Source organism: Streptomyces sp. NPDC051576 (assembly GCF_040681835.1).
Taxonomy (GTDB): Bacteria; Actinomycetota; Actinomycetes; order Streptomycetales; family Streptomycetaceae; genus Streptomyces.
Map to the genome: position 1 here is coordinate 211,445 of NZ_JBFAZO010000011.1, position 55,848 is coordinate 267,292.

The following is a 55,848-nucleotide window of genomic DNA, read 5'->3' on the forward strand; positions in this document are numbered from 1 at the left end:
GTCTGATCAAGAACGTCGAACCGAGCGGGGTGAGGGTTATGGCGACCAAGGACACCGGCGGCGGACAGCAGAAGGCGACGCGCTCCACGGAGGAGGTCGAGCAGCAGGCGGAAGAAGCGCAGGCGACCGACGATCTCAAGGAGCGCCACGAGAAGCTGAGCGACGATGTCGACTCGGTTTTGGACGAGATCGACGACGTACTCGAGGAGAATGCCGAGGACTTCGTTCGTTCATTTGTGCAAAAAGGCGGGCAATAACGGGCATGTCGGACCCGCTTGAGGTGAAGCGGTGTACCGGATGTGAGCGGGATCTGCCCGTTGCTTCATTCGCTACCGACAGGAACCGGCGTGACGGGCTGCAAGTGCGCTGTCGGGGGTGCGTGGCGGAATATTCTGCTGCGCACTACCGGCGACGCAGGGAAGCGCTCGGTAAGACGGTGCGTGAGCAGGCGGACATCCCGGCGGGGCATAAGCAGTGCCGGACCTGCGGGGAAGTGAAGCCGCACAGCGAGTGGCACCGAAATTCGTCGGCGTCGGACGGCCTGTCCACACGGTGCAAGGCGTGCAGGGCCGTCAAGGGGCGTGAGGATCATCTGAAGCGCAACTACGGCCTCACCGAAGCCGAGCGCGACGAGATGGTCGCCTCTCAGATGGGGCTCTGCGTGATCTGTTTGAAAGCCCCGGCCGTTCATGTGGATCACTGCCATGAGACGGGTAGGGTCCGAGGCGTACTGTGCTTCAACTGCAATTCGGCCATCGGCAAGTTGGGAGACGATCCCGACGCTGTCCGTCGGGCTGCCGCTTACTTGGAGGGAACGTCGTGGAAGCCAACCCTCGTAGCACCGGGCGTCTACCAGCTGCCTTCCTGACGCCTGGGTCGTCGTCCTTCATGGATTTTCTCTCCGATCATCAGCCGGAGATGCTCCCGGGCAACCGGCAACTGCCGCCCACCCAGGGCGTCATCGAGGCCCCGCACGGCACGACGATCGTCGCCGTCACGTTCCCCGGTGGCGTGGTGCTCGCCGGTGACCGGCGGGCCACCATGGGCAATGTCATCGCGCAGCGGGACATCGAGAAGGTGTTCCCGGCGGACGAGTACTCGGCCGTCGGTATCGCCGGCACCGCCGGTCTCGCCGTCGAGATGGTCAAGCTCTTCCAGTTGGAGCTGGAGCACTTCGAGAAGGTCGAAGGCGCCCAGCTCTCCCTGGAGGGCAAGGCGAACCGGCTGTCCACGATGATCCGATCCAACCTCGGCATGGCCATGCAGGGCCTGGCCGTGGTCCCGCTCTTCGCCGGGTTCGACGTGGACCGCGGCATCGGTCGCATCTTCTCGTACGACGTGACGGGCGGCCGTTCCCAGGAGCTCGGCTACGCGGCCACCGGCTCCGGTTCGGTCTTCGCTCGCGGTGCGATGAAGAAGCTCTTCCACGACCAGCTGACCGAGGACGAGGCCACGACCCTGGTGGTCCAGGCCCTCTACGACGCGGCCGACGACGACTCGGCGACCGGTGGTCCCGATGTCGCCCGCCGGATCTACCCGATCGTCACCGTGATCACCGAGGACGGTTTCCGCCGCCTCACCGATGACGAGTCCTCCGAGATCGCCCGCTCGATCCTGGAGCGGCGACTGCAGCAGCCCGACGGCCCGCGCGCCGCGCTGCTCTGATCGACGGCCCGTTCTCATCAAGGTGATCCAGTGACTTCGACGGAACTTTAAAGAGAGGGACGGATACCGGTGTCGACGCCGTTCTATGTCTCACCCCAGCAGGCGATGGCCGATCGGGCGGAGTACGCCCGCAAGGGCATCGCCCGTGGCCGCAGCCTGGTCGTGCTGCAGTTCGCCGACGGCATTGTCTTCGTCGGCGAGAACCCCTCCCGTGCGCTGCACAAGTTCAGCGAGATCTATGACCGGATCGGGTTCGCGGCCGCCGGAAAGTACAACGAGTACGAGAACCTGCGGATCGGCGGTGTGAGGTACGCCGACATGCGCGGTTACACCTACGACCGCGCGGATGTGACCGCCCGTGGTCTCGCCAACGTCTATGCCCAGACGCTCGGCACGATCTTCTCCAGCGCGGCCGAGAAGCCGTACGAGGTGGAGCTGGTTGTCGCGGAGGTCGGGGAGACGCCCGACGGTGACCAGATCTACCGGCTGCCGCACGACGGTTCGATCGTGGACGAGCACGGCTCGGTCGCGGTGGGCGGCAACGCGGAGACGATCAGCAGTTATCTGGACCAGCGGCACCGTGACGGTATGACCCTCGCGGAGGCGCTCAAGCTGGCCGTGCAGTCCTTGTCGCGCGATACGAACGGCACTGAGCGGGAGATCCCCGCGGAGCGCCTGGAGGTCGCGGTGCTGGACCGTACGCGTCCGCAGGCCCGTAAGTTCAAGCGGATCGTCGGCCGTCAGCTCGCCCGTCTGCTGGAGGGCGAGAGCGCGGACACCTCGTCGGACGGTGACGAGTCCGACGACGAGAAGTGAGTCGGCCTGGATCAGGTCTTTCGTGTGCCCCGGCCGGTCATCGGCCGGGGCACACGGCGTAGCGGACGCTTCAGGAGGCGTTCGGCGGCGCTGTGGACCCTCGGACGACCAGTTCCACCGGGATGTCCCCCTCGTGCGGTGTGCGGCCGTCCAGGACGGCAAGGAGGGCTCGCATGCCGTGTTCTCCGAAGAGTTCGGCGTCGAGGCGGACCGTGGTGAGTTCCGGGTCGATGGCGGTGGCCAGGGCGAGGTCGTCGAGGCCGGTGACGGAGATGTCCTCGGGGATGCGCAGGCCGAGGCGGCGGGCGGCCTTGTAGGCGCCGGCGGCGAGTTTGTCGTCGTCGCAGACGAGGGCGGTGGGGCGGGGGCCGGGGGCCGCGAGGGCGGTCTCGGCGGCGGCCAGGGCGCCTTCGATGGAGATGGGGGCGCGGGTCGTACGGACCGTGGCGTTCTCGAACTCGCGCACGCGTGCGGCCAGTTCGCGTGCGCGTACCTCGAAGGTCCAGGACGGGATGTCGGCCGCGAGGTGGAGGAAGCGGCGGTGGCCCAGGGTCAGCAGGTGGTCGGCGACCTGGCGGACGCCGTCGGCGATGTCCAGGTTGACGGTGGCGGCGCCGAGGCTGCCCTCGGGGTCGCTGTCGAGCATCACGAGGGGGAGTTGGTCGCCGCGGATCGCGGTGAGGGCGTCGGCGGCCATGGAGGAGGCGATCACGCCGTCCAGGGCGGCCTGGGCGGAGGCGAAGGGGTCGCGGGCGGGGCCGATGCCCTCGGGCGAGGGGTAGAGGACCAGGCCGAAGCCGTGTTCGGCGGCGACGCGGGCGGCGCCGGTGTAGACGCCGGCGAAGAACTCCGTGGTCAGCGCGGGGACGACCAGGAGGACGGTACGGGTGCGTCCCAGCCTGAGATTGCGGGCCGCGAGGTTGGGCCGGTATCCCAGGTCGCGTGCTGCTTCCCGGACGCGTTCCGCGGTGGTCTCCGAGACGCGGCCCCGCCACTTGTCGCCGAGTACCAGGGAGACGGCGGCCTGTGACACCCCCGCGGCCTGGGCGACGTCGCGGCTTGTGGGGCGGGTGCTGCCTCGTACCACCGTGGGGCTGCTCCTTCGGCCGGGCTCCGTCTGGACTCGTGACAGGGCACATGGTACGTATGACGGTGGAAGTTATACGTAAAACGTAAGGGTGGGGCATGGCCGTGGGATATCTGGAGATCCTCAGGGCGAGGCACGCCACGCGCCTGCTGGTGGGCACCCTGGTCGGCCGGCTGCCGAACGCGACCGCCGCCATCGCCATCGTGCTGTTCATCCGCGCGGAGGGCGGCACCTACAGCCTCGCGGGCGCGCTGGCGGCCGTGTACGGGATCGCCAACGCGGTCGGGCAGCCTCTCCTGGGGCGGCTGGTGGACGTCCATGGGCAGCCGCGTGTGCAGCTGCCGGCGGCGGTCCTCTCGGCGCTCGCGATGGCCGTCTTCGCCTTCTACGGCACCGATCCGCTGCCTCTCGCCTATGTCGCAGTGGCCGCAGCCGGTCTGTTCGCGCCGCCCCTGGAGGGCGGTCTGCGGGCGCTGTGGCCGGCCGTGCTGCGCCGGGAGGAGCAGGTGCACACGGCGTACGCCATGGACGCGGTGGCGCAGGAAGTCATGTTCACCGTAGGGCCGTTGCTGGTGACGGTGTTCGTGTCGCTGTGGTCGGCCCCGGTGGCGCTGCTGGTACTGAACGTCATCGGGGTGCTGGGCGCGCTCTCCGTGGTCGTGTCGCCGCCCTCGCGCGCGTGGCGGTCGGCTCCGCGTGAGGCGCACTGGCTGGGCGCCCTGCGCTCGCCCGGACTGCTGGCGCTGCTGGGCGCGTTCCTGTTCGTCGGGATGGCGCTCGGGTCCATCACGGTCGCGTCCGTGTCGTACGCGGACGGGCACGGCGGTGACGTGGTGTACGGCTGGCTGATGGCCGCGATCGGGCTGGGCGCGCTGGTGGGCGGCACGGTCTACGGGGCGCGGCAGTGGACCGGGGCGCCGGAGCGGCGACTGCGGGTCCTGGTGGGGCTGCTGGCGGTGTGTTACCTGCCGTTGACGCTGATGCCGGGGGCGGTCGCCATGGTGCTGCTGACCGTGCTGGCCGGGGTGTTCCTGGCGCCCGCGCTCGCCTGTGCCTTCATCATGGTCGACCGGCATGCGCCGAAGGGCACGGTCACCGAGGCTTTCTCGTGGCTTGTGACGACGTTCACGGTGGGGGCATCGGTCGGAACGGGCGTCGCGGGGCCGGTCGTAGAGGCCGGTGGGGCCCTGTGGGGGTTCGCCGTGCCGGGGGTCGCGGGGGGTGTGTCGCTGCTGGTCCTTCTGGCGACCGGACGGGTCCTCGCAGCTCCCGCCGGGGGTGCGGTGGTTGCGGCTTCATCGGAAAATGATCCAAACCGAGCTGTCGAACCCCGTTTCAGCACAGGGGATCGGGCGTAATGTTCACTCATGGACCGCCGCATTTTCGGGCTGGAGAACGAGTACGGCGTCACGTGTACGTTCAGGGGACAGCGTCGACTGTCTCCCGACGAAGTGGCTCGGTACCTCTTCCGCCGTGTCGTGTCATGGGGCCGCAGCAGCAATGTCTTTCTGCGAAACGGCGCCCGGCTCTATCTCGACGTGGGCTCACATCCGGAATACGCGACCCCCGAATGTGACAACGTGACCGAACTGGTCACCCACGACAAAGCCGGCGAGCGCATTCTCGAAGGACTCCTGGTGGACGCCGAACGACGCCTGCACGAGGAGGGAATCGCGGGCGACGTCTACCTCTTCAAGAACAACACCGACTCGGCGGGCAACTCGTACGGCTGCCACGAGAACTACCTGGTGGCACGGCACGGCGAGTTCTCCCGGCTCGCGGACATCCTCATTCCGTTCCTGGTCACGCGTCAGCTTCTGTGCGGCGCGGGCAAGGTGCTGCAGACTCCGCGCGGCGCCGTGTACTGCGTCAGCCAGCGCGCCGAACACATCTGGGAGGGCGTCTCCTCGGCGACGACGCGTTCCCGGCCCATCATCAACACGCGGGACGAACCGCACGCGGACGCCGAGCGCTACCGCCGTCTCCACGTCATCGTGGGCGACTCGAACATGTCCGAGACGACCATGCTGCTCAAGGTCGGTGCCACCGACCTGGTGCTGCGCATGATCGAGGCGGGCACGGTGATGCGTGACCTGACCCTGGAGAACCCGATCCGGGCGATCCGTGAGGTGAGCCACGACATCACGGGCCGGCGCAAGGTGCGTCTGGCCAGCGGCCGTGAGGCCTCCGCGCTGGAGGTGCAGCGCGAGTACTACGAGAAGGCCGTGGACTTCGTCGAGCGCCGCGGCATCCGCACCGGCACCGTCGAGCAGGTCCTCGAACTATGGGGCCGGGTGCTGGACTCGATCGAGGCCGAGGACCTCGACCGGATCGGCACCGAGATCGACTGGGTCATGAAGTACCAGTTGATCGAGCGGTACCGGGCCAAGCACAACATGACCATGTCCCACCCGCGGGTCGCCCAGATCGACCTCGCGTACCACGACATCCACCGTCGCCGAGGGCTCTACTACCTCCTGGAGAGGAAGGGCCAAGCCGCCCGGATCTGCAACGACTTGAAGATCTTCGAGGGCAAGTCCGTTCCGCCGCAGACGACTCGGGCCAGGCTCCGCGGCGACTTCATCCGCAGGGCTCAGGAACAGCGGCGGGACTTCACCGTCGACTGGGTCCATCTCAAGCTCAACGACCAGGCCCAGCGCACGGTGTTGTGCAAGGACCCGTTCCGTTCCGTGGACGACCGGGTGGAGAAACTGATCGCCGGAATGTAGGCGAAAGCATCCGGATACCGACGTCCGGATACATATTCGGTACGCCACACGGGCCCCGTACGTTTCACGTACGGGGCCCGCCTCACGCCGTAGAGTTGCGCGCACGCCATCAACAAGATCGACCGATTACGAGGCCTTCACCGTGCGCCGACGCTCCCTTCTCATCGCTGTTCCCGCAGGACTCGTGACGGTCGCGGGGTGCGGTGACAGCGATTCCTCCTCAAGCAAGGCCAGTGCGTCGCCGTCGCCGTCCGCCTCGGCCTCGTCGGTGCCGCCGCCCAAGCTGGTGGACGGGCCGGTTCCGGCGATCACGGCGGGCACGAAGTTCGACGAGAAGCCGACCGTCGCGAAGGGCACCGGCGATCCGTCGAAGAACCTCGCGGTCAAGACGGTCATCGCGGGCGGCGGGAAGGCCGTCGCCGAGGGCGACTTCGTCCAGGTCAACTACCTCGGCCAGATCTGGTCGACGGCGAAGGTCTTCGACAACTCCTACGACCGCAAGGCGCCGTTGGTCATCCAGCTCGCCCAGGGCAGCATCATCGACGGCTGGCGCTACGGCCTCGCGGGCAGGAAGGTCGGCAGCCGCGTCGAGATGGCCATCCCGCCGACCTGGGGGTACGGCACGTCGGGCAACAGCCAGGCGGGCATCAAGGGCACCGACACGCTGGTCTTCGTGATCGATGTGCAGGACGCCTTCAACATCAAGAGCTCCGCCAAGGGCACGACCGTCGCGCAGTCCGACGCCGCGCTGCCCAAGGTCGGCACGAACACCGACGGCAAGGCCCCCTCGGTCACCGTCCCCAAGTCGGACCCGCCGAAGAAGCTGGTGTCGAACTACGTCCTGGAGGGCGACGGAGCCGTCGTCAAGGCCTCGCAGACGATCCTGTGCCAGTTCAAGGGCGTGGTCTGGAACACCGGCAAGGAGTTCGAATCGACGTACACGCAGGGGCGGTTGAGCCAGTTCGCGATCTCCCAGATGGAGTCGATCGTCAAGGGACTGGCCCAGGGCGTCACCGGCAAGAAGGTCGGCAGCCGCGTCCTGATCGTCGCGCCGCCGGCCCTGGCCTACGGCGACACCCCGCCGAGCGGCGGTGCCATCAAGAAGGGCGACACGCTGGTGTTCACGGTCGACATCCTGGCGGCGATGTAGCCCCACGGGTGAAGACGTCCCGGCGCGCTACGCCTGCCGGGATGCGAGACTGTCCGAGTTGCCTTGTCGTACACAAGCAGGAGCTAGAGACGTGAGCATCGAGAAGCCCGAGATCGACTTCCCGGGCGGCGAGCCCCCGGCCGACCTGGAGATCAAGGACCTGTGGGAGGGTGACGGCGCCGTCGCGCAGGCGGGCCAGAACGTCACCGTCCACTACGTGGGCGTGGCCTTCAGCACCGGCGAGGAGTTCGACGCGAGCTGGAACCGCGGCACCCCGTTCAAGTTCCCCCTCGGCGGCGGCCGTGTCATCAAGGGCTGGGACCAGGGCGTGCAGGGCATGAAGGTCGGCGGCCGTCGCCAGCTGACCATCCCGGCGCACCTCGCCTACGGCAACCAGAGCCCGACCCCGGCGATCAAGCCGGGCGAGACCCTGATCTTCGTGGTCGACCTCGTCGCCGTCTGATCACCGGATCCGACCGGACCCGATCACCTGGGGCCCATGCCTGTTCGGGCATGGGCCCTCGGCTTTTGCCAGGCCGTCATGGGGCGGTACGGTCATCGTTCGTAAGCACATAGGAAGGCGAAGGGCGTCGATGGCCATTGCCAAGGCCGAGCGGCTGATGAACCTCGCGCTGTGTCTGCTCGGGACGCGGCGGCCGCTCAGCAAGCGTGAGCTGCGTGAATCCATCGAGGCCTATCTCGAAGCGGGCAGCGACGACTCCTTCAACCGGATGTTCGAGCGCGACAAGGACGATCTGCGCGAACTCGGGCTGGTCATCGAGACGGTGGAGAACCTGGACGGAGAGGTCGGCTATCTAGCCCGCCGCGACAGCAACCGCCTGCCGCCCGTCACCCTCGACGCCGAGGAGGCCGCCGCGCTCGGACTCGCCGCCAAGGTGTGGCAGCAGGCCCGGCTCGCCGGCGCCGCCAGCGGCGCCCTGCAGAAGCTGCGCGCGGCCGGGATGCCCGAGGACCTCGACCCGTACGAGCCCCATGGCGCCCTGGAGCCGCGCATTCCGGTGCACGAGGCGTCCTTCGAGCCGCTGATGCTGGCCTGCCGCGACCGCAGGCCCGTCGTGTTCGAGTACCGCAAGGCCACCGCCGCCCGCCCCGAGACCCGCAGTGTCGAACCCTGGGCCCTGGAGTGCTGGCGCGGCCACTGGTACCTGGCCGGCTGGGACCGGGACCGGGGTGCCGAGCGGGTCTTCCGGCTCTCCCGGATCACCGGCAAGGTGCGCTCCCGCAACGGGCGGTTCACCGCCGACGTGCCCGATGTCGTGACCGTGCGCGAGACCGTCGCGAGCTGGGCGGGGGAGACCGCCGACCGCTCCGCGCTGATCCGGCTGCGCTCGGGCTCCGGGTACCCCTTGCGGGCGAAGGCCACGGCGGTTCGGGAACTCGGGGACGGCTGGGACGAGTTGGAGATTCCGTACGGCCACGGGCTGGACGCCTGGCTGGTGGAGTTCGGGCCCGACGTCGTCGTGCTGGAGCCGGCCGAGCTGCGGGCCGACGTGGTGGACCGGCTGCGTGCCGTGGCCAAGGGCTGAGGGGGAGCGGAAGAGAACTGTGGCAGGCAAACCGGTCAGGCCCGTCAACGCCATCGACCAGACCCGGCGGATGCTCTCCCTGGTGACCTATCTGAAGGAGCGCCCCGGAGCCCGTGTCGAGGACGTCGCCCGCGCCTTCGGGATCACCGAGGACGAGCTGGTCTCCGACCTCGACGTGCTGCCCATGTGCGGGACCAGCTTCCGGGGCGGTGACCTGCTCGACATCGACACCGACGGCGAGCGCATCTGGTGGCACAACCCGGACGACGTCGCCGAGCCGCTGCGGCTGGCCGCCGACGAGGCGACCGCGCTGCTGGTGGCCGCCCGCGCGGTGTCCACACTGCCGGGCCTGCGCGAGAGCGACCGGCTGGCACTGCTGCGGGCCAACGCCAAGCTGGAGGCGGCGGCCGGAGAGGCGGCCGGTGCCAGCGCGCGGCTGTCGGTGACCTTCGAGTCCGAGGGCGGTGTCTTCGCGGACGTCGACCGGGCCATCTCGGAGCGCCGCCGCCTGTGGATCCGCTACTACTCGCCCGCTCGTGACGAGTTGAGCGAGCGCGAGATCGACCCCATCCGCCTGGTCAGCGTCGGGCATACGTATGTGGAGGCCTGGTGCCGGCGCTCCGAGGCGCGCCGCACCTTCCGGCTCGACCGGGTCGCCGAGATCAAGATCCTCGACGAGCCGTCCGCCCCGCCCGAGATCGAACTGCGGGACCTCTCGGAGGCGCTGGTGCAGCCCGCCGCCGAGGACCCGGAGGTCGTGGTGGAGGTCGGTCCGGGCGGGCGCTGGGTCGCCGAGTACTACCCGCACGACAGTGCCGATGAGCTTCCCGACGGCGGGCTGCGTATTACTCTGCGCACCCCCGACCCGGCGTCCCTGCGACGCCTGGCCCTGCGGCTCGGGCGCGACGGCCGGATCGTCTCGCCGAGCGACCTCGCCGACAGCGCCCGCAGGGCCGCGCGCGAGGCATTGGCGGCCTACGACGGACCGCAGAGCGTGGTTGACGGTGTGCACGGTGTTGGCGACAGGCAGGAGCAAGAGCTGTGAGTGAGTCGACGGTGTCGGGTGTCCAGTCGGGTGTCCAGGGGATGACGGTGGCCGCCGCGTTCGCCGGGATGAAGAGCGTGGTGCCCGTGCTGTTCAGAGCGGGCTGCCCGGACTGCCGGGGCAATTTCGAACTGGCGGCGAGCGCCCTGCGCCTCGCCATCGGCGCCACCAGCCGCACCACCTTCTACTCCTTCACCTGCCCCGACTGCGGCGCCGCGGTCCGCAAGCCCGCGGGCGAGCGGATCGTCGAACTGCTCACCGGCGGCGGGGTCCGGACCCTGCGGCTGACCTCCGTCGGGTAGCAGGGTCTAGGCTCGCCCCATGTTCTGGGCGATGGTCGCGGTAGCTGTGGGTTTTCTGGGTCTCGCCGTGCTCGGCGTCCTTGCCGTCCGGGTCTTCCTGGAGGCGCGGCGGCTCGGACTCCAGGTCACGGACTCGGCGCGGCGCATCAACAGGGCGGCCGAGGACCTGGAGCGGGCGGCCGTCGCGACGGCCCGTTCCGTGGACGCACTGTGAGTCACATATGGGCGGGGTGTGAGTTCCGCGCCTCATGCGCTTCGCGTCACTTTGCCCTGTCACGTTGTCGGTGGGGCCAGGTACGCTGCTGGTCGCGGTCCGGATAACGAGGCCCGGAGCGCGGACCGGGAGTACGCACGGGGATTGCCTCACGTTTACCCCTGAGCGTTACGATCGCTGTCAGCACGATAGATCGGACACATGTCCGACCGATCGGACAGCACCCACACCCCAGCCGCCTCGGTGAGAAGGTAAAGACTTATGTTCGGAAGGCTCGGAGCTCCCGAGATCATTCTCATCCTCGTCGTCATCGTGCTTCTGTTCGGCGCGAAGAAGCTTCCGGACATGGCCCGCTCCCTCGGCAAGTCCGCTCGCATCCTCAAGAGCGAAGCCAAGGCGATGAAGGAAGAGGGCAACAGCACCCCCGCCCCCGCCGGCCCGCCGAACACCGACGAGTCCGTGCAGCGCACCATCCAGGCCGCCCCCGGCGACGTGACCAGCTCGCGCCCCGTCACCGAGCCGTCGGACACGACCAAGCGCTGACGCAGGGCCGGGACGCCCCCGGCCTGCCGCACGAGATGAGGACGTGGGTTGCCTAAGCCCGCCCGAAAGAAGGAGAAGGACCCCGAGGGGCGGATGCCCCTCGCGGACCATCTGCGTGAGCTGCGCAACCGGCTCGCGAAGGCGATGCTCGCCATCATCGTGGTGACCTGCGTGGCCGCCTTCTACTACAACGACATCGTCAACATCATCACCAAGCCGATCCTGCACTCGGTCGGTTGCACCCAGAACTTCGAGCAGCTGTCGAAGTCGACGGACAAGACCCAGTGCGCGCAGATCACGATCAACGGTCTGCTGACGCCGTTCACGCTGGCGTTGAAGGTGTCCCTGATGGCCGGCGTCGTCCTGGCCTCCCCGGTCTGGCTGTACCAGCTCTGGGGCTTCGTCGCCCCGGGTCTGCACAAGAACGAGAAGAAGTACGCGCTCTCCTTCGTCGGCACCGGCGTCCCCCTTTTCCTCGGCGGCGCCTACTTCGCCTACCGGGTACTGCCCACCACGGCGAAGGTCCTGATCGGCTTCACGCCGAAGGACGTCAACAACCTGCTGCCGTTGGACGACCTGCTCGACCTGGTCACGCGCATGGTGCTCGTCTTCGGCCTCTCCTTCGAGCTGCCACTGCTGCTGATCATGCTCAACCTCACGGGTGCGCTGACCGGCAAGCGGATGCTCGGCTGGTGGCGCGCCATGATCCTCGGCATCACGGTCTTCGCGGCCGTCGCCACCCCCAGCACCGACCCGCTGACCATGCTGGCGCTGGCCGGCCCGATCTGGGTGCTGTACTTCGGCGCGGTCGTCTTCTCCCTGCTCAACGACCGGCGCAAGCGGCGTCGGGACGCGGAGGGACCGGACGACGACGAGGCCTCCGACCTGGATCTCACCCCCGAGGACATCGGCGATGTCGAAGCCGTCTCGGCCGGCCGGGCAGCCCTGCCCGAGCAGGCGGGCGGCACGGGTTCGGACCGGGTCAACGGCTATGACGACGTGACCTGATCGCCACCCCGATCTCCGCCGAGACCGGCCGTTCCCGCACCGCGGGCGGCCGGTCTCCGTGTGTGTACGGCGTGTGTGAGGTCCTCGGGAACGGATAATGATCGTCCTGTTGTCAGTGGGGCCCGGTACGCTCGAAAGCACGATGACAGAGGACCTCTCCCCGGCCGAGCGGTACGCGGCAGCCCGCCTGCGGGCAGCCGAGCAGGCCACCGCGCTCGCGGACTTCCGCGAGATGTACGACTTCGGTCTCGACCCCTTCCAGATCGAGGCCTGCCAGGCGCTCGAAGCGGGGAAGGGCGTGCTGGTCGCGGCGCCCACCGGCTCCGGCAAGACGATCGTCGGCGAGTTCGCCGTCCACCTCGCCCTCCAGCAGGGCAAGAAGTGCTTCTACACGACCCCCATCAAGGCACTGTCGAACCAGAAGTACGCCGACCTGTGCCGCCGTTACGGCGCGGACAAGGTCGGCCTGCTCACCGGCGACAACAGCGTCAACTCCGAGGCACCGGTGGTCGTCATGACCACTGAGGTCCTGCGGAACATGCTGTACGCCGGTTCGCAGACCCTCCTCGGCCTCGGATACGTGGTCATGGACGAGGTGCACTACCTCTCCGACCGCTTCCGCGGCGCCGTATGGGAAGAGGTGATCATCCACCTCCCCGAGTCGGTGACCCTGGTGTCCCTGTCGGCGACGGTGTCGAACGCCGAGGAGTTCGGCGACTGGCTCGACACCGTCCGCGGCGACACCGAGGTGATCGTCTCCGAGCACCGTCCGGTGCCGCTGTTCCAGCACGTGCTCGCCGGACGCCGCATGTACGACCTGTTCGAGGAGGGCGAGGGCAACAAGAAGGCCGTCAACCCCGACCTCACCCGCCTGGCCCGCATGGAGGCCCAGCGCCCGTCGTACCAGGACCGCAGACGCGGCCGCGCCATGCGCGAGGCCGACCGGGAGCGCGACCGGCGACAGCGCTCGCGTGTGTGGACACCGGGCCGCCCCGAGGTCATCGAACGGCTCGACGCCGAAGACCTGCTCCCCGCCATCACGTTCATCTTCAGCCGCGCCGCCTGCGAGGCCGCCGTACAGCAGTGTCTGTACGCCGGGCTGCGGCTCAACGACGACGAGGCGCGGGAGAAGGTGCGCGCCCTGGTCGAGGAGCGCACCGCCTCCATCCCGAACGAGGACCTGCACGTCCTGGGCTACTACGAGTGGCTCGAAGGCCTGGAGCGCGGCATCGCGGCCCACCACGCGGGCATGCTGCCGACGTTCAAGGAGGTCGTCGAGGAGTTGTTCCTGCGCGGGCTCGTGAAGGCCGTGTTCGCCACCGAGACCCTGGCGCTCGGCATCAACATGCCCGCGCGCTCGGTGGTGTTGGAGAAGCTCGTCAAGTGGAACGGCGAGCAGCACGCCGACATCACCCCCGGCGAGTACACCCAGTTGACCGGCCGGGCCGGCCGCCGCGGCATCGACGTCGAGGGCCACGCCGTGGTGCTGTGGCAGCGTGGGATCAGCCCCGAGCACCTCGCGGGACTGGCCGGCACCCGCACCTATCCGCTGCGCTCCAGCTTCAAGCCGTCGTACAACATGGCGGTCAACCTCGTCGACCAGTTCGGGCGGCACCGGTCGCGCGAGCTGCTGGAGACGTCCTTCGCGCAGTTCCAGGCGGACAAGTCGGTCGTCGGGATCTCGCGGCAGGTGCAGCGCAACGAGGAGGGCCTGGAGGGCTACAAGGACTCCATGACCTGCCACTTGGGCGACTTCGACGACTACATGCGGCTGCGCCGCGAGCTCAAGGACCGCGAGACCGAGCTCGCCCGGCAGGGCGTGGCGCTACGGCGGGCCGAGTCCGCCGTAGCGCTGGAGAAGCTCAAGCCGGGGGACATCATCCATGTCCCGACCGGCAAGTACGCTGGTCTGGCACTGGTGTTGGACCCGGGACTGCCCGCCGGACGGTCGAACGGCCATCGCGGCTTCGAGCAGCACGACGGGCCGCGTCCGCTGGTCCTGACGGCCGAGCGGCAGGTCAAGCGGCTCGCGTCGATGGACTTCCCGGTGCCCGTGGAGGCCTTGGACCGGATGCGGATCCCGAAGTCCTTCAACGCCCGTTCCCCGCAGTCCCGTCGGGACCTGGCCTCCGCGCTGCGCACCAAGGCCGGGCACATCCCGCCGGAGCGGGCCCGCAAGCAGCGCTCGCAGGCCGCCGACGACCGCGAGATCTCACGCCTGCGTACGGCGATCCGGGCACATCCGTGTCACGGCTGCACCGACCGTGAGGACCACGCCCGTTGGGCCGAGCGGTACCACCGGCTGCTGCGGGACACCTCGCAGTTGGAGCGGCGCATCGAGGGGCGGACCAACACGATCGCCCGGACCTTCGACCGTATCGTCGCCCTGCTGACCGAACTGGACTATCTGCGCGGAGACGAGGTCACCGAGCACGGCAAGCGGCTGGCCCGGCTCTACGGCGAGCTTGATCTGCTGGCGAGTGAGTGTCTGCGGGAGGGTGTGTGGGAGGGGCTCGCCCCTGCCGAACTCGCCGCGTGCGTCTCGGCGTTGGTCTTCGAGGCGCGCGTCAGCGACGACGCCACGACGCCCAAGGTGCCCTCCGGCAAGGCCAAGGCCGCGCTGGGGGAGATGGTGCGGATCTGGGGACGTCTCGACGCCCTGGAGGAGGATTTCCGGATCACGCAGACCGAGGGGGTCGGGCAGCGGGAGCCTGATCTCGGCTTCGCCTGGGCCGCGTACATGTGGGCCAGTGGGAAGGGGCTGGACGAGGTGCTGCGGGAGGTGGAGATGCCGGCCGGGGACTTTGTTCGGTGGTGCAAGCAGGTGATCGATGTGCTCGGGCAGATTTCGGCGGCGGCGCCGGTTTCTGGTGGGGAGGCTTCCTCGACCGTGGCCAAGAATGCGCGTAAGGCTGTTGAGTTGTTGCTGCGGGGGGTTGTGGCGTACTCGTCGGTGGGGTGAGGTGCGGGTTCGCTGTAGCTAGGTGCGCCCACGCGGCGGAGCCGCATATGTCACAGCCCCGCGCCCCTGAAAAAACTATCGGTTCAGGTACGTTCGCCAGGCGCCGTACCCGGTGATGTCCTCTGCGTCCGCCAGCGCCCCTGGTTCACACAGGAAGCCCGGCACCCTCGTGCCGTCCGCCAACTCCACGCTCCCCAGCGTCATCGGGCGGGGGAGGGCCGCCAGCAGTCTGCCCAAGCCCTCTGCCGGGAGTTGCCACACCTCCGTCTCGATCTCCGCGCCGCCCTCGCCCACGTGGACCAGGCCTGGCTTGGGTGGGGTGGTTGCGAGGGCGTGCAAGCGGTAGAGGGGGGCCGTTGTGGTCGTGCGGTCCAAGCGGGCGCCCAGGGACAGGAGTTGGGGGTTCAGGGGCTGGCCCGTCAAATGGGCGCCCACCACTGCCAGTTGGACCGGTGGGTTCAGGTCCCTGGCGATTCGCGCCAGGCGGTCGTCCGTGAAGGCCGGGCCGATCAGCATCACGCCGAAGGGGAGTGCGTTCACCTCGCCTGCGGGGACTGCCACCGCCGCCAGGTCGAAGAGGTTCGTGGAGTTGGTGAAGCGGCCCAGGCGGGCGTTCGCCCCCAGGGGATCGGCCGCTACCTCGGACAGCGTGGGGTGGCCCGGTGTGGTGGGGAGCAACAGGGCGTCCGCGTCGGCCAGTTCGGCGAGAGCGCGGGTGCGGAGGGTGGCCAGGTGGTCTTGGTCGGCGTACAGCCGGTGGGCCGGGATGTCCCGGGCCCGAGTGATGATGCCGGCGACTGTGGGGTCCAGGTCCGACGCACCGTCTGCGATCGCCTTGTCGATAAAGCTTCCCACCGCCGTGTAGCGCTCGGCGACGAATGCCCCCTGGTAGAGCATCGCCGCCGCTTCCGTGAAGGGGGTGAGGTCGAGGGTGCGGATCTCACAGCCTGCCGTCCTGAATCGGCTTACCGCCGCCTCGTAGGCCTCCGCCCACCCCGCGTCCAGTTCGCCCAACTGATCGCGTGGCGGGACCGCGATGCGCCAGGGGCCGGGGGCGCGTTGGGGGAGGGGCGGGAGGTCGCGGTCCGTTGGGGAGGTCAGGAAGGACAGGGCCTGCCCGGCCTCGGGGAGGGTGCGGGCGAAGACCGTCACGCAGTCGATCGAGGCGCAGGCCGGGACCACGCCGGCCGTCGGGACCAGGCCTCGGGTGGGCTTGAGGCCGACGATGCCGTTGAAGGCGGCGGGGACCCGGCCGGAGCCCGCCGTGTCGGTGCCGAGTGCGAGGTCGACGATGCCGAGGGCCACGGCGACGGCGGAACCGGCGCTGGAGCCGCCGCTGATCCGGGCCGGGTCATGGGCATTGCGGACCGCGCCGTACGGGGAGCGGGTGCCGACCAGGCCTGTGGCGAACTGGTCGAGGTTCGTGGTGCCGAGCGCGATCGCGCCCGCCGCGCGGAGGCGGGCGACGGCCGGGGCGTCCGCGTCCGGTTCGTAGGCGTACGCCGGGCAGCCCGCCGTCGTCGGAAGGCCGTGTACGTCTATGTTGCCCTTGGCCGCGAACAGGCGTCCCGCGAGGGGTAGTTGCTCGCCCGCCGCCAGTCGCTCGTCGATCGCCCGCGCCTCGGACTCGACGTCCGACTGCGGGCGCAGGTCGATCCAGATCTCGGGGCGGTCCACCGCCTCGATGCGGGCGTAGGCGGCGCGGACTCGGGACACGGTGGTCGACATCTCTTGTTGCTCCTTGCGGTTCAGGCTGCGGTTCGGCTTGCGGGGGCGAGGACGAGCAACGCCGTGCCCGCTTCCACCTGGTCGCCGGGCCTGGTCAGGATCTCGGTCACCACGCCGGTCATGGGCGCGTGCACTCTGGACTCCATCTTCATCGCCTCCAGGGCCAGGAGGGGCTGGCCCACGGTGACCTCGTCGCCGGGCTCGACGTTCAACTGCCATACGGACGCGGCGAATTCGGCCTCCACCAGCCGTCCGCCCGCCGGGACCGTCACCTCGGCCCGCGGCGGTGCCGGGGTGGCCGCCGCCTCCGCCCGGGTGAACTCGCCCGCCGCCTCCCAGGCGTCGCGCTCCGCGCCGAACGCGGCCTGCTGGCGGGACCTGAACTCCCCGATGGAATCGGCGTGTTCGGCGAGAAACGCCTCGTACTCGGCGAGCGAGAACGTGCCCTCCTCGATGCGCGGGACGAAGCGGCCGGAGGTGATGTCGGCCCGGAGTTCCAGGAGTTCGTCGGCCTCCACCGGGTACCACTTGATGCGGTCGAAGAAGCGCAGCAGCCACGGTGAGCCCGGCTCGAAGGCGCCGCGCTGCTGCCAGCCCGACCACACCTGGGTCGTACGGCCCACGAACTGGTAGCCGCCGGGGCCCTCCATGCCGTAGACGCAGAGGTAGGCCCCGCCGATACCGACCGAGTTCTCGGCCGTCCAGGTACGGGCCGGGTTGTACTTGGTGGTGACCAGGCGGTGGCGCGGGTCCAGGGGGGTGGCCACCGGGGCGCCCAAGTAGACGTCTCCCAGGCCCAGTACGAGGTATTCGGCGTCGAAGACCGTGTCGTAGACGTCCCGCACCGAGTCCAGGCCGTTGACGCGGCGGATGAACTCGATGTTCCAGGGGCACCAGGGGGCGTCGTCGCGGACGCCGGCCATGTAGCGGGCGATGGCCTCGCGGGTCGCCGGGTCGTCCCAGGAGAGGGGGAGGTGGACCGTGCGGGAGGGGACGATCAGTTGGTCGGTGGGCGGGAGGGACGCCGCTATCTCCCGTACGGCGGTGAGGAGTTCGGGTTGGGGCAGGCGGCGCGGGTCCGTTCGGATCTGGAGGGAGCGGATGCCCGGGGTCAGGTCGGTGACGCCGTCGAGGTCGGCCTCGGTGATCGACTCCATCAGGGCGTGGACGCGCATGCGTAGCGCCAAGTCCAGTTGCATGGGCCCGAATTCGACCAGCAGGTTGTCGTCGCCGCTGCGGCGGAAGGTGACGTCGCCGTCCCGGGCCAGGATTCCGCCGTCCACGATGGCTGGGCGGGGCGAGCCGTCGACGTTCACCGGGCGGAAGCGGACCGTGTCGCCGGGCCTGAACTGGCCCAGTTTCCAACGCTCTTGGCTGACTACCGTTGCCGGGCAGACGAAGCCGCCGAGGGACGGGCCGTCGGGGCCGAGCAGGACCGGCATGTCGCCCGTGTAGTCGACGGCGCCGACCGAGTACGGGGTGTCGTGGATGTTGGACGGGTGCAGGCCGGCCTCGCCGCCGTCGGAGCGGGCCCAGCGCGGCTTGGGGCCGACCAGCCGGACGCCCGTGCGCGCCGAGTTGAAGTGGACGTTCCAGTCGGCGGCGTAGAAGTCGCGGATGTCGTCCTCGGTGAAGAACTCCGGTGCCGCGTGCGGGCCTTCGGCCGCCGCCACGTCCCATACGGCGCCGAAGACCGGGCGGTCGGCGGCCGGTACCGGCGCGCCCTCGGCGACCGTGCCGCCGTGCAGGACGTCACCGGTGCGCAGCGCCCGGCCGCCGTGACCGCCGAACCGGCCCAGCGTGAAGGTGCTCGCGCTGCCGAGGAAGGCGGGCACGTCCAGGCCGCCTGCCACCAACACATAGGTCCGCAGGCCGTGTCGGTCCGGTGCGCCGATCTCCAGGAGAGCGCCCGGAGGTACCGTCACCGGTTCCCACTGAGGGACCGGTGCGCCGTCGACGGTCACCGGCGCCGGTGCGCCCGTCACACACACGGTGGTGGCGTGGGTGAACCTCAACGCCGGCCCTTGGAGGGTGCATTCGAGGCCGGGGGTGCCGTCCGCGTTGCCGAGCGCGCGGTTGCCGAGGCGGAAGGAGAGGTCGTCCATCGGGCCGCACGGGGGGACGCCGACCTGCCAGTAGCCGGTGCGGCCGGGCCAGTCCTGCACGGTGGTGAGGGTGCCGCCGGAGACGATCTCGATGCGGGGAGTGGGGTCGGTGACGCCGGCGAGGGTCGCCGTGGAGTGGCGGGCCGCCAGGAACTCCGGTTCGGCGAGCGCCGCCCGGACCAGGCCCAGGTTCGTCTCGATGCCGTCCACGCGGGTGCGGGCCAGCGCCTCGTCGAGGCGGCGGAGCGCCTGGGCGCGGTCCGGTCCGTACGCGATCACCTTCGCGAGCATCGGGTCGTACGACGTCGTCACCTCGGTGCCGGTCTCCACCCAGCCGTCGACGCGCACACCCTGCGGGAACTCGACCCGGGTCAACAGGCCCGCGCTGGGCCGGTGTTCGCGGGAGGGGTCCTCGGCGTAGACGCGAGCTTCGACGGCGTGACCGCGCGGGCTGCCCGGGTCGCGGACGATGTCCCGCTCGCCACGGGCCAGGCGCAGCATCCAGGCGACGAGGTCGACGCCGTAGACCTCCTCGGTGACCGGGTGTTCCACCTGGAGACGGGTGTTGACCTCCAGGAAGTAGGCCTCCTCGCGCCGCGCGTCGTAGACGAACTCGACGGTCCCGGCGGAGCGGTAGCCGACCGAGGCGCACAAGTCGCGGGCGGACCGCGCGAGTTGCTGACGGATGCGCACGGGGAGTCCCGGTGCGGGGGCCTCCTCCACCACCTTCTGGTTGCGGCGCTGGAGGGAGCAGTCGCGGTCGCCGAAGGTGACGACCGTGCCCTCGCCGTCGCCGAAGACCTGTACCTCGATGTGGCGGGCGTGTTCGACGAGGCGTTCCAGGAAGACTCCGGCGGAGGAGAAGGAGGCGGCGGCGACACGCTGCACCCGCTCCCAGGCCTCGGTCAGTTCCTCGGCGGAGTGGCAGGCCGACATACCGATGCCGCCGCCTCCGCCGGTCGCCTTGAGCATGACCGGGTAGCCGATCGGCCCGGCCTGGGCGAGTGCCTCGTCCAGGTCCGCCAACAGGCCTGTGCCCGGCGCCAGTTGTACGCCCGCAGCCTCGGCCGCCGCCCGTGCCGTGTGCTTCGCGCCGAACAGCTCCAGTTGCCCGGGCGTCGGGCCCACGAACACGATCCCGGCGTCCTCGCAGCGCCGGGCGAAGGCCGCGTCCTCGGAGAGGAAGCCGTAGCCGGGGTGGATCGCGCCCGCGCCCGTGTCCTTGGCCGCCTTCAGCACCAGGTCGGCGTCGAGGTACGACTCCTTCGCGGGCGCCGGGCCGAGCCGTACCGCCTCGTCGGCGAGCCGGACATGGGGCGCCGAGCGGTCGGCGTCGGAGTACACCGCGACCGTGCGCAGGCCGAGTTCACGGGCGGTGCGGATGACACGGACGGCGATCTCGCCCCGGTTGGCGATCAGCAGCGTGTCGAAGGTCATTCGGGAACCCCGATCGTCATCTCCACGGCCGTCGGCTCGAAGCCGTTGCAAGGGTTGTTGATCTGGGGGCAGTTGGAGACCAGCACCAGGACGTCGCGTTCGGCGCGCAGGGTCAGCTTCAGGCCCGGTGCGGAGAGGCCGTCGACGATGCCGAGGGTGCCGTCCTTCTCGACCGGCACGTTCATGTACCAGTTGATGTTCGAGACCAGGTCCCGTTTGCCGAGGCCGTACTTGGCGCCCTCGGCGAGGAAGTTGTCCACGCACGCGTGCTGCGCCCAGGTGTGATGGCCGTAGCGCAGGGTGTTCGACTCCTTGGAGCAGGCGCCGCCGACGGTGTCGTGCCGGCCCACCTCGTCGTCGGTGACGGTCATCAGCGGCGTGTGCTCGTTGGACATGAGCACACTGCCCGTGGTCAGGAAGAGGTTGCCCTGGGCCTGGAGGGTGTCGGGGGCGCTGTAGCGGACCGTCGTGTCGTGGGCGTCGTAGACGAGGAAGTCGACGGCCTGGTTGCCGTGCAGGTCGGTGATGGTGAGCGTCTCGCCCGTGCGGACGACGGCGGACCAGGCGGCGCGTGCCGGGACTGTCGTGGTCTTCATACGGGCACCGGTCTTCATATGAGCCCCCTCGCGGCAAGGAATTCGGTGGTGTTGAGGAAGGCGCGGCGGCCTTCGGGGGTGGCCTCCCACAGCGGGTCGCCGGGCGCGGTGGCCTCGGCGCGCCAGGCGAGGACCTCCAGCGGGGTGCTGACGTAGTCCTCGCGCGGATCGGCCGGGTGCGGCACGTTCGCGATCAGTACGGTCACGTCCTGCTCGGCGCGCAGGGTCACGCTGCCGCCGGGGCCGGCCGAGCCGGTGAAGTCGAGGGAGCCGTCGTCGAGGACCGCGACGCCCTGGAAGAAGGAGAGCGAGGGCGGGAGGTCGCGGGGTTCGAGGCCGTTCTTGGCGGCGGCCAGCTTGAAGAGTTCGCGGCCGGCGGGGGAGTCGGACTGCGGGGTGCCGTCGCCGTAGCGCCCGGTGTTGCGGGCGAGGGTGGAGGTGCCGCACAGCGCGTCGTGGTGGCCCGAGGTGTCGGCGACGAGGGTGGCCAGGACGCGGCCCTGGTCGGAGAGGAGGAGCCCGCCCTCGCCCAGGTAGGCGTTCCACTGGACCTTGACCGTGTCGGCGACGTTCAGCCGCTCCCAGGGGCGGTCGGCCGCGTACAGGAGCAGATGGGCGCAGGCGTCGCCGCGCAGGTCGGTCAGGCGGAGTTCGGTGCCGCGGGCCAGGACGCGGTGGGTGTAGTTGCCGCCCGCGACCGTCTCGGCCCACACCAGGTGGCCCGCCTCGCAGGGGGGTGCCGGCCAGTCGCCGGCCGGGACGACGGGCATGGCCTCGGCCCTCCTGCCCTCCTGGGCGCGGGCGTGGGCGCGGGCTCCGTAAGTGGTCGCTGTCGCCATCGCGGGGACCTCCGGCTGCGGGGACATCTCGGTCGTACGACATTTCTGTCGCTCGACAGAAATTAGGAGGCGGCCGGGTCGTCGCGATTGCCCGGGTGTTGCCGGTCGGTTACCGAGCCCTCACGAAGATCGCCGGGCGTTTGCCGTGCGGGGCCGTGTGCGAGGATCGAACGCATGGGGACGACAGGTGCACAGGGGGGTCGCCGGGTCGGCAGGCCGCGGGCCGAGCGGCGGCCGGACAGCGGACTGTCCCCGCGTGACGAACTCCTCCGTGCCGCCGCGGAGTTGTTCACCACCCGGGGCTACGCGGCCACCACCACCCGGGCCGTCGCCGAGCGCGCGGGCATGCGGCAGGCGTCCATGTACCACTACGTCTCGGGCAAGGAGGAACTGCTCGCGGACCTCCTGGAGTCCACGGTCACGCCCTCGCTGACCTGCGCCCGGGACCTCCTCGCCGACGACACCGTCCCGGCCGAGGGCCGGCTGTGGGAGCTGTGCCGGACCGACGTCGAGCTGCTCTGTGGCGGCTCGCACAACCTCGGCGGGCTCTATCTGCTGCCCGAGGTGCGCGCCGAGCGTTTCGCCGGCTTCCATGCCGTACGCGCCGAACTCAAGGACGCCTACCGGCAGTTGCTCGCCGCGACCGCCGCCGGCGGGGCGCTCGCCAAGAGCGAGTTGGAGCTGCGCACGGATCTGCTGTTCGGGCTGATCGAGGGTGTCATCCTCGTGCACCGCTCCGACCCCGAGCGCCCGGTGTCCGCCTTCGCGGAGGCCACGGCCGACGCCGCGCTGCGCATCGCCGGAATCTGATCCGGAACCGCGGCCTCACTCCTTACGGTGAGTGATTTTCGTATGCCCGTACGCCGTTACGTGTCGTGTTCGAATGGGTGCGCAGCGTGTAAATGGGCCGAGAGTACTCCTCCTTTGTGTCCCTTTTCAGGGGCTTGCCGAATATGACACGGCGATGATCCGGTCGGACTAAGCTCGCCCGCAGCGCACCGAGTTAGCCTGTATTCGTGCGCTTGTTCCCAAACATGCAAAAGATACAGAAGCTCCCCCCATTCCCCCAGCCGACCTGTCTCAGAGGGCATACATGGTGAGTGTTCAATCGCCTCCCGGTGGCCGTGAACTTCCCTACGCGCGCGTGCTGTTGCTGCCGGCCATAGTGATGGCCGCGGCGACCGGAGCCGCCGTCGCCCTGGTGGCGGGGTCGGCCCGGCTGGCCGTCGGCTGCTGCGGGGCCGTGGCCACGCTCCTGGTGATCGCCACGGCCGCCGAAGCGGTACGTCGCGGGCGCACCCTCCGCGACCAACGCGTTCGACATGACCGTCACGCCGAGTATCTGCAACGGCGGATCGCCGACCAGGACCAGGAGATGGTCCGCTTCGGCGAGGAGATCCTGCCCGCCGCGCTGTACCGGCTCGGCGGCGGAGAATCCCCCGCAGAGGTGATTCGCCAAGTCGTCGACGCCGATCCCGAGTGGCATCAACTTCCCGAACAGCAGCGCCAATTGCTGAGGACCGTACTCGGCATCGTGGAGCGCGAGGAGATCATGCGCGACTCCGCGCAGCGCTCCTTCGTCAGCATCGCCCGGCGCGTTCAGGCCATCGTCCACCAACAGGCCAAGGAACTCCGCGAGATGGAGGAGGATCACGGCCGCAACCCCGAGGTCTTCGACGACCTGCTGCGCATCGACCACGGCACCGCGCTGATCGGCCGGCTCGCCGACTCCATCTCCGTGCTCGGCGGCGGCCGCCCCGGACGCCAGTGGCCCGAACCCGTACCGCTGTACAGCGTGCTGCGCGGCGCGATGTCCCGCATCCTGGAGTACCGGCGCATCTCGCTTGACTCCATCGCCAAGGTCAACGTCCACGGTGTCTCGGTGGAACCGGTCATCCACGCCTGCGCCGAACTCCTCGACAACGCCACCCGCTACTCGCCCCCGCAGACCAAGGTGCACGTCACCGCCGTCGAGGTGCAGACCGGTGTCGCCATCGAGATCGAGGACGGCGGCGTCAGCCTCAGCGAGGAGTCCAGGGCCCGTGCCGAAGGCATGCTGGAGCGGGCCATGGCCGGCACCGACCTCCAGGACCTGGGCGAGACCCCACGCCTGGGCCTCGCCGTCGTGGGCCGCCTCTGCGCGGCGTACAACATGCAGATCTCGCTGCGTGCCTCGGCCTACGGCGGGGTCCGCGCCGTGCTCATCGTGCCGAGCGAGATGCTCACCACCGGCACCGCGCCCGGCCTCGCCCACGGCATCGGCGCCACCGCCCTGCCCAAGGCGGAGCTCGGCGCGGTCGACGGTCCCAAGCGCACGATCAAGCGCCGCCGCCCCACCAGCCCGCGCATCCCGGCCTCGGTGAGCATGGAGGACGACGTCCCCGAGGTCACCGAGTGGACGGCGGGCGGCCTGCCGCAGCGCCGCAGCCGGGTCAAGATCCCGCTTGCCCAGCGCTACGCCGAACAGGCCGCCGCCGAGCGCGCCGAGGCCGCCGCACGCGAGGCCCGCTCCGCCTGGGGGCCGCCCGTGCCCGAGCCGGAGCCCAAGGAAGAACCCGAACCGGGCCTGTGGGTCGAGGCGTTCATGAACGGCCTCAAGGGTGACCCGGACCCGACCGCATTCACCCAGAAGACCGAGCCGGCCCGTGTCGAGGCCGACGACGAGGGGGATCTCAAGTGATCCAGCAGCGAGCCAACTTCGACTGGATGCTCAAGGACCTCGCCGACGGAGTACCCGGTATCCAGCAGATCGTGGTGCTCTCCGCCGACGGCCTGCGCATCGCCCGCTACGGCGGCGACCCGGACGCCGCCGACCGCGTCGCCGCCGCGTGCGCGGGACTGCAGAGCCTGGCGGGTGCCGTCGCCTCCGAGATCCCGAGCAGCGACGGCCGGATGAAGATGGTCATCATCGAGATCAACGGCGGCTACTTCTACCTCATGGCGGCGGGCGCCAACGCCTACCTCGCCGTGCTGTCCGACGTGGTCGCCGAGCCCGGTCTGATGAGCAACCGCATGCGCGACCTCGTGGTCAGAATCGGCGCCCATCTCACCAGCCCGCCGAGGCGCAACGGGCAGACCGTATGACTCCTCCGAAACGCCAGCGGCGACTCCCCCAAGAAGCACCGCCGCCGAAACCCGCCGGCCAACAGAGCGGGAAACAGGGCGAGGGAAAGATCCCGGAGCGGTTGTACGTGCTCACCGGCGCGGCCGAGGACGGCGACCGCGCCGAGCTCGACCTGGTGACGTTAATCGTGGCGCGCGCCGACGCGCCGCAGTCCGCCACACCGGAGCAGGCGGCGCTGCTCCGGCTCTGTATCGCCCCCCTGTCCGTGGCCGAACTGTCGGCCTACCTCAATCTGCCGTACAGCGTGGTGACCGTCCTGCTCACCGGGTTGCTGGCGGCCGAACTGGTGCAGGCGCGCGCCCCGATCGTCCGCCAGGCGCTGCCCGACCGTTCCCTCCTCGAAGCGGTGATGCATGGACTTCAAAAGCTCTGACACCATCACGGGTCCACGGTCCGAGGACCATCTCCCGCACACGGCCCAGGCCGCGGTGAAGATCGTGATCGTCGGTGGCTTCGGGGTCGGCAAGACGACCATGGTCGGTTCGGTCAGCGAGATCAGGCCGCTGACCACCGAGGAGACCATGACGCAGGCCGGCGTCGGAGTCGACGACAACTACGGCTCGGACACCAAGACGGCCACCACCGTCGCCATGGACTTCGGCCGGATCAGCATCACCGACCAGTTGGTGCTGTACCTCTTCGGCACTCCCGGCCAGGAACGCTTCTGGTTCCTGTGGAACGGGCTGTTCGAAGGGGCGCTCGGCGCGGTGGTGCTGATCGACACCCGCCGCCTGGAGGTCAGCTTCGACGTCATAGGGCGGCTGGAGGAGCGCGGGGTGCCGTTCGTGATCGCCGTCAACTCCTTCCCGGACGGCCCGCGTTACCCCGTCGAGGACCTGCGCACGGCGCTCGACCTGTCCCCGGACATCCCGATCATCGAGTGCGACGCGCGGCGCCGCGCCTCCAGCCGGGACGTCCTGATGACGCTGATGCGCTTCCTGCACTCCCTCGCGATGACGGGCTCACTCACCTGACCCGTGTCCGACCCAACTCCCCAGACACCGGACCTATTTCAGTTTCGGAGCGATCAACGTGACTCCTGAACACCACTCCCCGACCAGTACCGACGACACGAGGCTCGATCCACCCCCCGGCTGCCCGGCGCACGGCCTCGGGCTCGGTCCCGGGGGACTGCACCGGCTGTACGGCCCCGAGGCGGCGGACCTCGCGGCCGTGTACGAGCGACTCCGCGCCGAACACGGGGCGGTGGCCCCCGCGTTGCTGCACCAGGACGTGCCGATCTGGGTGGTGCTGGGCCATGGCGAGAACCTGCACATGGTGAGCACCCCCTCGCAGTACTGCCGGGACACCCGGACGTGGACCTCCCTCCAGGACGGCACGATCAAGCCCGACCACCCGCTCATGCCGCACCTCGCCTGGCAGCCCATCGCCTGCTTCGCCGAGGGCGACGAGCATCTGCGGCTGCGCGGCGCGGTCATGGCCGCCATCTCGACCATCGACCACCGGGGCATCCGCCGCTACAGCAACCGCGCGACGCAGCGCCTCGTCAACAAGTTCTGCGAGAAGGGCACGGCCGACCTGGTCAGCCAGTTCTGCGAGTACCTGCCGATGGCGGTGCTGTGCGAGATCGTCGGCATGCCCGAGGAGTACGGCGACCGGATCGTGCACGCCGCGCGCGACCTGCTCAAGGGCACCGAGACCGCCATCGCCAGCAACGACTACATCATGGACGTCCTGATGCGGCTCACCGTGCGCCGCCGGGCCGAACCCCAGGACGACTTCACCAGCCATCTGATCAACCACCCGGCGGGGCTCAGCGACCTGGAGGTCGCCGAGCACCTGCGCGTCGTCCTGGTCGTCGCCTACGAGAGCACCGCCAACCTCCTCGCCAACGTCCTGCGGGTGGTGCTCACCGACCCGGGGTTCCGTGCCCAGCTCAACGGCGGCCAGATGACGGTGCCCGAGGCGGTCGAGCAGTCCCTGTGGGACGAGCCGCCGTTCAGCACCATCCTGGGCTACTTCGCCAAGCAGGACACCGAGTTGGGCGGCCAGCGCATCCGCAAGGGCGACGGCCTCCTCCTGGGCATCGCGCCGGGCAACGTCGACCCGCGCGTCCGTCCCGATCTCGAGGCCAACATGCAGGGCAACCGCTCGCACCTCGCCTTCAGCGGCGGCCCCCACGAGTGCCCGGGCCAGGACATCGGCCGCGCCATCGCGGACGTCGGCGTCGACGCACTGCTGACCCGCGTTCCGGACATCCAACTCGCCTGCCCCGAGGACGAACTGAGCTGGCGTCAGTCCATCTCCAACCGGCACCTGGTGGAGCTGCCGGTGAAGTTCGCGCCGAAGGCCCAACAGGACGTCACGGAGCGGCCCTCCATCAACCCGCTGCCGCGGCAGCGCCCGGACAACTGGCAGATCAGTTCGGAGCAGGCACGGCCCACGGCCCCGGCACCCGCCGTCCCGGCCGACGAGCCCGCACAGGCGTCCACTGCGCCGCCGCTGTCCGAACCGGCCCGCCGGCCGGGCGTGTTCCAGCGCATGCTGCGCTGGTGGCGCGGCGAGTGAGCCGACCGGGTGGGGTCACCCCGCCCACTCCTCGTACGACGGCCAGGCCCGCAGCACCCGCGGGCTGACGAACCGGTGCTCGAGTCCCGTGACCGGATCGGTGAACTCCAGGACACGCGCCAGCAGTTGGAGCGGTCGCCGGAAGTCGCCGGCCGGCACGGGGTCGATGACCACCGGATAGAGGGGATCGCCGAGGATCGGCACCCCCAACGAGCTCATGTGCACCCTCAGTTGGTGGGTCTGCCCGGTACTCGGAGTCAGCCGGTACCGGGCCCGCCCGTCGCGGTGCTCCAGCAACTCGACCCGGCTGACGGCGTTGGGCTCGCCGTCGACCTCGCGGGCCGCCAGGACCCCGCGCTCCTTGACGATCCGGCTGCGCACGGTGCGGGGCAGGACCAGTCCGGGGTCGTACGGCGCCACGGCCTCGTACTCCTTCGCCACCCGCCGGTCGCGGAACAGCGCCTGGTACGTGCCGCGTTCCTCGGGCCGTACGGTGAACAGCACCACCCCGGCCGTCAGCCGGTCCAGTCGGTGTGCCGGGCTCAGCGTCGGGAGGGACAGCCGGCTGCGCAGCCGCGCGAGGGCGGTCTCGGCCACATGGCTGCCGCGCGGTGTGGTGGCCAGGAAGTGCGGTTTGTCGGCCACCACCACGTGGTCGTCCCGGTACAGGACCCGGACCGGAAAGGGCACCCGCTCCTCGTCGGGCAGGTCCCGGTGGAACCACACGAACATGCCCGGCACATAGGCCATGTCCCGCGGCACCGGACGGCCGGTGACGTCCACGATCCGCCCCGCGTCGAGCATGCCGTCGATCACCCCGGCCCCGGCCGCGAGCCGCGCCACCAGATGATCCCGTACGGTCGGCCACGCCTCCCCGGCGGGCAGCCGCACCCGCACCGGATCCACCCCGTCGCGCTGCGGCAGGGGAGAGGGCGGGGGCGGGGTGCGGCGTCTCATCACGATCAAGGGTACGAGGGCCACGGACAGCGGGGCGAGGCGATGCTGCTGACACCGGCCGGTGTCAGCGGTCCCGGCTCACTCGTCGCGGAAGCTCAGCCACTCCATCTCCCCGGTGTACCGAGGAGAACTCCGGCACCAGTAGTAGGAGGACGCGCAGCTCGATCGCAGGTCGTCGACGAATGCGTAGGCCTTCGCCCGGTCGGTCAGGGAGACACCGCGGGCTTCCAGCGAGGACGACAACTGTGCTTCCGCCGCGAGGAAGTCGGCGACGTGCGCGCCCAGCATGGACACCACCGCGGCGACCGCCTCGGCGCGGGAGCAACCGCGTTCACGCTCGACGACGAGCACCATGTTGTGGGGCTCGCCCTGAGCTGCCTCCTTCTCGAACGAGAACAGGTCGTCGACCAGGTTGAGGCACCACACGTTGGCGTCGTACATGGTCCGGAACACCGGATCGACGTGGACCTCGGGTGTCAGTTCGAAACCGCGGAGGCGCTCGGTCATGTCGAGGATGGGAGGCATGTATCCGGACCGGTACCGGATGTCGCGGTACTCCTCGATCGTGGGGAAGTGGTTCTCCGCGATGTTCACGACCTCCGTCAGGAGGGCGTCGAAGACCCGGGTCCAGTTGTCCGCCGCGCGCCTGCGGTAGCGGGCCGACATCCCCTCGCACTGGCGGGCCCAGACATCGGCGAAGAAGTCGACCCGGCCGTCGCCGTTGCCGCCGGCCCCCTCCACGACTCCGGTGAAGGTCTTGATCAGCTTCTCCGCGTCCTGCGCGTTGAGGCCGTCGAAGGCGTCGTCGACCAGGAACAGCCAGGCGAAGAAGTCCAGTCCCAGGTCCAGGTCCTCTCCGTTCGCCTCGGGCCACCAGCCTCCGACTATGTCGGGGCACTTCTGTGCCAGGTAGACCTTCTCCGGCAGGCAGAAGCTCCGCAGTCGCCGCACATGTTCTGGCAGGGCCTGCGCCAGCCTGGGGTTTGTCCGCAGGGCGAACGGAACGTCGAGCTCAAGAGACGGCATGGCGATGTCCCCTCACGATGAGTAGCTGACGGTCTTGAAGTGGGAATCTCCCTGTGGTGCGGAGCATGGGGAGTCCGGAACCGGACAGTGCGGTCACTGGCGCGGCGTCGCGTGTCTGACTCGGCGGCCTCCGGCCGGAGTTGGGCGGTGACACCGCCGCGGAGTGCTCCCGTTTAGTGAACATCCAAATGGATGCACTAACGGTGAAAAGATTGTCTTTCCCGGACAGATTCGCACCTTAATACGGTACAACCGCTCAGGTTCGATCTCCAGAGCCGTTCCTCTGGGACACCGGTGAGGGCTGCCCTAGCATGCATCGTGACAGCACCTCCACGAGCCGGGCTCGGCACTCTTTCATGCCGTCAACTCGCCCTGGCCGCCTTCCATTTCGCACCATGCGGTGGCTTTCGGCTGTCCGAAAGGGCGCGCACCCCCGGCGCATGGAGCGGCCCCGGCGCACGGTAATGGCTCTGTGTCCGCCGGATGTGCGGATGTCCGCACCGCCCAGTGCGCCGTCTGCGCCCGGCCTGTTCAGGGCGGGCGCAGACGGCGGTTCACTGGTGAGGTGGTGCGTCAGGGTGCGGATTCCGCGCCGGAGCGCGGGTGTTGAGCATGCGTCAGCCGGTACAGAGCCCCGGCGCCCAAGGTCGCGGCCAGGAACAGCACGGTGAACCACTGGAAGTACCAGTGCCCGCCCGCCGGGTCGTACACCGCGGCCCGCGGCCACGCCAGGTTGACGGTCATGACCAGGCCGTAGAGCAGGGCCAGGACGTTGACCGGAACGCCCCACCGGCCGAGCGAGAACAGTCGGGCGCCCGTCTCGTCGGTGCCCTCGGTGGTGAACTCGCCGCGCAGACGGCGCAGTAGCAGCGGTCCCGTGACCATCGCGTAGGCCAGGTACAGCATCACGATGCAGGTGGTGCCGATGGCGAGGAAGGCGTCCGGGGAGGCGAAGTTGAGGAGGAGCAGGGCCGCCGCCAGGACACCGACGACCAGGGCGGGTGCGCCGGGCATGCCGGTGCGCGGGTTGACGCGTGCGAGGCGGGCGGAGAAGGGGAGTTGGCCGTCGCGGGCCATCGAGAAGAGCATGCGGCAGGCCGCCGTCTGGATGGCCAGGGTCGCCACCGCGATCGCCACCACCACGTCGGCCAGCAGGGCCTTGCCCACCCCGTCGCCGAGGCTGCTGGTCAGGACGTAGCTGAGTCCGTCGACCCCGAGGTGTCCGTCGGTCAGGCTGGGCGCTGCCAGCAGGCCACCGAGGATGATCAGGCCGCCGAGCAGGCCCGCGGCGCCGAGCGCGGTGAGGATCGTGCGGGGCGCGGTGCGGCGCGGGTTGTGGGTCTCCTCGCTCATCTCGCCCGCGCTGTCGAAGCCGATCATCACGTACGCCGCCGTGAACGAGCCGACCAGCAGCGCGCCGATCAGTCCGCCCTCCGCGCCGCCGCCGGTGTGGAAGGTGATGCCCGGGGTGCGCTTCGAGTGGGTCAGCAGGAGTACGACGATGAGGATCGCGCCGATGATCTCCGCCGTCACTCCGACCCGGTTGATCACGGACATCACGCGGTTGTCGAGGATGTTCACCAGGGTCGTCAGGACCAGCAGGACCACCCCCAGGACCGCCGCGTTGGCCGCGCCGTCCGGGGAGACGGGCGAGGGGTCACCGCCGACGAGCTGGAAGCCGGACCAGATCGCCGGCAGCACCATCTGGAGCGCGAGGGCCGCCGCGGCGACCACCACGATCTGCCCGATCACCATGATCCAGCCGGCGAACCAGCCGAAGGACGGGGTCGACAGGCGCGAGGACCACTGGTAGATCGCGCCCGAGATCGGGTATCGGGCGGCCAGTTCGGCGAAGCAGGCGGCCACCAGCAGCTGGCCGACGAGCACCACCGGCCAGGCCCAGAAGAAGACCGGGCCGCCGAACGCGTACCCGAAGGCGAAGAACTGGAAGACGGTCGTCAGGACGGAGATGAAGGAGAACCCGGCCGCGAACGAGGCGTACCGGCCGAGGCTGCGATGCAGCTCCTGGCGGTAGCCGAACTCCGTGAGGGAGCTGTCGTCGGATGAGTGGGGCGGATCGGGGCGTACGTCGGAGGGGGCGGTCGTGGCCATGCGGCACCTGCCTTCGGCGCGGTATCACGCGAATTCCTGTCGGGTGACAGAAATTAGGGAGGGGCTGTTTCGCCCGCGTCACGCCGCCATGTCCGCGGCGGGCCTAAGTCCTCACGCCCTTGCCCTCGCGGCGGAAACGCGATACATCGTGTGTATTGACGCTCGCCGTGCACTCGCGATATGTTCGGGTACGGATATTCGGATACGAGGTGTGGGTGGAGGTGGTGGTCGCGATGGCGACGAAGCGTCGCAGGCTGAGCAATCCGCTGGCGCTCGCCGTGCTGGTCACCCTCTGGCAGAAGCCCATGCATCCCTACGAGATCGCCCAGACCCTGCGCCGCCAGGGCAAGGACACCAGCACGAAGATCAACTACGGCTCGCTGTACACGGTCGTGCAGAACCTGGAGAAGCACGGCTTCGTCGAGGTCGCCGACACGGAGCGGCAGGGCAACCGCCCCGAGCGCACGGTCTACGGACTGACCGCCGCCGGCCGCGAGGAGATGACCGAGTGGCTCTCCGAGCTGCTGGCCCGCCCGGTCAAGGAGTACCCGATCTTCGAGAGCGCGCTGTCCCTGCTCGGCGCACTGCCCCCCGACGAGGTGACGACCCTCCTGGAGGAGCGGGTGCAGAACCTCGACGTCCAGGCGGCGAGCGAGCGCGGCGCGCTGGAGAAGCTCTACGAATCGGTGCCCCGGCTGTTCCTGGTGGAGGTCGAGTACCAGTTGCACATGATCGAGGCGCAGGCCGCATGGGTCCGCGGCTTCCTGGAGGAGATCAGGAAGGGCTCGATGCCGGGCGTCGAAAGCTGGCGCCACTTCCACGAAACGGGGGAGCTGCCACCGGAGTTCACCTAGCCGAGAAGAACCCCGACCGGGCTGTTGCAGCAGCCCCGCCGGGGTCACGAACCCCGAGCTGACCCGCCGTGCGGCGAAGCCAGGCGATCGAGGTGCGGCACACCCAGGATAGCCCGGCGCTCTTCACGCGGATCAGTCGTGCTCTTGCACATCCGCTCACTTCACTCATGGAGAGCTGTCATGGGCAGTACCCGTGCGCCCGCGGTCCAGGCGCGTCAACTGATCAAGACCTATCCCGGTGACGTCACCGCCCTCAACGGCATGGACATCACCGTCGAACCCGGCACCGTCTTCGGCCTCCTCGGCCCCAACGGCGCCGGCAAATCCACCACCGTCAAGATCCTCACCACCCTGGCCAGGCCCGACTCGGGCACCGCCACCGTCGCCGGCCATGACGTGCTGCGCCACCCGGACCGGGTCCGCCGCGCGATCGGCGTGGTGGCCCAGAACTCCGGCGCCGACCCCACGGCCACCGGCCGCGAGAACCTCCAACTCCAGGGCAGGCTCTACGGCTTGAAGGGCGCCGCCCTCGCGGAGCGGGTGGACGCACTCCTGGACCGCTTCGCCCTCGCCGAGGCCGCGCGGCGCCCGGTGAAGGGGTACTCCGGCGGAATGCGCCGCCGCCTGGACGTGGCGCTCGGCCTGGTGCACCGGCCCGAGGTGCTCTTCCTCGACGAGCCCACCACCGGTCTCGACCCGGAGGCCCGCACCGCGATGTGGGACGAGATCGGCCGTCTCGCGGGGGAGGAGGGCCTGACCATCCTGCTCACCACGCACTACCTCGAAGAGGCCGACCGGCTCGCCGAACGCATCGCGATCGTCGACCGCGGCCGGGTCGTCGTGGAGGGCACCCCCGACTCCCTCAAGGGCGAACTCCGCGGCGACGCCGTCCACTTGGAGCTGCGGGAAGCGGTCGGCGACGCCGGCCGTACGCTGCTCAGGGGTACCCTCGTCGGACTGCCGGGCGTGCACGAGGTGCTGGTCGACGGGCAGCGTGTCAGCGCCCGCGCCGACGACGGAGCGGCCGCGATGCCCGTGCTGCTGGCCGCGTTCGAGCGCGCCGGTGTCTCGGTCGCCGCCGCGACGGTCGCCCGCCCCTCGCTCGACGACGTCTATCTCCGTTACGCCGGCCGCCGTTACTCCGAGGCCGACTCGGACGGCGCCGGGCAGCTCGCGATCGCCGGAGGTGCGCGATGAGCACGGCCGTCTCCCAGACCTGGTACATGACGCAGCGTCAACTCAGGGTGTTCGCACGGCAGCCCGCCTTCGCGGTCATCACCCTCATCCAGCCGATGATCTGGCTGTTCCTGTTCGGCAACCTCTTCAGGAAGGTCGTCGAACTCGGCGGCTTCGGCACCACCTCGTACCTGGACTACCTCGTCCCGGGCGTGGTCGTGATGAGCGCCCTCAGCTCCAACATGTGGGCGGGCATGGGCACGTTGGAGGAGATCCAGCGCGGCACCCTCGACCGCTTCCTGACCACCCCGGTCAGCCGGGCCGCGCTGATGAACGGCAACGTCGTCAACAACGGCCTGGTGACCGCGTTCCAGTCGGTGGTCATCGTGCTGCTCGGACTGCTCGGCGGCGCCGACTACCCGGGCGGCGTCGGCGGCGTCGCGATCCTGATCGTGGCCTCCGTGCTGCTGGGCACCATATTCGGGGCGCTGTCGAACGCGCTGGGCATGCTGGTGCGGGAGCGGGAGTCGATCATCGGCATCAACACCTTCCTGCTGCTGCCGCTGACATTCCTGTCCAGCGCCTTCATGGCGCCGTCCCGGATGCCCTCGTGGATGCGGCACATCGCCGACTTCAACCCGCTCAACTGGGCGATGGTGGCGGGCCGTTCGGCGATGTCCGAGCACCCCGACTGGGGCGATGTGCTCAGCCGGGGCGGTGCGCTGCTGGGGCTCGCGGTGGTGGCGGTGTGGCTGTCGATCCGTACGTTCCGGTCCTACCAGCGGTCCGTATAACCGGTCGTACCGGCGGTCCGTCCGTGCAAGGGGTGGGGCGCAACGGCTAGGCAGCCGCCGTGGCGCCCTCCTGCTCGGCCTCGATCTTCGCGTTCCAGTCCCGCTTGGAGGCCTGCCAGCCGTCCTCGTTGTGGCCGAGCCGCCAGTAGCCGGAGATCGACAGGTCCTCGCGCGGAATCGCCAGCTCGACCCGCAACAGGGCGCGCAGCTCCTTCACGAAGGCCGCCTCGCCGTGCACGAAGGCGTGCATCCGGCCCTCGGGGAACTCCAGTGCCCGGACGGCCTCGACGAGGGTCTCGCCGACGGGACGGTCCCCGCGGTGCAGCCAGACGACCTCGATGTCGGAGTCGATCTTCTGCTCCTCCTCGGGCCCGGAGATCTCCACGAAGGCGTGTGCCGTGACGCCCTCGGGCAGCGACTCCAGCGCGCGGGCGATCGCGGGCAGCGCGCTCTCGTCCCCGGCGAGCAGATGCCAGTCGGCGTCGGTGTCGGGGGCGTAGGCGCCGCCGGGGCCCATGAAGCGGACGGTCTCGCCCGGCTGGACGCGGCAGGCCCACGGGCCGGCGAGACCCTCGTCGCCGTGGATCACGAAGTCCAGGGTGAGTTCGAGGTGTTCGGGGTCCCAGGCGCGCACGGTGTAGGTCCGGGTCACCGGCCACTGCTCGCGCGGGAACTCCGCGCGGATGCGCTCCATGTCGAAGGGCTCGGGGTAGGTGGCGCCCCCGGCCGGGAACAGCAGCTTCACGTAGTGGTCGGTGCAGGTGTCGGCGGAGAACCCGGCCAGACCCTCGCCGCCGAGCACCACGCGCTGCATATGGGGGGTCAGTCGTTCGGTGCGGACAACCTGCGCGGAGTGGGGCTTACGCGGCTTCCGTGCCGGACGTTCTGCCATGACGGCCTCCCAGATTCCCATGCTTAGGCTTACCTAAGTTAGCACTACATTCTCTGTGAAAGGCAAGAAGGCGAGGGCGAGAACAATGCTTACGCGCCCAGCGTGGTGAGCAGTCGCTGCAATGATCCGCCCAGACCCCAGCGGTCCGCCAGCGCGTCCACCAGCTCCGGGTCACGCGGGCCGTGCGGCAGCGTCGGGTCGACGTCGGGCAGCGGTACGTCGTCCGCGACCCGTACCACCTTGGGCGCGACCGCGACATACGGCCGCGACTCGTCGAGGCGCTTGCGCTGCGAAGGGGTCAGCTTCGACTTGGGATCGTCGATCGCCGCCATGATCCCGGGCACGTCACCGAACTCGGCCAGCAGCTTGGCCGCCGTCTTCTCGCCGATCCCGGGCACGCCCGGCAGACCGTCGCTGGGGTCGCCGCGCAGCAGCGCCAGATCCGCGTACCCCCGGCCGTCGACGCCGTACTTCTCGCGCAGCAGCGCCTCGTCGGTGAGCTGGAGCATGCCGACGCCCTTGAGGGGATACAGCACCCGGATTCCCCGTGCGTCGTCGACGAGTTGATACAGGTCGCGGTCGCCGGTGACGATGTCGACCGGGCCCTTGGCGTGGGCCGTGAAGGTGCCGATCACGTCGTCCGCCTCGTACGGCTCGACGCCCACGCGTGCGATGCCCACCGCGTCGAGGACGGCCTCGATGATCGGCACCTGCGGGGACAGCGTGTCCGGCACCTCCTCCGCGTCCGGGCCGCTCTCGCGCACCTCGGCGACACGGTGCGCCTTGTAGGTGGGGATCAGGTCGACCCGCCACTGCGGCCGCCAGTCCGCGTCCATGCACGCGACCAACTGGTCGGGCCGGTGGTCCTTGACCAGCCGGTCGATGAATTCGAGCAGCCCGCGCACGGCGTTCACCGGCGTCCCGTCCGGTGCCTTCACGGACTCCGGGACGCCGAAGTAGGCGCGGAAGTAGAGCGAGGCGGTGTCGAGAAGCATCAGTCGTCCGGTCACGCCTCGCATCATGCCGCACCGCGCGGACAGTGCGGACGGTCAGGCGTCGGCGCGGTGCGAAAGCGAGAGCAGCCAGGCCCACCGCGGACGCTCCGTGACCAGCGTGACGGCGGCGAGCACGGACACGAGCACGGCGGCCCACAGCGGCATGATCCACCAGGCGGCGACCAGGGCACCGGCGAGCTGCAACAGCACCAGGAGGATCGTCGCCCACCCCGGCACCGGCACGACCACCCGCTCCTTGTCACCCGGAGTGGCGAACACGGTCGGCAGACCGATCAGCACCACGAGCGACAGGACCGCCAGAACCCAGGAGTGACGGGCCAGCGCCCACGGCATGCCCACCCAGGCGACGAGTTCCGTACTGAAGCGAAAGACCGACGGCAGCCGGTCATCAGGTCGTTCCACAGTGCCCCCCCTGAGACTCGGGAAGCGATCCTACGGCGCGAGTGACCTGAACCACGTTCCGTTTGCGGTGGACGGGCGGGGGCAGGCGCCGCCCGTCCTGCCCCCCATCGAGAGGTACGCGTGTCAGCCAGGCTAGAAGCCGAGCATCTGTACAAGGTGTTCGGCAGACGATCCGACCAGGCGGTTGAACGGCTCCGGGAAGGAGCCGACCGGGAGGAACTCCGCACCGACGGCACCACGGCCGCCGTGATAGACGCCTCCTTCTCCGTCGCACCGGGCCAGATCTTCGTCGTCATGGGCCTGTCCGGCTCCGGCAAGTCCACCCTCCTGCGCATGCTCAACGGACTCCTGGAGCCCACCGCGGGACGCGTCCTCTTCGACGGCCAGGACCTGACGGCGCTCGGCGACCGTGAGCTGCGCGAGGTCCGCGCCCGCAAGATCAGCATGGTCTTCCAGCACTTCGCGCTGTTCCCGCACCGCAGCGTCCGCGAGAACGCCGCCTACGGTCTGGCCGTGCAGGGCGTGCCCCGCGCCGAGCGCGAAGCCCGCGCCGGCGAGGCGCTCGCCCTGTGCGGGCTGGCCGGCTGGGAGGACTCCTGGCCCGACGAGCTGTCCGGCGGCATGCAGCAGCGCGTCGGCCTGGCCCGCGCGCTGGCCACCGACGCCGACCTGCTCCTGATGGACGAGTCGTTCAGCGCGCTCGACCCGCTGATCCGCCGGGACATGCAGGACCAACTCCTCGAACTCCAGAAGTCGTTGAAGAAGACGATCGTCTTCATCACCCACGACCTCAACGAGGCCATGCGCCTGGGCGACCGCATCGCCGTCATGCGCGACGGCCGCATCGTCCAGACCGGCACCGCCGAGGACATCCTGCTCCGCCCCGCCAACGACTACGTCGCCTCCTTCATCCAGGACGTCGACCGCTCCCGGGTGCTGACCGCGAGCGCCGTCATGGACACCGGTGTCGACGGCCACGAGGCCGACTGCGCCTGCGCGACCGCCACACCGGAGATGCCCTTCACCGACCTCTGCGCCCTCAGCGCCCGCATCCCGCACGCGGTCGCGGTGCTCGACGCGGCCGACGAGGTCGTGGGCGTCGTACCGCAGGAACGTCTCGTCGCGTTCCTCGGCGGAGCACCCGAAGGGGAGCAGGTGACCACCTGTGCCTAGGCTCCCGCTCGGCGACTGGGTCGACTCCGGTGTCAACTGGCTCCTCGCCCACATGTCCTGGCTCTTCGACGCGATCAAGACCGTCGTCGAGGGCATGTACGACGGCATCAACGCGGTCCTCGGCGCCCCCGAACCGCTGCTCCTCGCGGGCATCCTGGCCGTGCTCGCCTGGTGGCTGCGCGGACTGGTCGCGGGCGTCCTGGCCTTCGCCGGATTCGTGCTGATCGACTCGCTCGACCTCTGGGACCGGGCCATGTCGACCCTGGCCCTGGTGCTCGTGGCCACCGTCATCGCCCTGGTGATCTCGATCCCGCTGGGCATCTGGGCGGCCCGCTCCAGGACGGTCAGCGCGGTCGTACGACCCGCCCTCGACCTGCTCCAGACGATGCCGTCGATGGTGCTGCTGATCCCGGCGATCCTCTTCTTCGGCCTCGGCACCTCCGCCGGAGTCATCGCCACCCTGATCTTCGCGCTCGCCCCCGGCGTCCGCATGACCGAACTGGGCATCCGCCAGGTCGACGCCGAACTCGTCGAAGCCGCCGAGGCGTTCGGCACCTCACCGCGTGACACCCTGCTCCGCGTCCAACTGCCCCTCGCCCTCCCGACGATCATGGCGGGCGTCAACCAGGTCATCATGCTGGGCCTTTCGATGGTCGTCATCGCCGGCATGGTCGGCACCGGCGGCCTCGGCGGCGCCGTCAACGAGGCCATCGGCCAGCTCGACATCGGCTTCGGCTTCGAGGCGGGCGTCGGCATCGTCGTCCTCGCCATCTACCTCGACCGCATGACCGGCGCACTCGGCACCCAGATCTCCCCGCTCGGCCGCAGGGCCGCCGCCAAGGCCCGCGCGGCGGAGAGCGTCAAGCCCTGGAACTACCGCCCCCGCCCGGCGTTCGCCGTGATCGGCGTGGTCGTCCTCGCCCTGGTGGCAAGCGGCATCGGCGTCTTCGGCTCTTCGTCCGACACAACGACGGCCGGCGCCGAAAACATCGGCAAGGGCAAGAACATCACCATCGGCTACATCCCCTGGGACGAGGGCATCGCCTCCACCTTCCTCTGGAAGGAACTCCTGGAGGAACGCGGCTACAAGGTCACCACCACCCAGTACGCCGCCGGCCCCCTCTACACCGGCCTCGCCACCGGCCAGATCGACTTCCAGACCGACGCCTGGCTGCCCACCACGCACGCCGAGTACTGGAAGAAGTACGGCAAGCAGCTCGACGACGTCGGCAACTGGTACGGCTCCACGTCCCTGGAGCTGACCGTCCCGGCGTACATGAAGGACGTCAACACCCTCGCGGACCTGAAGACCCACGCCTCCGAGTTCGGCGGCAAGATCACCGGCATCGAACCGAGCGCCGGAATGATGGGCCTCCTGAAGACCAAGGTCCTCAAGGCGTACGGCCTGACGGGCTCCTACGACGTCGTCGACGGCTCGACCCCGGCGATGCTGGCCGAGCTGAAGCGCGCCTACGCCAAGCAGCAGCCGATCGTCGTCACGCTCTGGTCGCCGCACTGGGCGTACAGCGACTACAAGCTGAAGAAGCTCAAGGACCCGAAGGGCGCCTGGGGCAAGGGCGACGGCGTACACACCGTGGCCCGCAAGGGCTTCACCGCCGACAACCCCGACGTCGGCACGTGGCTGAGGGACTTCCACATGACCGAGGAGCAGCTCACCGGTCTGGAGGCGCAGATCCAGAAGTCCGGCAAGGGCCAGGAGCAGACCGCCGTCCGCACCTGGCTGAAGCAGCACCCTGGGCTGGCCGACAAGTGGGCCCCGGTCACGAAGAACCAGAAGAGCCAGGCGGCCGGGTGACCTGACAGTCCCGCAGCCGCCTCCCGGAGGCGGGCTCCGCCGCACGTTCCCCCCTTCGTGCGGCGGGGCCCGCCTTTTTCGTGCCGTCCCGGTACGAAAAGGATCCGGCCAACCACACAGCGCTACGAAGCCCCCTTGAACGGCCGGAGAAGTGAGCGGGAACACAGGCGACCGCGTACGCATTGAAGAGAGGGAAGAACTCTCGCGCCGATCGAGGGTCGGCAGGCCCTCGTCGCCTGGCCAGAACTGTGAGGTCCGATCGCACGCTGTGTGACGTGGATGTGACAGGCGCATGAAACGGTTTGCCGAACATGCGTAGGGTGCAGAGAAGTCATCAGAGACAGTTTCAGAAGCAGCCGCCGAAGCGGCCGCGCACCGACGAGCGAAGGAGGGAGCCGGAGCGATGGGCGACCACAAAGAACAGCCCCTTCGGGTGGGTGCGGCCGTACGGCGGCGACGCCGCGCGCTGTCCCTGACCCTCGCCGTCGTGGCCGAACGCAGCGGCCTGTCGGTGCCCTTCCTGAGCCAGGTGGAGAACGACCGCGCCCGCCCCAGCAGAAGCTCCCTGGAGAAGGTGGCCGACGCCCTGCGCACCACCGCCGTCGAACTCCTCGCCGCCGCCGACCCCGCGTGCAGCGTCGACGTCGTCCGCGCGGAGGACGCCGAGTCGGGGGTCGAACCCCGGATGCGTTCCCTGGTCCGGGGTCACCATCAGCTCCACGCCTCGGAGTTCACCGGCGACCATGACGCGGGACGCGAATTCCAGCACCGCAACGACGAGTTGATGTACGTCGCGGACGGCGCCGTCGAGATCGAGGCAGAGGGGCGCGCGTACCGCCTGGTGCGCGGCGACACGATGTACCTGACCGGCGGGGTGCGCCACCGCTGGCGCGCGACCGTGCCGGACACCCGGGTGGTCGTGGTCGCGGTGGCCGAGCACATCGAGGCGGTCCAGGACCGCCCGCGCTGATGCGCGTCGTCTCGCTCGTCCCGTCCCTGACGGAGGCGATCGCCGTGTCGCTGCCCGGAGTCGTGGTCGGCGCGACGGACTGGTGCGCTCACCCGCCCGGTCTGGACGTCGCCCGGGTGGGCGGTACCAAGAACCCGAAGCTCGACCGGATCCTCGCCCTCGCCCCCGACCTGGTGCTCGCCAACGAGGAGGAGAACCGCGCACCGGACCTGACGGCCTTGCGCGAGGCGGGAGTCGAGGTCCTGGTCACCGAAGTACGTTCCGTCCTCCAGGCGTTCAGTGAGCTGACCCGGGTGCTCGACGCGTGTGGGGCGCGGTCCCGCCCGCGCTGGCTGGACGAGGCGGAGCGGGCATGGGCGGAGCTGCCGCGACCGGAGCGCCGTAGGACCGCGGTGGTACCGATCTGGCGCCGACCCTGGATGGTGCTGGGCCGGGACACCTTCGCGGGCGATGTGCTGTCCCGGCTGGGCGTCGACCACGCGTACGCAACGCACGCCGAACGCTATCCGCGCGTCACACTGGACGAACTGCGGGCGGCGGAACCGGAGTTGGTGATCCTCCCCGACGAGCCGTACCGCTTCAGGGCCGACGACGGCCCCGAGGCCTTCCCGGGCCTGCCCTGCGCGCTCGTCAGCGGCCGGCACCTCACGTGGTACGGGCCGTCGTTGGCCGAAGCGCCGCGGGTGCTGGCGGTGGCCCTGCGAGCAGCTCACCGCTGAGCAGACCCTTCGCCGTGTGTACGGCGGCGGTGGCCCAGGCGGCGACCAGCACGCCGTACAGGACGACCGCGAGTCCGTCGTAGACGGCGAGGCCGGTGTGCCGGGCCAGGGACTCGGCGCCGGTGACACAGGTGCCGACCGGGAAGGTGAACGCCCACCACGTCATCGCGAAGCCCATGCCCCGGCGCCGGGCGCGGACGACATGCGCGGTGGCGAGGCCGAACCAGAGCAGCGCGAACCCCATGACGGGGACGCCGTAGAGGACGGCGAGGAGACCGAAACCCTGGGCGTACGCGGCCGGTACGACTCCGGGGGCGAAGTCCGCGAACTTGCCGACGGCGGTGGTGGACTGGCCCAGCGGACCCAGCACCAGGAACAGCGTCGGGGTGAGCGCTAGGGCCTGTTCCAGGTTTCCCGTCGTCCGCCCGGAGGGCGCAGGCGGGAAACCTGGAACAGGCCCTAGGGGCAGCGGGCCGCCGGCGACGAGCCGGGCGAAGAGCAGCGGCAGCATCAACAGGGTTGCCAGCAGGCTCAGTCCGAACATCGCGAAGCACGCCAGGAGGAGGGTCGCCCGGGCCTGCCCGGCCGGCAGATGCGGCACGAGCAGCGGGCCGAGGGCGGCGGACACCATCGGCGCGACGACGGGCAGCAGCCACACGGGGGTCGCCTCCGACGGGTGCACGTGATGCCGTACGGCCATCAGGTACGGGACGGCGACGGCGGCCGCGAGCCCGACGACCGTACCGACCGCGAACAGCACGGCGTCGAGGACGACCGCGGCCCGCAGTCCGATCCAGTCCTGCCCGACCACCAGGGTGCCGCCGCCCACCGCCAGCAGGGCCATCGCGAGGCAGCCGTAGAAGGGGGCCGTCGCCGGGTCGAGGAGGTGGGCGCGGGCCTGGTCGCGGTGGTGGGTCCAGTGCAGGGTGCGGGCGGCGAGCAGGACAAGGAGCAGGGCGAACGAGAGGGCCCAGACGGCTGCGAGGGCCGTGCGCAGCCCCGGGAGGTGGCCGGGGAGTCCGGCACCGGCCGTGGCGACGATGGCGGTGCCCATGACGGAGGCGTACCAGTTGGGTCCGAGGTGGCGAACGGCGGTGACCATGCCTCCACCGTCTCGCCGACCGAGACGGCCGGCCAGGGAGCATCTGTCTATGGGGGCATAAACTGGATTTATGAGCAGCAGCAGTGAGGTGGAAGAACCGCGGGAGGGGTCGATCGCGCACCGGGTGCCGGATCTGGGCGCGCTGGAGCTGTTGCTGGCGGTGGCACGGCTCGGGAGTCTCGGCGGCGCGGCGCGCGAGCTGGGGATCACCCAGCCGGCCGCGAGCAGCCGGATCCGCTCGATGGAACGGCAACTCGGCGTCGCCCTGGTGGACCGCTCACCGCGCGGCTCAAGCCTGACCGACGCCGGGGCCCTGGTCACCGACTGGGCCCGCCGGGTCGTCGAGGCGGCCGCGGCCTTCGACGCGGGCGCCCAGGCGCTACGACACCGCCGCGACTCCCGGCTCCGCGTGGCCGCGAGCATGACCATCGCCGAGTACCTGCTCCCCGGCTGGCTCCTCGCGCTGCGCTCCCAACGCCCCGACACCGCGGTCTCGTTGCTGGCCGGCAACTCCACGGCGGTCGCGGAACGCCTGCTGGCGGACGAGGCGGACCTCGGTTTCGTGGAGGGCCTGTCGGTCCCGCCCGGCCTCGACTCCACAGTGATCGCCCACGACCACCTGATCGTCGTCACCGCCCCCACCCACCCCTGGGCCCGCCGCCGACGCCCCGTCCCCGCAGGGGAGTTGGCGTCGACCCCTCTGATCCTCCGCGAGAAGGGCTCCGGCACCCGCCAGGTCCTCGACGCGGCCCTCGGCGGCCTGGCCCGCCCCCTGATCGAACTCTCCTCCACCACAGCGGTCAAGGCATCAGCGGTCGGCGGAGCCGGACCCGCCGTCCTCAGCGAACTGGCGGTCGGTGAGGAACTGTCGACGCGGAGGCTGGTACGCATCCCGCTGGAGGGAGTCACTCTCGCCCGGGACTTGAGAGCGGTGTGGCCGACGGGACATCGGCCTACGGGGCCGGCACGGGAGCTGCTTTCGCTGACGCGGGGCTAGCGGGCCGTCGCGGCCGCCTCCACCAGTGCCCGCATCACCCGCAGGTCCTCGCCCATCTCGGGATGCCACTGGACACCCAACACCCAGTGGGCGGAGGGGAGTTCGACCGCCTCCGGAGTTCCGTCCTCAGCCCAGGCCGATACGGTCAGGCCGGTGCCCAGGAGGTCGATGGACTGGTGGTGGAAGGTGGGTACGGAGGTTTCTTCCGGTACGGCGGTCGCGTAGCGGGTGCCCGGGACCGGCTTGACCGGGTGGTGGCCGAAGACGCCCGGGGTCTCCGCGTGGCCGTCGAGGTGCTGGACGAGCGTGCCGCCCAGGGCGACGTTCAGGAGCTGCATGCCCCGGCAGATGCCCAGCAGGGGGACGTGGGCCGTCAACGCGGCCTGGATCAGGGCGAGTTCCCAGGCGTCGCGGGCGTGGGCGGGCGGGCCGGTGCGGGGGTCGCGCTGCGCGCCGTAGCGGACCGGGTCGACGTCCGGGCCGCCCGCGATCACCAGGCCGTCGAGGCGGCTGACGGTCGCCGGAGCGTGTTCGGGGGAGTCCGGCGGGAGCATCGCGGCCAGGCCGCCCGCCCGCTGGACGAGCCGGGGGTAGCCGGCCGGCAGGAGCGCCGCATCCAGCTCCCAGGCGCCCCAGCGTGCCCCGGTCTCCAGGTATGTGCTGATGCCGATCAGCGGCCTGTCCGCCATGCTTTCCTCCGACCGCGAGGCGACGTGAATGGACTCGATGGGAACCATTGAACTACCCCACCGGTCACGCGAGGAACCCCCGCAGCAGTGCCGCCGTCCCCGCGCAGTGTTCCCGCATCATCTCCCGCGCCCCGTCCGCGTCCCCGTCCAGCACCGCCTCCACCAGCGCGATGTGCTGCCGCTGCGAGTGCTCCAGATTGCGGACCAGGAGCGGGATGCAGTCGAGGAGGTCGTTCACCGTGGCCCGTACCGCCGCGTACTGCGCGGTCAGGGTCGGGGAACCGCACAGCTCGGCCAGGGTCAGATGCAGCAGCGTGTCCAGGCGGCGGTAGTCGGCGAGCGGCGCGTCGTGCGTGCGGGCCAGGGCGTCGCGCAGGCGGCCCGCCTGTTCTGCCGAAAGGCCGTGCGTCGCGCACAGGCCCGTCGCGCCGACCTCCAGCACCTCCCGGAACCGCAGCACGTCCTCGATGTCGACCGTGCTGATCCGCCGCCGCAGCTCGTCCTCGCCGCCGGCGTCCGACTTCGGCAGCACGAACGTCCCGCCGTAGCGCCCGCGCCGGGACTCCACCAGACCCTGGTCCTGCAGCACCTTCAGCACCTCGCGCAGCGTCACCCGGCTGATGCCGAGCCGCTCCGCCAGCTCCCGCTCGGCCGGCAACCGCTCGCCGCCCGGCACCAGACCGAGCCGTACGACCTGGAGGATCTGCTCCAGCGCCTCTTCGAAGCCGTTGCCCGCCCGTACCGGCCGCAGGACCGGGGTCAAGCGGTCCTCAAGGCCGTCCTCCGCGCTCAGCGACATCTGGCGGCACCCCCTTCCCAAGCAATGGTTCTCCGCAATACCTTATGGTTTCCGGCCCGGTCGAAGAAGCGCGCAGCAGCCGAAGGAGCTTTCCCGTGGCAGACCGCACACCCCCGCTGAGCGTCGAGGAACTGCACGCCCTCGTCGCCAGCGGCGAGATCGACACTGTCGTCCTGGCCTTCCCCGATATGCAAGGGCGGCTCCAGGGCAAGCGGTTCGCCGCCCGCTTCTTCCTCGACGACGTACTCCGGCACGGCACCGAGGGCTGCAACTACCTCCTCGCCGTCGACACCGACATGAACACGGTCGACGGCTACGAGATGTCCTCCTGGGAGCGCGGTTACGGCGACTTCGCCATGCACCCGGACCTGTCCACCCTCCGCCGTGTGCCGTGGAACGCCGGCACCGCCCTGCTGATCGCCGACCTCGCCTGGAACGACGGGTCGCCGGTGGTGGCCGCGCCCCGCCAGATCCTGCGCCGCCAACTGGAGCGCCTCGCCGAGCACGGTTTCACCGCGCAGGTCGGTACGGAGCTGGAGTTCATCGTGTTCAAGGACACGTACGAACAGGCCTGGGAGGCCAACTACAAAGGGCTCACCCCCGCCAACCAGTACAACATCGACTACTCCGTGCTCGGCACCGGCCGCATCGAGCCGCTGCTCCGCCGGATCCGCAACGAGATGACGGCCGCCGGTCTCGTCGTCGAGTCCGCCAAGGGCGAGTGCAACCCCGGCCAGCACGAGATCGTCTTCCGCTACGACGACGCCCTCGTCACCTGCGACCAGCACGCCGTGTACAAGACCGGCGCCAAGGAGATCGCCTCCCAGGAGGGTGTCTCGCTCACCTTCATGGCGAAGTACAACGAGCGTGAGGGCAACTCCTGCCACATCCACCTCTCGCTCGGCGACGGGGAGGGCGGCAACGCGATGGCGGGGACCGCCTCCGACCCCGGCGGCATGTCCGAGGTCATGCGGTACTTCCTCGCCGGGCAGCTCGCCGCGCTCCGCGACTTCTCGCTGCTGTACGCCCCGAACATCAACTCCTACAAGCGGTTCCAGCCGGGCTCGTTCGCGCCGACCGCCGTCGCCTGGGGGTACGACAACCGCACCTGCGCGCTGCGGGTCGTCGGCCACGGCCGCTCGATGCGCTTCGAGAACCGGCTGCCCGGCGGCGACGTGAACCCCCATCTCGCGGTGGCGGGCCTGGTCGCGGCCGGCCTCTACGGCATCGAGCACAAGCTGGAACTGCCCGAGCCCTGCGCGGGCAACGCCTACAGCGCCGAGTACGCGCACGTCCCCACCAATCTCCGCGAGGCCGCCGAGCTGTGGGAGAACAGCCCGATCGCCAAGGCCGCCTTCGGCGACGAAGTCGTCGCGCACTACCGCAACATGGCGCGCGTCGAACTGGAAGCCTTCGACGCCGCCGTCACCGACTGGGAGCTGCGTCGCTCCTTCGAACGTCTGTGAGGAACCCCTTGCCTGCCGAGCAGTCTCTCGACGTACTGAACCCCGCCACCGAGGAGGTCCTCGCCACCGTCCCGGCCGCCGACGCGGCCGACGTGGACGCCGCCGTCGTACGCGCCGCCCGGGCCCAGGCGAAGTGGGCCGCGCTGCCGCCCGCAGACCGGGCCTGGCTGCTGCGCCGCTTCGCGACCGCGGTGGACGAACACCTGGAAGAACTGGCCCAGTTGGAGGTCCGCGAGGCGGGGCACACGGTCGGCAACGCCCGCTGGGAGGCCGGCAACGTCCGTGATCTGCTCGACTACGCGGCCGGGGGAGTGGAGCGGCTGACCGGCCGGCAGATCCCGGTCGCGGGCGGCCTCGACGTCACGATCCTCGAACCGCTGGGCGTGGTGGGCGTGATCGCGCCCTGGAACTTCCCCATGCCGATCGCCGCCTGGGGCACCGCACCGGCGCTCGCGGCGGGCAACGCGGTCATCCTCAAACCGGCCGAGACGACCCCGCTGACCGCGCTCCGACTGGCCGAACTCGCCCTGGAGGCAGGCCTTCCCGAGCACCTCTTCCAGGTGCTCCCCGGCCGCGGCCCGGTCGCGGGCAACGCGCTCGTCGAGCACCCGGGCGTCGCGAAGATCGTGTTCACGGGGTCAACGGCCGTAGGCAAACAGGTGTTGGCGAAGGGGTCGGCGCTCCTCAAGCGCGTCACCCTCGAACTCGGCGGCAAGAGCCCCAACATCGTCTTCGCCGACGCCGACCTCGAAGCCGCCGCCGCAGCCGCCCCCATGTCCTTCCTCGACAACTCCGGCCAGGACTGCTGCGCCCGCACCCGCATCCTCGTCCAACGCGGCGCCTACGACCGCTTCCTGGACCTCCTGGCCCCCGCGATCGAAGGGGTCACGGTGGGCGACCCGGCCGACGAGAAGACGGACATGGGCCCGCTGATCTCCAAGTCCCAACTGGAGCGCGTCCGTTCATACGTCACCGACGACCTGGACGGCATTCGCGGCAAGGCGCCCGAGGGCCCCGGCTTCTGGTTCCCGCCCACCGTCCTCACCGGTGTCGACCCGCACGCACGCGTGGCCGTCGAGGAGGTCTTCGGCCCGGTCGCCGTGGTGCTCCCCTTCGAGGACGAGGCGGAGGCGATCGCGCTCGCCAACGCCACCGACTACGGCCTCGCCGGCTCCATCTGGACCCGCGACGTCGGCCGCGCCCTGCGCGTCTCGAAGGCCGTCCGGGCGGGCAACCTGTCCGTCAACTCCCATTCCAGCGTCCGCTATTGGACCCCCTTCGGCGGCTTCAAGCAGTCGGGGATCGGCCGCGAACTGGGCCCGGACGCGCTCACCGCCTTCACCGAAACCAAGAACGTCTTCATCAGCGACGTCTCCACCAGCACGGAGGACCCAGCACAGTGACCGCAGAGATTGTCTGCCGACGACTCGTCGGCCGTACCGCCGTCATCACCGGAGCCGGCAGCGGCATCGGCCTCGCCACCGCGCGCCGGCTCGCCTCCGAGGGCGCGCACGTCGTCTGCGGCGACATCGACGAGACCCACGGCAAGGCGGCGGCCGACGAGGTCGGCGGACTGTTCGTGAAGGTCGACGTCACCGACCCCGAGCAGGTCGAGGCCCTCTTCAAGGCCGCCTTCGACACCTACGGCAGTGTCGACATCGCCTTCAACAACGCGGGCATCTCGCCGCCCGACGACGACTCCATCCTCGACACCGGCCTGGAGGCCTGGAAGCGCGTCCAGGACGTCAACCTCACCTCCGTGTACCTGTGTTGCAAGGCCGCGATCCCGTACATGCGCCGTCAGGGCAAGGGCTCGATCATCAACACGGCGTCCTTCGTGGCGAGGATGGGCGCGGCCACATCCCAGATCTCGTACACCGCCTCCAAGGGCGGGGTCCTCGCCATGTCCCGTGAACTGGGCGTGCAGTTCGCCCGCGAGGGCATCCGGGTCAACGCCCTCTGCCCGGGCCCGGTCAACACCCCGCTCCTCCAGGAGCTGTTCGCCAAGGACCCGGAGCGGGCCGCGCGCCGCCTCGTCCACATCCCGGTCGGCCGCTTCGCGGAGGCGACCGAGATCGCCGCTGCCGTCGCTTTCCTGGCCAGCGACGACTCGTCCTTCGTCAACGCGGCGGACTTCCTGGTCGACGGCGGTATCGCGGGGGCATACGTCACCCCCATGTAGGCAAGCCGTCAACCCCCGCCGGAGCGGGGGCAGTCGACCCGGTGAGCCATCACAGGAAGGTCATGCCCTCGCCCCGGTAGGTGGGCACGGTGGAGGTCACCCGGTCGCCCTCGATCAGGTGCAACGCGTCGAACCGCTCGCACAGTTCACCCGCCTTGGCGTGCCGGAACCACACCTTGTCGCCGATCAGCAGGTCGTCGGCGGGCGTGCCGAGCAGCGGCGTCTGCACCTCGCCGGGGCCCTCCTGGGGGTCGTAGCGCAGGCCCTCCGGCAGGTACGGCACCGGGAGCCGGTCGGGGCCGGGGGCGCCGGAGGCGGGGTAGCCGCCGCCGAGGACGGTCACGACGCCGACGCCCGGGCGCCGTACGACGGGCTGGGCGAAGAGAGCGGCCGGACGGCCGGTGAAGGACGTGTAATTGTCGAACAGGCGCGGCACATACAGCCCGGAACCGGCCGCGATCTCGGTGACGGCGTCCTCGGCCGCGGTGTGCTGGACACTGCCGGTGCCGCCGCCGTTGACGAACTCCAGATCCGGTACGACGGCCCGCACGGCCCGCACCACCTCCGCGCGCCGCTCGGCGAGTTCACGCTTGGCGGTGGCCTGCATCAGCCGGATCGCGCGGGACCGGAAGGGCCGCCCGGCCACGGAGTCGCCGACACCGGCGATGTGCCCCTCGTAGGCCATGATCCCTACGACCTTGAAGCCCGGGCGGCGGGACACCGTCCGGGCGATGTCGGCGAGTTGGGCGGGGGAGCGCAGCGGCGAGCGGAGCGCTCCCACGCGCACGCGGCCGCCGAGCATCCGCAGCGAGGTGTCCAACTCCAGGCAGACACGCACGACTTCGCTGCCGCCGTCGCGCGAGTCGTCGATGAGCTTGAGCTGTGCCGGGTCGTCGATCATCACGGTGACGGCGGCGGCGAGCTTGGGGTCGTTGGCCAGCTCGCCGAAGGCGGCGCGGTCGGCGGACGGGTAGGCGAGCAGCACGTCCTCGAACCCGGAGCGGGCAAGCCACAGCGACTCGGCCAGGGTGAAGGACATGAGGCCCGCGAAGCCGTCCCTGGCCAGGACGCGTTCGAGCAGGTTTCGGCAGCGGACGGACTTGCTGGCGACGCGGACCGGCTTGCCGCCGGCCCGGCGGACGAGGTCGTCCGCGTTGGCATCGAAAGCGTCCAGGTCGACGATCGCGACGGGGGCGTCGAGGTGGGCGGTGGCCCGGTCGTAACGGGCCCGGTCGGCGGCGCGCGCAGTCATGAACGCAGCCTGCCAGACAGGATTACCGCAGGGTAGGGGGACGTTCCGGGCAGATGCCCCGGGGTCGCGGACTGGTTCCCGTTCGAGCGGGGGCAACCCGTAGAGTGACGCGCACGCACGGAGGAAACGCCGCCGGTCGTTCGACCGCGCCCGGGATGGCGGTCCGCCGCTGCGGGTATGCGTGCTCGGGACGAGTTTGTTTTTGTGTGCGTGCCGGGTGAGAGCGGGGTGGACACCGGTCCGTATACGAGCAGGTGCGGGAGAACACCGGCCCGCGTACGAACGAACGGTGGCCCGGGTACGAGGAAACGGGGGGTGCATGAGCACGGAAGCGCGACGCGCCCCCGTACCGCCGCGCCACACGACGAATGCGGCGGAGCCGCCGTCGTCCGACGATGCAACAGGCGAGGACTTGGACCAACCGCATTCCGGCCCCGTGGGTACGTCGGGGTCAGGTTCGATAACGGACGAGTCGCAGGGCGCGTCGAGCTTCTGGGGTGGTTCGTCGGGGCGTCGTCCGACGGCAGTGCCTCCGGGCGGCGGTCCAGACGCCCGTAACGCGTCTGAGGACAACGGCTCCGGCGCCGGCGACGGTTCCGGTTCGGCCTCCTCCGACAACCGGCCGCGCTTCCCCGGCCTGCGGCCCTTCTCGCCCCGAGCGGCGGACCCCGTGAGCCCGCCCCCGCCTCCGGCCTCGGCCCGCTTCCCGGACGCACCGCCCGTGCCCGGAGCCGACCCGCGCCGCCCCGCACAGAGCTCCGTCCCGCATCCCCCCACGGCGGGAACGCGTGACGACGAAGCACAGAGGGAGACCGGACCGGAGCCGTCCTCCCCCTTCTTCCGACCTACCGCACGGGCCGGCTCGGACACCTCGCGGCGCCCTGAAGGCGAGCCGTCCGACCGGCCCCGCTCCACGACGCCTCCCGCTACGGGCGAGGCATCCGACCGGCCGCACCAGGCCTCCGCCCGTCAGCCAGCACCTTCCGACCCCGCTGTCCCACCACGCCCCGAGAGCAGGTCTCCGCGTGGGTCGTCGGATGGGGAGCGGTATGTGCCGAGGCGTCCGGGGACGTCTTCCGGTTCTGCTGTTCCGCCTCGCCCGGCGGCTGATCCGCTGTCCCCCGAGGAGGGGTCTCCGCGTCGGCCCTCCGATCGGGAGCGGTATGTGCCGAGGCGTCCGGGGACGTCTTCCGGTTCTGCTGTTCCGCCTCGCCCGGCGGCTGATCCGCTGTCCCCCGAGGAGGGGTCTCCGCGTCGGCCCTCCGATCGGGAGCGGTATGTGCCGAGGCGTCCGGGGACGTCTTCCGGTTCTGCTGTTCCGCCCCGCCCGGTAGCCGACCCGCTGCCCTCCGAGGACGAGTCCCCACGTCAGTCGTCCGACCAGCTTCACCGGGACTCCGCCCGCCCGGAAACCCCTCCCAGGTCCGCGCCCCCCGAGTCGCCCTCGGAGAGCACCACCCGGCTTCGGCCGGCCTCGCCGTGGCGTGGGGAATCGTTCGGGGATCCGACGGGTGGGGCGCCCAGCCGGAGTGCGTGGTCGCCCTCCGCCGCCGGTGCGACCTATCCGCCCGAGGCTCCCCGGGGCGACGCCCACCCCGTCGGCTCCGCCATGCAGGGCTCCGTACTCGACGCCCTCGGTACCGACACCAGCGCCTGGTCCCCGTCCGCCCCCGGTACCCCGATGCCGCCCGAGGTGCCGCGCCCCGATCCCTCCTTGTCCTGGAGTTCGCCCGTGAACCCGGGTGGTGGGCGGCCCGTTGTCTCGTTCGGGGAGCCCGAGGGGTACGACGAGCGGGTGCGGGCGCGGCCGTTGGGGGCGCGGATTCGGTCCCGTACCGCCGCTGTCGCGGTCTGTGTCGTGCTCGGTCTCGGGCTCATCGGCGGTGCGGTGACCGGGAGTTGGCTCACCGGGGACGACGGCGTGGACGGCAGCGCCAGTACCTTCGCCGCTGCCGGCGAGTTGTGGCACAGCGTGCCTGTCGACGAGCTGTTTCCGCCCACCGTGCGGGGGCAGGGCGCGGGTCCGGGCGGCGCCGACCGCACCTGGACGCGGATCGCAGTGGCCCCGGACACGGGCTGCGCGGGCGCCTTCGACCCACTGCTGCGCGACGTCCTCGCCCCCGTCGGCTGCCGACGGCTCCTGCGCGCCACCTACACCGACGCCACCCAGAGCTACGTCACCACCGTCGGACTCCTTTTCACCAAGGCCGACATCACCGCGATGACCGCCCTCTCCACCCGGTTCAAGAACGAGAACCTCGCCAACCGGACCGACCTCCTGCCCCGCCCGTACGCCGCCAAGGGCACCGTCGCCGCCGCCTTCGGCGCCGAACAGCGTGCCTCGTGGACCGTTTCCGTCCTCACCGACGCCCCCGTCGTCGTCTACGCCGTCTCCGGCTGGGCGGACGGCCGTAAGGTCGACGAACCGGAGCCCGCCGACGAGGCCGTCACCTCCGGCGGCACCGCCGCCCCCGCCCAGGCGGGGCTCGGCAACGAGGCGCAGGGCCTCGCCGACCGTGTCGAGCGGAGTCTGCGCAAGACCGTCGACTCACCCTCCGAGAGCTCCAACGCCTCCGAGACGCCGAACGCTTCGAAGACCTCGGAGGAGACCCCTTGAGCGTCACGTCCCGCCGGGCCGGTCTCCTGAGCGTCGCCCTCGCCGCCTCCCTCGCCCTGGTCCCGCCCACCGTCGCCCACGCGGACGGCATACGCGCCCAGGAATGGGCCCTGGACGCCATGCACACCCAGGAGGCCTGGCAGACGACCAAGGGCAAGGGCATCACCGTCGCCGTGCTCGACACCGGCGTCGAGGCCGACCACCCCGACCTCGACGGCAACGTCCTCACGGGCAAGGACATGGTCGGCTTCGGCGCGCAGCCGGGCGACCGGGCCTGGGCCCGCCACGGCACCGCCATGGCCGGCATCATCGCCGGGCACGGACACGGCCCCGGCGACGAGGACGGCGTCATGGGGGTCGCCCCGGAAGCGAAGATCCTGCCCGTCCGGGTGATCCTCGAAGACGGCGACTCCGCCCGCGGCAAGGCCCGCACCACCCGGGGCAACGCCCTTGCGGACGGCATCCGTTGGGCCGCCGACCACGGCGCCGACGTCATCAACCTCTCCCTCGGCGACGACTCCGCCTCCGCCCACCCCGAGCCCGCCGAGGACGAGGCCGTGCAGTACGCCCTGAAGAAGGGCGTCGCCGTCGTCGCCTCGGCCGGCAACGGCGGCGAGAAGGGCGACCACGTCTCCTACCCCGCCGCCTACCCGGGCGTGATCGCCGCGACCGCCGTGGACCGCTTCGGCACCCGCGCCTCCTTCTCCACCCGCCGCTGGTACGCCACGGTCAGCGCCCCCGGCGTCAACGTCGTCATCGCCGACCCCGACCACAAGTACTACGAGGGCTGGGGGACCAGCGCCGCCTCCGCCTTCGTCTCGGGCGCGGTGGCGCTCATCAAGGCGGCCCACCCGGGGCTCACACCGGCCCAGATCAAGAAGCTCCTCGAAGACACCGCCCGCAACCCCCCGACCGGCGGCCGCGACGACTCCCGCGGCTTCGGCTTCATCGACCCCGCCGCCGCCATCAAGGCCGCCGCCCGCCTCAAGCCGGCCGCCCTGGCGTCCGTCGCCTACGGCAAGGAGTACTTCGGCTCCGGCCCGGACGCCGCCAAGACCGACAGCGACCCGTCCGACTGGGCGGGCCCCCTGGCCGGCAGTGTCGGCGGGGTTCTCCTCGTCGCGGCGGTCGTCCTGTGGCGCGGCCGACGCGGTCGCCGCGAGCCCTTCTAGACCACGATGAACAGCCGGTCGGTCACCAGCCGGTCGATCAGTCCGTCGCGGACGCGGAGGCCGACGTAGAGGAGTCGGCCCCGGCGAACGCAGCGACCCCCGCCTTCGCCGCCGCCTCGATCAGCGTGATCCCCTTGGTCTGCGTCGTGCTCCCCTTCGACAGCACGGCGACCAGGTAGTCGTGCCCGTCGTCGGCGGTGATCCGCCCGATGCTGTTGACGTCCCACAGCCCGGTCGTGCTCCGCGCCAGCCAGCCGTTCTTCAGCTTCCACTGCGCGCCGTCGGCCGCGGCCGACACACCCCACTGCTGGTCCGTCTCTATCTTCCCCATCAACCCCTGGAGATACGACCGCGAGGCCGAGCTGAGCTTCGAGTCGTCCCCGAACACCTGCTGGAGCAGGGTGAGTTGATCGGCGGCCGTGGTCTGGGTCAGGCCCCAGAGCGGGCCGGCGCCACCCGTGGTGGCCGTCAGCCCGAACGTCTTGTTCGCCGTGTCGAGCCCGTCCGCCGTGCCGATGATGTTCCACAGCGCGGTCGCGGAGTCGTTGTCGCTGTTCTCGATCATCGTGGTGGCGTACGACTTCTCGGTCGCGGTCAACTGCCGCCCCGCGTCCTGCGCCTGGAGCAGCAGCGTCGCCAGGATGTCCACCTTGACGATGCTCGCCGTGTCGAAGGCCGCGTCGCCGTACGTGGCGCTCTCGCCGGAGTCCAGGTCGAGAACGGCGACGGACACCCGCTGGTCGCCGGCCGGGGTCACCGACTTCATGGACGTCGCCAGCAGATCGGCGTAGTCCACTGTCGGCTCCGCCACAGGTTCCACCGATGCCTCCCCGCTCCCCGACGCCGAGGCCGACGGCGTCGCCGCCGACGATACGGCGCCGGAGTGGGCCTGTGCCTTCACATACACGGTCCCCGCCGCCGTGACGCCCACGACGGCCACGGAGGCCAGGGCGACATAGACGAGCGGACGGCGCCGTGAGGGACGCGCGCGGTGGTTTCGGCGGGCGGCTCTGGAAGACTCCATGCCCGCGATCGTGGTGGCGGCGACTGTGCGGACCGTGAGATGAAAGTTAGATGTCTGTCAACTGTGTCTGAGAAACGTGTGAAACCTGTGTCCTCCGCGTTTCAGGACCCGCACAAGTCCAGCAGCATCCCCCCGATAGGGTCGGTCACCGTGGCGAACAAGAACATTCCCGACTCCGGCTACTCCGACGACGACGGCTCGGCCGATCCCCGGCTGAGCGCGGCGCTCGCCGCCTGGGCCGAGGACCGCACCGCCGTGGGCCCCGTGCTGACGGCCCTCAAGGGCGCCCGGCTGCTGGTGCCCGTGGTGGCCGTGCTCGGTGAGGTCGAGGAGGACGGGAACGGACTGCGCCGCGAGAAGACCAGCGACATGGCCGTACCCACCCTGAAGGCCGGCGGCCGCACCGCCCTGCCCGCCTTCACCTCCACCGAGTCGCTGGCCCGCTGGGACCCGGCGGCCCGCCCCGTGGCCGTACCACTGCACCAGGCCCTCCAGGCCGCCGTGCACGAGAAGGCGGACACGATCGTGCTGGACCTGGCGGGTCCGGTGCCGTACGAACTGAGCGGGTCCGCGCTGCTCGCGGTGGCGGAGGGGCGGACGACCGCCGATCCGCTCACCGACCCGGCGGTGGTCGGGGCGGTACGGACCGCGGTGGCCGCCGAACCCGCCGTGCTCCGCGCCCACCTCGGACCGGGGCAGGCCGACGGCACCCTCGCCCTCGTGCTCGACCCGTCCGCGCCCGCCGCCGAGGCCGCCCGCGCGGTGGCCCGGCGCCTGGCCGACGACGAGACGCTGAGGGCCCGCCTGGTGCGCGGCCTCGACCTGGCACTGCTGCCGGCCGGGACGACGCCTCCGGGCGAGCCCTTGTACGTTCGCGAGGGATGCGGCGACTAGCCGTAGATCGGGCCCGTGTACTTCTCGCCCGGGCCCTGGCCCGGCTCGTCGCGGACGAGGGAGGCCTCGCGGAACGCCAGTTGGAGGGACTTCAGGCCGTCGCGCAGCGGGGCCGCGTGGAACGAGCTGATCTCCGTCGCACTCGCGTCCAGAAGTCCGGCCAGGGCGGTGACCAGCTTGCGGGCCTCGTCCAGGTCCTTGTACTTGTCGCCCTCCTCGGTCAGCCCGAGCTTCACGGCGGCGGCACTCATCAGGTTGACGGCGACCGTCACGATCACCTCGACCGCCGGGACCTCCGCGATGTCGCGGGCCATGGCGTCG

Annotated in this window: 52 protein-coding genes (1 of these 52 running past the window's edge); 35 read left to right on the forward strand and 17 right to left on the reverse strand. The window is 70.4% G+C overall.

Annotated elements, in window-relative coordinates; translation table 11 throughout:
* Nucleotides 1–38 precede the first annotated feature (38 nt).
* The 4 genes from AB0M63_RS32530 (at nt 39) to prcA (ending at nt 2,481) form a co-directional block, all read left to right on the forward strand.
* Nucleotides 39–257 (forward strand): ubiquitin-like protein Pup, encoded by a 219-nt coding sequence (locus AB0M63_RS32530; protein WP_200680184.1) that lies wholly within the window; start codon nt 39–41, stop codon nt 255–257.
* A gap of 5 nt (nt 258–262) precedes the next feature.
* Entirely contained in the window at nt 263–868 is a 606-nt protein-coding gene (locus AB0M63_RS32535; protein WP_366021900.1) for an endonuclease VII domain-containing protein, read from the forward strand.
* The gene (gene prcB, locus AB0M63_RS32540; protein ID WP_355906507.1) at nt 820–1,665 is read left to right on the forward strand and encodes a proteasome subunit beta; all 846 of its coding nucleotides are present in this window, start codon (nt 820–822) and stop codon (nt 1,663–1,665) included. The genes AB0M63_RS32535 and prcB overlap by 49 nt, the downstream gene beginning before the upstream one ends.
* A gap of 69 nt (nt 1,666–1,734) precedes the next feature.
* Complete coding sequence (prcA, locus tag AB0M63_RS32545; RefSeq protein WP_355906510.1) at nt 1,735–2,481, forward strand: proteasome subunit alpha; 747 nt, start codon at nt 1,735–1,737, stop codon at nt 2,479–2,481.
* 70 nt (nt 2,482–2,551) lie between these two features.
* On the opposite strand, the gene AB0M63_RS32550 is transcribed toward prcA, so the two are convergent.
* Nucleotides 2,552–3,568, reverse strand: coding sequence for a LacI family DNA-binding transcriptional regulator (locus AB0M63_RS32550; RefSeq protein ID WP_366021901.1), 1,017 nt, complete (start codon nt 3,566–3,568; stop codon nt 2,552–2,554).
* Nucleotides 3,569–3,666: 98 nt separating this feature from the next.
* Between AB0M63_RS32550 and AB0M63_RS32555 the strand changes: the two genes are divergently transcribed.
* From AB0M63_RS32555 to AB0M63_RS32605, 11 genes are all read left to right on the forward strand, one after another.
* Complete coding sequence (locus tag AB0M63_RS32555) at nt 3,667–4,926, forward strand: MFS transporter (protein ID WP_355906516.1); 1,260 nt, start codon at nt 3,667–3,669, stop codon at nt 4,924–4,926.
* A 9-nt stretch (nt 4,927–4,935) separates the two neighbouring features.
* On the forward strand, nt 4,936–6,297 hold the full coding sequence (pafA, locus tag AB0M63_RS32560) for a Pup--protein ligase (RefSeq protein WP_171143128.1): 1,362 nt from the start codon (nt 4,936–4,938) through the stop codon (nt 6,295–6,297).
* Between the two features lie 142 nt (nt 6,298–6,439).
* Nucleotides 6,440–7,447: an FKBP-type peptidyl-prolyl cis-trans isomerase gene (locus tag AB0M63_RS32565; RefSeq protein WP_355906519.1), complete on the forward strand. Its 1,008-nt coding sequence runs from the start codon at nt 6,440–6,442 to the stop codon at nt 7,445–7,447.
* A 91-nt stretch (nt 7,448–7,538) separates the two neighbouring features.
* The gene (locus AB0M63_RS32570; RefSeq protein ID WP_355906522.1) at nt 7,539–7,910 is read left to right on the forward strand and encodes an FKBP-type peptidyl-prolyl cis-trans isomerase; all 372 of its coding nucleotides are present in this window, start codon (nt 7,539–7,541) and stop codon (nt 7,908–7,910) included.
* Nucleotides 7,911–8,040: 130 nt separating this feature from the next.
* Complete coding sequence (locus tag AB0M63_RS32575) at nt 8,041–8,994, forward strand: WYL domain-containing protein (RefSeq protein ID WP_366021902.1); 954 nt, start codon at nt 8,041–8,043, stop codon at nt 8,992–8,994.
* 19 nt (nt 8,995–9,013) lie between these two features.
* Entirely contained in the window at nt 9,014–10,039 is a 1,026-nt protein-coding gene (locus AB0M63_RS32580) for a WYL domain-containing protein (protein WP_355906529.1), read from the forward strand.
* Nucleotides 10,036–10,341, forward strand: coding sequence for a hypothetical protein (locus AB0M63_RS32585; RefSeq protein ID WP_355906532.1), 306 nt, complete (start codon nt 10,036–10,038; stop codon nt 10,339–10,341). The genes AB0M63_RS32580 and AB0M63_RS32585 overlap by 4 nt, the downstream gene beginning before the upstream one ends.
* A 19-nt stretch (nt 10,342–10,360) precedes the next feature.
* Nucleotides 10,361–10,555: a hypothetical protein gene (locus tag AB0M63_RS32590; protein ID WP_355906535.1), complete on the forward strand. Its 195-nt coding sequence runs from the start codon at nt 10,361–10,363 to the stop codon at nt 10,553–10,555.
* A gap of 261 nt (nt 10,556–10,816) precedes the next feature.
* A complete protein-coding gene (gene tatA, locus AB0M63_RS32595; RefSeq protein WP_355906538.1) occupies nt 10,817–11,098 on the forward strand; it encodes a Sec-independent protein translocase subunit TatA in 282 nt (93 codons plus the stop codon).
* A gap of 48 nt (nt 11,099–11,146) precedes the next feature.
* Nucleotides 11,147–12,106: a twin-arginine translocase subunit TatC gene (gene tatC, locus AB0M63_RS32600; RefSeq protein ID WP_355906541.1), complete on the forward strand. Its 960-nt coding sequence runs from the start codon at nt 11,147–11,149 to the stop codon at nt 12,104–12,106.
* Nucleotides 12,107–12,203: 97 nt separating this feature from the next.
* On the forward strand, nt 12,204–15,068 hold the full coding sequence (locus AB0M63_RS32605; RefSeq protein ID WP_355906545.1) for a DEAD/DEAH box helicase: 2,865 nt from the start codon (nt 12,204–12,206) through the stop codon (nt 15,066–15,068).
* A gap of 75 nt (nt 15,069–15,143) precedes the next feature.
* Here AB0M63_RS32605 and atzF read toward each other — a convergent pair whose 3' ends face one another.
* From atzF to AB0M63_RS32625, 4 genes are read right to left on the reverse strand one after another with little or no spacing between them, the layout of a single operon-like run.
* Nucleotides 15,144–16,796, reverse strand: coding sequence for an allophanate hydrolase (gene atzF / locus AB0M63_RS32610; protein WP_366021903.1), 1,653 nt, complete (start codon nt 16,794–16,796; stop codon nt 15,144–15,146).
* Nucleotides 16,797–16,816: 20 nt separating this feature from the next.
* Nucleotides 16,817–20,338 carry a 5-oxoprolinase/urea amidolyase family protein gene (locus AB0M63_RS32615; protein WP_366021904.1) on the reverse strand — a complete coding sequence of 1,174 codons (3,522 nt, stop codon included), beginning with the start codon at nt 20,336–20,338 and terminating at the stop codon, nt 16,817–16,819.
* Nucleotides 20,335–20,934, reverse strand: a complete 600-nt coding sequence (locus AB0M63_RS32620; RefSeq protein WP_366021905.1) for an urea amidolyase associated protein UAAP2 — start codon at nt 20,932–20,934, stop codon at nt 20,335–20,337. The genes AB0M63_RS32615 and AB0M63_RS32620 overlap by 4 nt, the downstream gene beginning before the upstream one ends.
* A gap of 14 nt (nt 20,935–20,948) precedes the next feature.
* Nucleotides 20,949–21,773: an urea amidolyase associated protein UAAP1 gene (locus tag AB0M63_RS32625; RefSeq protein WP_355906554.1), complete on the reverse strand. Its 825-nt coding sequence runs from the start codon at nt 21,771–21,773 to the stop codon at nt 20,949–20,951.
* 174 nt (nt 21,774–21,947) lie between these two features.
* On the opposite strand from AB0M63_RS32625, the gene AB0M63_RS32630 reads away from it, so the two are divergent.
* The 6 genes from AB0M63_RS32630 (at nt 21,948) to AB0M63_RS32655 (ending at nt 27,426) form a co-directional block, all read left to right on the forward strand.
* The gene (locus AB0M63_RS32630; RefSeq protein WP_366021906.1) at nt 21,948–22,583 is read left to right on the forward strand and encodes a helix-turn-helix domain-containing protein; all 636 of its coding nucleotides are present in this window, start codon (nt 21,948–21,950) and stop codon (nt 22,581–22,583) included.
* Between the two features lie 283 nt (nt 22,584–22,866).
* Nucleotides 22,867–24,453, forward strand: a complete 1,587-nt coding sequence (locus tag AB0M63_RS32635) for an ATP-binding protein (protein ID WP_355906561.1) — start codon at nt 22,867–22,869, stop codon at nt 24,451–24,453.
* Nucleotides 24,450–24,857, forward strand: coding sequence for a roadblock/LC7 domain-containing protein (locus AB0M63_RS32640; RefSeq protein ID WP_355906564.1), 408 nt, complete (start codon nt 24,450–24,452; stop codon nt 24,855–24,857). Before AB0M63_RS32635 ends, AB0M63_RS32640 begins: the two co-directional genes overlap by 4 nt.
* Entirely contained in the window at nt 24,854–25,270 is a 417-nt protein-coding gene (locus AB0M63_RS32645) for a DUF742 domain-containing protein (RefSeq protein ID WP_366021907.1), read from the forward strand. Before AB0M63_RS32640 ends, AB0M63_RS32645 begins: the two co-directional genes overlap by 4 nt.
* Nucleotides 25,251–25,871, forward strand: a complete 621-nt coding sequence (locus AB0M63_RS32650; RefSeq protein ID WP_355906570.1) for an ATP/GTP-binding protein — start codon at nt 25,251–25,253, stop codon at nt 25,869–25,871. The genes AB0M63_RS32645 and AB0M63_RS32650 overlap by 20 nt, the downstream gene beginning before the upstream one ends.
* Nucleotides 25,872–25,929: 58 nt before the next feature.
* Nucleotides 25,930–27,426: a cytochrome P450 gene (locus tag AB0M63_RS32655; RefSeq protein WP_366021908.1), complete on the forward strand. Its 1,497-nt coding sequence runs from the start codon at nt 25,930–25,932 to the stop codon at nt 27,424–27,426.
* Nucleotides 27,427–27,441: 15 nt separating this feature from the next.
* On the opposite strand, the gene AB0M63_RS32660 is transcribed toward AB0M63_RS32655, so the two are convergent.
* The 3 genes from AB0M63_RS32660 to AB0M63_RS32670 form a co-directional block, all read right to left on the reverse strand.
* Nucleotides 27,442–28,383 (reverse strand): RluA family pseudouridine synthase, encoded by a 942-nt coding sequence (locus AB0M63_RS32660; RefSeq protein WP_355906576.1) that lies wholly within the window; start codon nt 28,381–28,383, stop codon nt 27,442–27,444.
* Nucleotides 28,384–28,461: 78 nt separating this feature from the next.
* On the reverse strand, nt 28,462–29,409 hold the full coding sequence (locus AB0M63_RS32665; protein WP_355906579.1) for a terpene synthase family protein: 948 nt from the start codon (nt 29,407–29,409) through the stop codon (nt 28,462–28,464).
* Nucleotides 29,410–29,982: 573 nt separating this feature from the next.
* On the reverse strand, nt 29,983–31,521 hold the full coding sequence (locus AB0M63_RS32670; RefSeq protein ID WP_366021909.1) for an amino acid permease: 1,539 nt from the start codon (nt 31,519–31,521) through the stop codon (nt 29,983–29,985).
* 233 nt (nt 31,522–31,754) lie between these two features.
* On the opposite strand from AB0M63_RS32670, the gene AB0M63_RS32675 reads away from it, so the two are divergent.
* The 3 genes from AB0M63_RS32675 (at nt 31,755) to AB0M63_RS32685 (ending at nt 34,345) form a co-directional block, all read left to right on the forward strand.
* Nucleotides 31,755–32,375 carry a PadR family transcriptional regulator gene (locus AB0M63_RS32675; protein ID WP_355906585.1) on the forward strand — a complete coding sequence of 207 codons (621 nt, stop codon included), beginning with the start codon at nt 31,755–31,757 and terminating at the stop codon, nt 32,373–32,375.
* 180 nt (nt 32,376–32,555) lie between these two features.
* Nucleotides 32,556–33,572: an ATP-binding cassette domain-containing protein gene (locus tag AB0M63_RS32680; protein ID WP_355906588.1), complete on the forward strand. Its 1,017-nt coding sequence runs from the start codon at nt 32,556–32,558 to the stop codon at nt 33,570–33,572.
* The gene (locus AB0M63_RS32685; RefSeq protein WP_366021910.1) at nt 33,569–34,345 is read left to right on the forward strand and encodes an ABC transporter permease; all 777 of its coding nucleotides are present in this window, start codon (nt 33,569–33,571) and stop codon (nt 34,343–34,345) included. Before AB0M63_RS32680 ends, AB0M63_RS32685 begins: the two co-directional genes overlap by 4 nt.
* A 46-nt stretch (nt 34,346–34,391) precedes the next feature.
* Here the strand turns inward: AB0M63_RS32685 and AB0M63_RS32690 are convergent, their stop codons facing one another.
* From AB0M63_RS32690 to AB0M63_RS32700, 3 genes are all read right to left on the reverse strand, one after another.
* On the reverse strand, nt 34,392–35,237 hold the full coding sequence (locus AB0M63_RS32690) for a siderophore-interacting protein (RefSeq protein ID WP_366021911.1): 846 nt from the start codon (nt 35,235–35,237) through the stop codon (nt 34,392–34,394).
* 89 nt (nt 35,238–35,326) lie between these two features.
* Nucleotides 35,327–36,256, reverse strand: a complete 930-nt coding sequence (locus AB0M63_RS32695; protein ID WP_366021992.1) for a 5'-3' exonuclease — start codon at nt 36,254–36,256, stop codon at nt 35,327–35,329.
* Nucleotides 36,257–36,286: 30 nt separating this feature from the next.
* Complete coding sequence (locus tag AB0M63_RS32700) at nt 36,287–36,655, reverse strand: hypothetical protein (protein WP_355906597.1); 369 nt, start codon at nt 36,653–36,655, stop codon at nt 36,287–36,289.
* A gap of 120 nt (nt 36,656–36,775) precedes the next feature.
* Between AB0M63_RS32700 and AB0M63_RS32705 the strand changes: the two genes are divergently transcribed.
* The 4 genes from AB0M63_RS32705 to AB0M63_RS32720 all read left to right on the forward strand — a co-directional run bounded on the left by AB0M63_RS32705 (nt 36,776) and on the right by AB0M63_RS32720 (nt 41,333).
* Complete coding sequence (locus AB0M63_RS32705) at nt 36,776–37,828, forward strand: glycine betaine/L-proline ABC transporter ATP-binding protein (protein WP_355906600.1); 1,053 nt, start codon at nt 36,776–36,778, stop codon at nt 37,826–37,828.
* A complete protein-coding gene (locus AB0M63_RS32710) occupies nt 37,821–39,644 on the forward strand; it encodes an ABC transporter permease/substrate binding protein (protein ID WP_366021912.1) in 1,824 nt (607 codons plus the stop codon). Before AB0M63_RS32705 ends, AB0M63_RS32710 begins: the two co-directional genes overlap by 8 nt.
* Nucleotides 39,645–40,047: 403 nt before the next feature.
* Nucleotides 40,048–40,614 carry an XRE family transcriptional regulator gene (locus tag AB0M63_RS32715; protein WP_355906607.1) on the forward strand — a complete coding sequence of 189 codons (567 nt, stop codon included), beginning with the start codon at nt 40,048–40,050 and terminating at the stop codon, nt 40,612–40,614.
* Nucleotides 40,614–41,333 carry a helical backbone metal receptor gene (locus tag AB0M63_RS32720; RefSeq protein WP_366021913.1) on the forward strand — a complete coding sequence of 240 codons (720 nt, stop codon included), beginning with the start codon at nt 40,614–40,616 and terminating at the stop codon, nt 41,331–41,333. The genes AB0M63_RS32715 and AB0M63_RS32720 overlap by 1 nt, the downstream gene beginning before the upstream one ends.
* Here the strand turns inward: AB0M63_RS32720 and AB0M63_RS32725 are convergent.
* Entirely contained in the window at nt 41,260–42,435 is a 1,176-nt protein-coding gene (locus AB0M63_RS32725; RefSeq protein ID WP_366021914.1) for a TDT family transporter, read from the reverse strand. The genes AB0M63_RS32720 and AB0M63_RS32725 overlap by 74 nt on opposite strands.
* A 70-nt stretch (nt 42,436–42,505) precedes the next feature.
* Between AB0M63_RS32725 and AB0M63_RS32730 the strand changes: the two genes are divergently transcribed.
* The gene (locus tag AB0M63_RS32730) at nt 42,506–43,432 is read left to right on the forward strand and encodes a LysR family transcriptional regulator (protein WP_366021915.1); all 927 of its coding nucleotides are present in this window, start codon (nt 42,506–42,508) and stop codon (nt 43,430–43,432) included.
* Here the strand turns inward: AB0M63_RS32730 and AB0M63_RS32735 are convergent.
* Both AB0M63_RS32735 and AB0M63_RS32740 read right to left on the reverse strand, forming a co-directional pair.
* Nucleotides 43,429–44,121: a gamma-glutamyl-gamma-aminobutyrate hydrolase family protein gene (locus AB0M63_RS32735; RefSeq protein WP_366021916.1), complete on the reverse strand. Its 693-nt coding sequence runs from the start codon at nt 44,119–44,121 to the stop codon at nt 43,429–43,431. The two genes, AB0M63_RS32730 and AB0M63_RS32735, sit on opposite strands and share 4 nt — an antisense overlap.
* Nucleotides 44,122–44,185: 64 nt before the next feature.
* Nucleotides 44,186–44,920, reverse strand: coding sequence for an FCD domain-containing protein (locus AB0M63_RS32740; RefSeq protein WP_355906622.1), 735 nt, complete (start codon nt 44,918–44,920; stop codon nt 44,186–44,188).
* 95 nt (nt 44,921–45,015) lie between these two features.
* On the opposite strand from AB0M63_RS32740, the gene AB0M63_RS32745 reads away from it, so the two are divergent.
* The 3 genes from AB0M63_RS32745 to AB0M63_RS32755 are packed head-to-tail and all read left to right on the forward strand — an operon-like array spanning nt 45,016 to nt 48,568.
* Nucleotides 45,016–46,386 (forward strand): glutamine synthetase family protein, encoded by a 1,371-nt coding sequence (locus AB0M63_RS32745; RefSeq protein WP_366021917.1) that lies wholly within the window; start codon nt 45,016–45,018, stop codon nt 46,384–46,386.
* Between the two features lie 8 nt (nt 46,387–46,394).
* Nucleotides 46,395–47,789, forward strand: a complete 1,395-nt coding sequence (locus AB0M63_RS32750) for an aldehyde dehydrogenase family protein (protein WP_366021918.1) — start codon at nt 46,395–46,397, stop codon at nt 47,787–47,789.
* A complete protein-coding gene (locus AB0M63_RS32755; protein ID WP_355906631.1) occupies nt 47,786–48,568 on the forward strand; it encodes a 3-oxoacyl-ACP reductase in 783 nt (260 codons plus the stop codon). The genes AB0M63_RS32750 and AB0M63_RS32755 overlap by 4 nt, the downstream gene beginning before the upstream one ends.
* 49 nt (nt 48,569–48,617) lie before the next feature.
* Here AB0M63_RS32755 and AB0M63_RS32760 read toward each other — a convergent pair whose 3' ends face one another.
* Nucleotides 48,618–49,820, reverse strand: a complete 1,203-nt coding sequence (locus AB0M63_RS32760; RefSeq protein ID WP_355906634.1) for an amino acid deaminase/aldolase — start codon at nt 49,818–49,820, stop codon at nt 48,618–48,620.
* 1,609 nt (nt 49,821–51,429) lie between these two features.
* Here AB0M63_RS32760 and AB0M63_RS32765 point away from each other — a divergent pair.
* Both AB0M63_RS32765 and mycP read left to right on the forward strand, forming a co-directional pair.
* Nucleotides 51,430–52,437 (forward strand): hypothetical protein, encoded by a 1,008-nt coding sequence (locus AB0M63_RS32765; RefSeq protein WP_366021919.1) that lies wholly within the window; start codon nt 51,430–51,432, stop codon nt 52,435–52,437.
* Nucleotides 52,434–53,609, forward strand: a complete 1,176-nt coding sequence (gene mycP, locus AB0M63_RS32770) for a type VII secretion-associated serine protease mycosin (RefSeq protein ID WP_366021920.1) — start codon at nt 52,434–52,436, stop codon at nt 53,607–53,609. The genes AB0M63_RS32765 and mycP overlap by 4 nt, the downstream gene beginning before the upstream one ends.
* A gap of 37 nt (nt 53,610–53,646) precedes the next feature.
* Here the strand turns inward: mycP and AB0M63_RS32775 are convergent, their stop codons facing one another.
* Entirely contained in the window at nt 53,647–54,633 is a 987-nt protein-coding gene (locus AB0M63_RS32775; protein ID WP_355906643.1) for a serine hydrolase, read from the reverse strand.
* 150 nt (nt 54,634–54,783) lie between these two features.
* On the opposite strand from AB0M63_RS32775, the gene AB0M63_RS32780 reads away from it, so the two are divergent.
* Nucleotides 54,784–55,527, forward strand: a complete 744-nt coding sequence (locus tag AB0M63_RS32780) for an SseB family protein (RefSeq protein WP_355906646.1) — start codon at nt 54,784–54,786, stop codon at nt 55,525–55,527.
* On the opposite strand, the gene AB0M63_RS32785 is transcribed toward AB0M63_RS32780, so the two are convergent.
* On the reverse strand, nt 55,524–55,848 hold the 3' portion of the coding sequence (locus AB0M63_RS32785; RefSeq protein ID WP_355906649.1) for a DUF1844 domain-containing protein. It continues 47 nt past the right edge of the window; 325 of the gene's 372 nt are visible here — the last part of the coding sequence; its start codon lies off the right edge, out of view — the gene reads right to left on this strand; the stop codon is at nt 55,524–55,526. The two genes, AB0M63_RS32780 and AB0M63_RS32785, sit on opposite strands and share 4 nt — an antisense overlap.

Excerpts from the sequence above, each read along its gene's own strand:
- AB0M63_RS32660 (WP_355906576.1), bottom strand. The coding sequence starts at position 28,383 with ATGAGACGCCGCACCCCGCCCCCGCCCTCTCCCCTGCCGCAGCGCGAC.
- tatA (WP_355906538.1), top strand. The coding sequence starts at position 10,817 with ATGTTCGGAAGGCTCGGAGCTCCCGAGATCATTCTCATCCTCGTCGTC.
- AB0M63_RS32735 (WP_366021916.1), bottom strand. The coding sequence starts at position 44,121 with ATGGCGGACAGGCCGCTGATCGGCATCAGCACATACCTGGAGACCGGG.
- atzF (WP_366021903.1), bottom strand. The coding sequence starts at position 16,796 with ATGTCGACCACCGTGTCCCGAGTCCGCGCCGCCTACGCCCGCATCGAG.
- AB0M63_RS32775 (WP_355906643.1), bottom strand. The coding sequence starts at position 54,633 with ATGGAGTCTTCCAGAGCCGCCCGCCGAAACCACCGCGCGCGTCCCTCA.
- AB0M63_RS32635 (WP_355906561.1), top strand. The coding sequence starts at position 22,867 with ATGGTGAGTGTTCAATCGCCTCCCGGTGGCCGTGAACTTCCCTACGCG.
- AB0M63_RS32645 (WP_366021907.1), top strand. The coding sequence starts at position 24,854 with ATGACTCCTCCGAAACGCCAGCGGCGACTCCCCCAAGAAGCACCGCCG.
- AB0M63_RS32740 (WP_355906622.1), bottom strand. The coding sequence starts at position 44,920 with ATGTCGCTGAGCGCGGAGGACGGCCTTGAGGACCGCTTGACCCCGGTC.
- AB0M63_RS32725 (WP_366021914.1), bottom strand. The coding sequence starts at position 42,435 with ATGGTCACCGCCGTTCGCCACCTCGGACCCAACTGGTACGCCTCCGTC.
- AB0M63_RS32760 (WP_355906634.1), bottom strand. The coding sequence starts at position 49,820 with ATGACTGCGCGCGCCGCCGACCGGGCCCGTTACGACCGGGCCACCGCC.
- pafA (WP_171143128.1), top strand. The coding sequence starts at position 4,936 with ATGGACCGCCGCATTTTCGGGCTGGAGAACGAGTACGGCGTCACGTGT.
- AB0M63_RS32715 (WP_355906607.1), top strand. The coding sequence starts at position 40,048 with ATGGGCGACCACAAAGAACAGCCCCTTCGGGTGGGTGCGGCCGTACGG.
- AB0M63_RS32555 (WP_355906516.1), top strand. The coding sequence starts at position 3,667 with ATGGCCGTGGGATATCTGGAGATCCTCAGGGCGAGGCACGCCACGCGC.
- AB0M63_RS32625 (WP_355906554.1), bottom strand. The coding sequence starts at position 21,773 with ATGGCGACAGCGACCACTTACGGAGCCCGCGCCCACGCCCGCGCCCAG.
- AB0M63_RS32690 (WP_366021911.1), bottom strand. The coding sequence starts at position 35,237 with ATGGCAGAACGTCCGGCACGGAAGCCGCGTAAGCCCCACTCCGCGCAG.
- AB0M63_RS32615 (WP_366021904.1), bottom strand. The coding sequence starts at position 20,338 with ATGACCTTCGACACGCTGCTGATCGCCAACCGGGGCGAGATCGCCGTC.
- AB0M63_RS32620 (WP_366021905.1), bottom strand. The coding sequence starts at position 20,934 with ATGAAGACCACGACAGTCCCGGCACGCGCCGCCTGGTCCGCCGTCGTC.
- AB0M63_RS32530 (WP_200680184.1), top strand. The coding sequence starts at position 39 with ATGGCGACCAAGGACACCGGCGGCGGACAGCAGAAGGCGACGCGCTCC.
- AB0M63_RS32630 (WP_366021906.1), top strand. The coding sequence starts at position 21,948 with ATGGGGACGACAGGTGCACAGGGGGGTCGCCGGGTCGGCAGGCCGCGG.
- AB0M63_RS32765 (WP_366021919.1), top strand. The coding sequence starts at position 51,430 with ATGCAGGGCTCCGTACTCGACGCCCTCGGTACCGACACCAGCGCCTGG.
- AB0M63_RS32685 (WP_366021910.1), top strand. The coding sequence starts at position 33,569 with ATGAGCACGGCCGTCTCCCAGACCTGGTACATGACGCAGCGTCAACTC.
- AB0M63_RS32675 (WP_355906585.1), top strand. The coding sequence starts at position 31,755 with ATGGCGACGAAGCGTCGCAGGCTGAGCAATCCGCTGGCGCTCGCCGTG.
- AB0M63_RS32730 (WP_366021915.1), top strand. The coding sequence starts at position 42,506 with ATGAGCAGCAGCAGTGAGGTGGAAGAACCGCGGGAGGGGTCGATCGCG.
- AB0M63_RS32665 (WP_355906579.1), bottom strand. The coding sequence starts at position 29,409 with ATGCCGTCTCTTGAGCTCGACGTTCCGTTCGCCCTGCGGACAAACCCC.
- AB0M63_RS32535 (WP_366021900.1), top strand. The coding sequence starts at position 263 with ATGTCGGACCCGCTTGAGGTGAAGCGGTGTACCGGATGTGAGCGGGAT.
- AB0M63_RS32680 (WP_355906588.1), top strand. The coding sequence starts at position 32,556 with ATGGGCAGTACCCGTGCGCCCGCGGTCCAGGCGCGTCAACTGATCAAG.
- AB0M63_RS32720 (WP_366021913.1), top strand. The coding sequence starts at position 40,614 with ATGCGCGTCGTCTCGCTCGTCCCGTCCCTGACGGAGGCGATCGCCGTG.
- AB0M63_RS32650 (WP_355906570.1), top strand. The coding sequence starts at position 25,251 with ATGGACTTCAAAAGCTCTGACACCATCACGGGTCCACGGTCCGAGGAC.
- AB0M63_RS32605 (WP_355906545.1), top strand. The coding sequence starts at position 12,204 with ATGATCGTCCTGTTGTCAGTGGGGCCCGGTACGCTCGAAAGCACGATG.
- AB0M63_RS32695 (WP_366021992.1), bottom strand. The coding sequence starts at position 36,256 with ATGCGAGGCGTGACCGGACGACTGATGCTTCTCGACACCGCCTCGCTC.
- AB0M63_RS32590 (WP_355906535.1), top strand. The coding sequence starts at position 10,361 with ATGTTCTGGGCGATGGTCGCGGTAGCTGTGGGTTTTCTGGGTCTCGCC.
- AB0M63_RS32575 (WP_366021902.1), top strand. The coding sequence starts at position 8,041 with ATGGCCATTGCCAAGGCCGAGCGGCTGATGAACCTCGCGCTGTGTCTG.
- AB0M63_RS32670 (WP_366021909.1), bottom strand. The coding sequence starts at position 31,521 with ATGGCCACGACCGCCCCCTCCGACGTACGCCCCGATCCGCCCCACTCA.